Genomic DNA, 55137 nt, shown 5'->3' on the forward strand with positions numbered 1-55137 from the left:
AGCTGCGCCATAAATTCGTCGCGGCTGCTCCCCGGTTGCATCGGTTCCAGGAACTCCACCACTGCAAGGCCAGGCTTGCGGTAAATACCCTTGCGCGGCCAGAATACGCCGACATTGGTGGCGGCCGGCACGCAGGGCTGGCTCAGCCCCTCATAAAGCACTGCAGTACCTATCTTGTAAGGCTTGCGGGCACCGGGGGCCACGCGGGTGCCTTGGGAATAGATGATCAGCTGGCCCGGCTCGCGGCTTTGCGCGGCGACATCCTTGACCATCTTGGCAATGGCCGACCCGCGCCGACCGCGGTTGACTGGCACACAGCCCAGACGCTTGGCATAAACACCGATCACCGGGGTCCACATCAATTCGCGCTTCATGATGAAGCGGGCCGAGGGTACAGCGTTGAAGATGATCAGGATATCCAGGAAACTTTGATGCTTGGCGGCGACAATCACTTCCCCAGAGGGCACCTGGCCACGGACTTCGGTCTGAATGCCAACCATCCAGCGCGCGGTCCACAGGACCCAGCGCGCATAAGACTTACAGGCCGTGCGCGCACCCTTGGGGGATACTGCGGCCCAAGGAGCAAACAACAGCCCCAGCACCAGCATTGCCAGATACATCTGCAGCAGAAAGACCGCTGAACGCAGCCATTGAACCGGGTTTTTCACGACAGTGCTCCCAAACGTTTGGTGGCGGCACGGGTGGTGGCGGCAAAAGCCACCAGCGCGCCAAGTACCGGGATCACCAGCGGTACCAGCCAGCCCCAGCCCTGAAAGCCGAGACCGGTCAGGAAGCCGCCTTCATCCGAGGCTTCCGGCATCAGCCAGACGCCAATCATGCCAAGGGCCACCCCCGCTGCAGCGCCGCTTAAGGCGCGCAGAGTAAAGCGGCGTATAAAAGCCTGGGCGATATAGCTGTCCAGCGCCCCGACCAGCCGCAGAACCTCGATCACTTGCGCATTGGCGGCAAGGGCCGCATTGGCGGCAAGGGTGATCATTGCCGCCGTTGCGCTGCCGATCAGCAGGATCGACACCCAAGCCAGCCTGCGCAGCGACCGGGCGGCATCGACCAGCGGCGCGCGCCAGCGGGTATGGTCATCCAGAACCGCGCCCGGCACTTCGGCCTGCAGCCGCAGGCGCAGCCCGGCAGCGTCATATCCGGGATCCTCGCTTGTGACTTCGATCAGCTGCGGCAGCGGCAGGCTGCCAACCGGCAGGCTGGAGCCGAACCAGGGCGCCAGCAGCGCCGCCTGCTCCTCTCCCGACAGCGCGCGGGCGGTAGCCACACCCGGTGTCTGGCGCAGGATTTCCAGCGCCGCCTCGGTCTGTGCCGCGCGCTGCTCTGCCGGCGCGTTGATGCGCAGGGTTGCAGCCCGCGCCAGCTCTGAGGCCCATTGGTCTGCCAGCCGCCCGGAGGCCATCGACAGCGCCAGCGCAAAGACAGCAAGAAAGGCCATCGCGGCGGAAACAAAAAGCGTCAGATGGGCGGTAAAGCCGCTTGGCGGCACCACCCGGTTGGCCTGGGTATCGCCCAGGATCAGCTTGCGCAGTTTGCCCTCGGTCATAGGTCCGCCCCCGCCAGCTGCAATTGCCGGTTGGAGATCCGCAGCACCCGGGCCTGCACCTGGTTCTTGGCCGCCCGGATCAGCGACAGATCATGGGTTGCCACCAGAATGGTCTTGCCCATCCGGTTCAGCTCGACCAGCAGCTGCAGCAGCCGCTGCGACATTTCCCAGTCCACGTTACCCGTCGGTTCATCCGCGATAATCACATCCGGCGACAGGATGACTGACCGGGCCAGCGCCGCCCGCTGCCGCTCACCGCCCGACAATTCCGGCGGCAGCGCATGGGCACGTTCGGACAGGCCGACCCAATTCAGCAGCTCGCGCAGGTTGGGTTCCTCATGCGTCAGCTCCCGCCCGGAGACCAGCAGCGGCAGGGCGATATTCTCAATCACCGGCAAATGGTCCAGGAACCGGCAATCCTGGTGCACGACCCCGACGCGGCGGCGCAGATGGGCCATCTGATCGCGGTCCAGCCCCTTTACATCCATATTGAAGGCGCGCACCCGGCCCGAGGTCGGCATCAGCGCGCCATAACACAGTTTCAAGAGCGTCGTCTTGCCTGCGCCGGACGGGCCGGTCAGGAAATGAAAAGAACCTGGCGCCAGCTGCACTGACACCGCATCCAGCAGCTCGCCGCCGCCGTAATTATAGCCCACGTTCTCCAGCTCGATCACCGCTGCCCCCCGATTGCGCCGCAAAAATGGCGCTCCGGTGTTTTGCCCCAAGGGATCAGCAGTTTCAATGGGGCTCTGTTGCCAGGAAACCCCCGCCGCCGCCGCGCCGGGGCGGCAACGGCAATTGACTCTTTCACCGGACCGCCGGCCTGCATATAATCCCTTGAAAAACAACCTGCCGCCTGCTGGCCGGCAGGATGGTGCCGAGGAGAGCATGATGCGCCTGACCTGCCCGAATTGTGCAGCCCAGTACGAAGTTCCCGAGGACGTGATCCCCGACGAAGGCCGGGATGTGCAGTGTTCCAATTGCGGCCAGACCTGGTTTCAGGCGGCAGCGGGGGCTGTTGCAGCACGCACCGCTGGGCAAGACGCGCCGGACACGGGCGCAAACGGCGAAGCACTTTCGCAAGCAGCAGAAGAACACCCTGAGCCGGACATGCCCGGGGACGTCCCAGGTGAATCCCCGGACCAATCCGCAGGTGAAATCCCGGACGCCGCCCCTGCACCTGTTCCGGAGCCGCAGGATCCGGCGGAGCCCGCAGCCGGCGCACCGGAGACCCGCGCAGAGGATGATCCGGACGGCCAGCCGGGTGCGGATGAAACGGAGGCCGCGGACGAGGAGCCCGCGGCGCCGCCAGCGCCGCAGCGGACCCGTGCTCTGGATCCTGCCTTGTCCGATATCCTGCGCGAGGAGGCCGAGCGCGAAGCCTCGCTGCGGGCGGCAGAGGGCCACAGCCTGGAAACGCAACCTGATCTGGGCCTCGAAGAAGCCACAACCCCGGAAGACGAGGCCGCCCGCCGCAGCCGCCAGGCCCGCGACCGGATGGCCCGTATCCGCGGTGAAGACCCGCGCCAGCTGGCCGCAGCTGAAACCGGCTCGCGCAAGGAATTGCTGCCGGATATCGAAGAAATCAATTCAACTTTGCGCTCTGCAGGCAGTGCGGCCCCTGCACCGCAGGCCGCCTCGGAAGAACCGCCGGTGCGGCGCAAAAGCAGCTTTGCCCGCGGGTTTTCACTGTCGGTGATTGCCGCATTGATGCTGGTCATGGTCTATGACAACGCGCCGCTGATCTCGGAAAAACTGCCGCAAGCGGATCCGGCACTCAGCAGTTATGTCGGCTGGGTGGATCAGATGCGGCTGTGGCTGGATGGCCAGGTCAGATCCCTAACCAGCACCCAGTAACGCCGCCCCAGTAACGCCGTCCGGTCAGCATTCTTTTCCTGGCGTTTAAGACATCCGGTTGCCGCTGGCGGCCGGGTTTCAGAACCTGTCCAGCAGCCGTTGCAGGTAATTGCGCTCCCGCTCGCTGCGCTCACGCTCTCCTGCCCGGCGGCGGATGTCCTCCAGCAGGTTCCAGGCGCGGCGATAGGCATTGCCCTCTCCCACCTTGCCGCCATCGTCCACCGATCCATTGCTGCGTCCCAGCGGGTCCAGCCGCTCGCCCTCAGCCGTAGCCGAAGGCTGCCCCTGGCCGTTGCGCTGGCCGTCTTCGCGCTGTGCCAGTGCTTCGCCTAGGTTGCGCATGCCTTCGCGCAGCGCTTCCATCGCCTCGGACTGCTGGTCAATCGCTTCGGCCATATCACCGCCGCGCAGCGCGTCCTCGGCACCCTCCATCGCCCGGCCCGCCCGGTCCAGGGCTTCGCGGGCGGCGTCGCCGGCCTCACCGTCCAGATAGGGCAATCCCTCCTGCTGGCGCTGCAATTGCCGGCGCAGGGCCTGCTGGCGGTCAGCAAGCGAGCCGGCCGCGCCCGGCTGCTCGCGGCCATCAGGGCCGGAACCTTCGGGATTGCGGCTGTCGGCGCCGTCGCTGCCCTGCCCGTCCTGGCCGCTGTCACCGCCCTGCCCGCCCTGATGGCTCTGGCCGCGGCCCAGACCGCCATCGCGGCCTTCGTTGCCCTGGCTCTCGCCGCTGCGGGCGCCGGGGTTGAACTGTTCCTGCAGGTCGCGGAAGGCCTGATCGGAAAGCCCCTGCTGCTCCCGCAGGGTTTCGCCAAGCCCCTCCATCGCCTGGCGGCCCTCGTCGCCCTGGCCCTGCCCCTGCTGCGCGCGGGTCATCCGCATGTTTTCCATCATTTCCTGAAACTCGCGCAGCGCCTGCTCGGCTTCGGCCATGCGGCCCTGCTCCATCAGCTCCTGGATGCGGTCCATCATCGCTTGCAGGTCATCCTGACTGAGGGTCATCATGTCCTCGGGCATCTCGCCCGGCTCCATCACCTCGCCGTTCGCCTCTGCCTGCCGGCTCAGCTGGCGCATATAGTCCTGGGTCGCCTCGCGCAGCTCTTGCATCAATTGGGCGATCTCCTGATCGCTGGCACCATCGCGCATGGCCTGGCTCAGCCGTTCCTGCGCCCGCTGCATCCGTTCCAGCGCATCGCCCACGTCGCCCTCTTCCAGCTGGATTGCAAGATCCCACAGCGCCGCGGTAATTTCCGCCTGTTGCGGCTCGGGAATGCTGCCCTGCACGGTATAACTTTCAAGCCGCCGCAGGATGGTGCGCAGCCGCAGGTAACCGCCATAGTCGCGGAACAGGTCTTCGGGGCGGTGCGACAGGGTGCGCAGGATTTGCGCCACCCGCGGCGCATTTGCGCGCGACCACAGCAGATCCCGGCGCTGCTCGATCACCGCAGCCGCCAGCGGATCAAAAAAACGGCGGGTGACAAGCTCGGTGCCAAAGCCCGCCGCTGCGGCCGATTGCCCGGCCTCATCAACCGCCGAAAAGGTAAAGACCACCGGCAGGTTGGCCCAAGCGTGCCGGGCGAAATCCTCGATCAGTTTTTCGGTGAATTCCTTGCGCGAGCCTGACAACGGCAGCGGCAGATCCAGCACCAGCGCCTCGCGCGGGTCGGGTTCTGCGGCCAGGCCGTGTCGCCGCTCCACCGCAGCCAGATCCAGTGCAATCCGGACCTGACCCGCGGCGACGCCATAGTCATCGCGAGCCGCAAAGGCCAGCGTTGTGTAGCCGTCGTTTTCCAGCTCCGGCTGGCCCGCAACCGCGACTTTGGGCGGATGATCCGGGATCACCTCCACCTGCCAGCTGCGTCCGCCGGAGCCATCAATTGAAACTGAGCCGCTGCGGATGACGTCGAATTCGATCGCACCGTCCAAGTCCGGCGGCTGTTCTGTGCTTTGGCCTGTGACGCTCTGCGTCAGGTTTAGCGCCCCCGCCTCGCCATAGAACCGCAGGGTGACGCGGCTGCCTTCCGGCAGTTTCAAGATGCCTCCGGCTTGATCGTTCAAATACAGAACCGGCAGGCGGGTATAGGCGGGCGGCTCTGCCCAGCCTTCCCAGGCCGGTCCGCTGAGGACGGTTGCGCCGTCCGCTCCCAGCTCCTTGATCGACACTGCTTGCCAGATCGAGCCGAACAGCAGCGCCACCGCCAGAAACAGCCCCGCAATGTACCGCAACGCGTAAGGGTCCGCTGCGGCAACGTTCAGATCCGGTGCAGGCGCCCGTGCCTGTGCCGCGGCCTCAGCCATCCGGCGCTGATGCGCGTTCCACAAGGCGATCGAGGCGGCATCCTCTGCCCCGGCAGCCTGGGTGTCCAGCATCGCTGCAACCGGCCGCCCCGGCAGGGTTTCGTCCAGACGCGCCAAAGCCTCGCCCCGGGCTGGCCAGCTGAACCTCCAGGCGCCCCAGCCCGCGGCAGCTGCGGCACTCACAACAATAACAATTGAACCAGCCCAAACCGCTGTTTCCGGCAGCAGCAAATGCAAGCCCAGCATCAGCGCCGCCAGCCCCGTCATCAGCACCGAGGCCAGCGGCCAGAAGGCCCGCATCGCACGTTCGGCCACAAGTGAGGCCTGCGTCAGCAGCATAGGCCAGCGCAGGCGTTTCAGGACCGGATCGGCCTGCCGGTCATCTCGGCGGAACAAGGACATACGGGCCTCACGTTCTGATGGCCCGCGCCGGATCGCGTCAGAGCCACTCCGGAATGGTATCGCGGTTTATCATCTCTTCATAGTCCGGCCGCCGGCGAATAACCGCAAATTGATCCCCATGCACAAGCACTTCGGGGATCAGCGGGCGCGAATTGTACTCGCTCGCCATCACCGCGCCGTAAGCACCGGCACTGCGGAAAGAAACCAGATCGCCCGCCGCCAGGGGCGGCAGATCGCGCTGCTTGGCAAAGGTATCGCCGGTTTCGCAAACAGGCCCGACAATGTCATATGGCCGGCTCTCGACACCTGGCGCAGCCTCCTGCACCGGCACGATATCGTGATGCGCCTCATACATCGCCGGGCGGATCAGGTCGTTCATCGCAGCATCCAGGATCAGGAAATCACGGCCTTCGCCCGATTTCACATAGATCACCTTGGACACCAGCTGGCCCGCGTTGCCGGCAATCAGCCGCCCTGGCTCAATCTCGATTTCGCAGCCCAGATGGCCCAGCGTCTCCTTGACCATCTTGCCGTATTCCACCGGCAGCGGCGGCGCGAAATTGGAGCGCTCATAGGGAATGCCAAGACCGCCGCCCAGATCCAGACGGCGGATATCGTGGCCTTCGCTGCGCAGGATCTCCGTTAGCTCCGCCACCTTTTGATAGGCAAGCCGGAACGGTTCCAGATCGGTCAGCTGCGAACCGATGTGAACGTCAATCCCGACCACATCCAACCCTGGCAAGGCGGCGGCGCGGGCATAGACGTCCCGCGCCCGGGCAATCGGGATGCCGAATTTATTCTCGGATTTGCCGGTGGCGATTTTGGCATGGGTCTTGGCGTCCACATCCGGGTTGACCCGGATGGTGATGGGGGCAACAAGGCCCAGCTCCAGCGCCACGGCACTGATCACTTCCATTTCCGGCTCGGATTCGACGTTGAACTGGCGGATGCCGCCGGTCAGGGCCACCCGGATTTCCTCTGCCGTCTTGCCGACGCCGGAAAAAACAATCCTGTCCCCCGGAACCCCTGCGGCCTTGGCCCGCAGGTATTCGCCCTGGCTGACCACATCCATGCCCGCCCCGGCCCCGGCCAAAGTTTTAAGGATCGCCTGATTGCTGGCGGCCTTCATCGCATAGCAGACCAAGTGCTCAGTGCCCTCCAGCGCCTCGTCAAACAGGCGGAAGTGGCGCAGCAGAGTTGCGGTGGAATAGACATAGAACGGAGTGCCCACCGCCGCGGCGATCTCGGAGATGGGAACGTCTTCGGCGAAAAGCGCGCCGTCGCGGTAGAGAAAATGATCCATGGCCCCGCGTTTAGGGCAAAAGGGGCAGACGGATCAAATGATTCCGCTCCGCGCGCCCCGGCAGACACAAAGCGGCCCTCCCGCCCGCCGCAGACGCATCAAAGATGCGCCCGCGCCCGTTGGGCCTGGCGCCGCGCTGGCGCGTGGCGGGCTGCGTCATAACCTGCAGGCGATTCATTCCGCACGTGCGCCGGGAATTGAGTATTTGCGGAAAGATGAAAACACCGAAAGCCAGCCTTCATCTTTCCCGAGATACTCACTGCGAAACGGCTGCGGCAAACGCGGCGTTGCGCGGCGTTGCGCGGCCGGCGCACCCCTTCCTCAGGTGATTTCAAACGGCGGATGCCATCATGCTTTCTGATCGCGGTCACCGCTGGGCCTGACACCCCCGGCACATTGGAACCGGGCCCTTTGGCAAGGGCATGCAGAGACAACGCTCAGCGTGCGGGCGGAACCTCCCGTCCCGCCTCCATGGCGGCGGCGCCATTCCTTATTGCTGAAGCTCAGCACTTTATTGCAGAACGGACAGCAGAAAACAGCAACCGGACGGACCGAAGGGCCAAACGGCAAGAAGGCTTGCGTCTAAAACGTATGAGAAACCCCGACCCGGCCATATCCGGAAACCGACACCCCGGTTGCTGCGGGTTCTTGCTTTTGCAGCGGTTTAGATGCCTGCGGTCCGGTATCGCAGGCTGCAAGCCCAATCAGGCACAGAAATACAACTGCAGATTTCATCACAAAATCCCCTAATGAAAACCGTCCCAGCGGTCGGCTGAGACGGTTCAGAGGTGGTGTGTCAAGGGCACCGCGTCAAGTGCGCGGGCTGCTAGAACCCCAGGAAAACACTGACCGGCCCCTTGTGCAGCCCGACCGCGCCGCCCACGTGGACACCACTGTCCCCGACGCCGACACCGGCGTTCAGTGTCGGCTGCACCGGTTCGCCATCGACACCGCAGGCGGCCAGAACCGCCAGACCAAGCAATGCAAAGATTATGTTGCGCATTATCTGCCTCCTTGCCGCGGGCCGCGCCTCGCGGCCTCAGCTTGCCAGCATCTCTGTCCAGCGGGCGATCTGCGCACGCACTTGCGCCGGCGCGGTGCCGCCATAAGACATGCGCGAGTTTACCGAATTCTCAACGCCAAGCACAGTGAAGATATCTTGGGTGATCTCTGCATGGACACCCTGCATGTCTGCAAGCGAAAGGTCCGGCAGGTCGCAGCCGCGGCTTTCGGCCATCGCAACCAGCGTGCCGGTCACATGATGGGCGTCGCGGAACGGCACCTTCAGCACCCGCACCATCCAGTCGGCCAGATCGGTGGCAGTGGAGAAGCCGGAGCCGGCCGCCGCCGCCAGACTTTCGCGGTTGCCGGTCATGTCTTTTACCATGCCTTCCATCGCCGCCAGCGCCAGCATCCAGTTGTCGGCAGCATCAAAGACCTGTTCCTTATCTTCCTGCATGTCCTTGGAATAGGCCAAGGGCAGCCCCTTCATCACCATCATCAGCGCGGTATTGGCACCGAAAATGCGGCCCACCTTGGCGCGGATCAGCTCAGCAGCATCCGGGTTCTTCTTTTGCGGCATGATTGACGAGCCGGTGGAGAAGCGATCCGACAGGGTCACGAACCGGAACTGGGCCGAGGACCAGATCACCAGCTCCTCGGCAAAGCGGCTGAGATGCACTGCGCTGATCGAGGCCACAGACAGGAATTCCAGCGCAAAATCGCGGTCGCTGACCGCATCCAGCGAGTTGGCTGCCGGGCGGTCAAAGCCCAGCGCCTCTGCTGTCATGTCGCGGTCGATCGGGAAAGACGTGCCTGCCAGCGCCGCCGCACCCAGAGGCGATTCGTTCATCCGTGCGCGGGCGTCACGCACGCGGGACAGATCACGGCCGAACATTTCCACATATGCCATCATATGGTGGCCCCAGGTGACGGGCTGCGCAGTCTGCAGATGGGTGAAGCCCGGCATCACCCAGTCAGCGCCCGCCTCAGCCTGCGACAGAAGCGCCCGGATCAGCGCCAGCAGACCCGATTCCGCCGCGTCCAGCTGATCGCGCACCCAAAGTTTGAAATCGGTTGCCACCTGGTCATTGCGCGAGCGGCCCGTGTGCAGACGGCCCGCAGGCTCGCCGATGATTTCCTTCAGCCGCGCCTCCACATTCATGTGGATGTCTTCAAGTGCGGTTGAAAACTGAAAAGTTCCACCCTCGATCTCTGACAAAACGGTGAGCAGCCCTTCCCGAATGGCCTCAGCATCATTATCCGTAATAACGCCTGCTGCGGCCAACATTGCCGCATGGGCCCTTGAGCCTGCGATGTCCTGTGCTGCCATCCGCTTGTCGAACCCGATCGAGGCATTGATCGCCTCCATGATCGCGTCGGGACCTGCGGCAAAGCGGCCGCCCCACATCTGGTTCGAGGATTGATCTGTCATGGTGTGGAACCCCGGAGATAATATGCGTCTGTTTCGTCAGCTTTCCCTTTATATGGCCCTCGCCTTGGGTGCAAATGCCGCGGTTGCCGCGGATCAGGCGCAACTGGAGGGCTTGCGTGAAGACAGCCTCCGCCGCCTGGTCGTGCATTCCGAGCCGCGGGATGTATCCGCCGCCGCGTTTGAGCTGGCCGACGGTGGCGGCACAGCCAGCCTGGAGGATTACCAGGGCAAGGTGGTGCTATTGAACTTCTGGGCCACCTGGTGCGCACCCTGCCGCAAGGAAATGCCGCAGCTAGCTGAACTGCAGGAGGAATTCGGCGGCGAGGATTTCGAAGTGCTGACCATTGCCACCGGGCGCAACTCTCCCGCGGGCATCCAGAAGTTCTTTGACGAGAACGGCATCACCAACTTGCCCCGCCACCAGGACCCGAAACAGGCACTGGCGCGCGAGATGGCGGTGATCGGACTGCCGATCACAGTGCTGCTGGACCGCGAAGGCAAGGAAGTGGCGCGGCTGCTGGGTGATGCCGAGTGGAACTCGGACAGCGCCAAGGAGATCGTGAAGGCGATGATCGCGTCAGAGTAGCTTGCGATTGACAGTCAAATGAGTAGCTTGGGGCCGGACTACCGGCTCCAGGAGACTACTTTGACTAGATTCATTGCAGGCATCGCGGCGATTGCAACTGTGCTATTTACAAACACGGCTTCCCTTCAAGCAGAAGAAGTCCTGCTCGAGGGATATCGTTCCAAGGTGACGGTTCACTCTTCTTTCCGCTTAAAAGGGGATGCCAAGAAGAAATTCTCCTCCTTCAAAAAACACGCTGATTTCTATGCTGCGATGTTTGTCAACCTCGAGGAGGATCTAGTAGGCAGCATTGCAGAAACTACAAGCCTTGAGCTTGCAGTTTACTATGCAAGAAAGTCTTGCCGGTTGAAATCACAACGGCCGTCGCAGTGCAAACTCCATGCAACGATCACCCCAAAGAAGCCAGCGGCCGACGACGGCACAACCCTAAGCCAGCACGGAAACATCGCCTTCCGGAAATACCAACAAAGGCAAGTCAAAGGGAAATACGGCGCCTTTGCGATGACAGAGAACGGCGACACGGGCCATGTTTGGAACCGAGATACGGAAATCGAGGCAACCGCTGGTGCCCTGAAATTCTGTCGGCAGGGCGTCTCAAATACAGCACGGGATAACACAGCGTTCTTTGTTCAGAATGTTATTGAACAAAAACGCGACAATTGCCGTGTTATCCATATAACCCAGCCGTAGCCGCCCCCTGACCCGGCAGGATTTTGCGCTACTTCCTCCTTGAGGGACGTCCCGAAACGGCGCCTGTATGTAGGGTGGAGAGTAAAATGAAACCTGTTGTGTTACTGATCGGCAAGCTGCCGCATGTGATTGGCAATGTGGCTGAGGAGCTGGACCATCTGCCGATCCACTGGCTGGGCGCGCATGACCAGCCCGAGGTGGTGCGCCAGCTGGAAACCGAACCGCGTATCGAATGCGTGATCATGGGCGCGGGCCTGGACGACCAGATCCGCGGCGACCTCATCGGCATCATTGCGGCGCTGCGCCCGGACGTCTGCATCCATTTGAAGGACCGGTCTTCAGGACCCGAAGGGCTGGTGCCCTTTGTTGAACAAGTGGTGCAGATGCAGGTTCTGGCAAAGCCGCAGCGCACGGCTGCCACGGTTTAATCCAGAAGCGCCGGCGCGCGGTTTACCCGCCCTTCCCTGCAGGCGGGACAGGAACCGCTTGACCCCACGCCACCTTTGACAGGGGCCTGCCCTCCCGCCAGTCTGCCCTGCGGGAGGACAAAATGCCGCTTGAACTGCTGCTGGCCCTGGTTGCGGGCGGGATATCCGCAATTGCCGTAATCCTGCATCTGTCGGGACGGTCTGAACGCGCTGTGCTGACCACGGAGACTGCGCGCAAAGCCTGGCTGCGGCACTGCCCCGGCGACAGCATCCGCGATGTGCTGCCCGCGGCAGGCGGCCATGCCGCGCTGGTTGCGGCCCAAAGCGGCCCGGGCCTGGTCTGGGCTTTTGGCGCTGACACCGTCGCCCGGCATCTGCACGCTGCCGCCGTGTCCCCAAGCCCGGCCGGTTTGCGCTTTGACTTTAAAGACTTCAGCGCCCCGGCCCTGTCTTTGGCACTGACGGGCACCGAGCGCGCCCACTGGCAGGCGCTGATCGCCGCCGCCGCTCAGGAGGCCGTATGACCGGAACAATCTCTTACCCCGATGCCACCCAGCTGGCAGTACCGTTCTTCATCGCCGCCATCCTCGCAGAACTGTTGTGGATCGCCTTGAAACGGCGCGGCGGGCGGTATGAGACGCGCGATGCGGTCACCTCGCTGATCATGGGCGCGGGCAGCGTCGCCGAAGGGCTGCTGCTGGGCTTTGCCGCCTGGGGTTTTCTGATGCTGCTGTGGCGGATCACGCCACTGGACATGGGCACGTCCCTATGGGCAGTGCTGGTTTGTTTTGTGCTGGACGATCTGCGCTATTACTGGGTGAATCGCTTCGGCCACAGGATCCGCTGGGTCTGGGCGTCCCACGTGAATCATCACTCCAGCCAGCACTACAACCTGACAACCGCGCTGCGGCAGACCTGGACCGGGACCTTCACCTTCATGATGGTGGTAAAGGCGCCGATGGTTCTGCTTGGGTTCCATCCGGCGCTGGTGCTGTTTTGCGGCGGGTTGAACCTGATCTACCAGTTCTGGATTCATACCGAGACGATAAACCGCCTGCCGCGCTGGTTCGAGGCGGTGATGAACACCCCCAGCCACCACCGCGCCCATCACGGCCGCAATGCCCGCTACCTGGATTGCAACTATGCCGGCGTTTTCATTATCTGGGACAGGATTTTCGGCACATTTGTGCCCGAGCAGGATCACGACCGCCCCGATTTCGGCCTGGTCCACAACATCGCCACTTTCAATCCCCTGCGCGTCGCCTTTCATGAATGGGCGGGCATTTTCAAAGACATGGCCCAGCCCGGCCTCAGCTGGAAACAGCGGTTTCTCTATGCTTTTGCACCGCCGGGTTACAGCCACGATGGCAGCCGCAGCACCTCAGCAGGGATCAAGGCCGACCACCTCGCCCGCCACCCCGAAGATGCAGGCACCCCCGGCTTTGACGGCTAAGCTTACCGCGGCGGCATCTGGCAAATCATTCAAATTCGAACTTTAATTCCGCTTCAACCCTTTTGCGTGAAACTGCCGGGAGCACCATACTGTGCCACACCTTTGCCGGAACAGGGCCCCAGCAGCACATGACCAAACTCAACGCCAATGCAGAATTACCCGAAGGCTCTGAAAACCCGCTGAATGCAGCGGTGACCGGCCGCGACCGCTCCACCCTGGACATGGTTGCAGATGCGGTGCGCCACAATCAGACCGTGCTGGCCTATCAGCCCGTCATGCAGGCAATGGCACCGCATGGAGTGGCGTTTTACGAGGGGTACATCCGGGTGCTGGATCCGACTGGCCGGGTGATTCCCGCCCGGGAATTCATGCATGTGGTCGAAGAAAAGGAAATCGGCCGCGAGATGGACTGCCTTGCCCTGCAGCATGGATTGCGGGCGTTGGATAAATACCCGCGGATCCGCCTGTCTGTGAACATGTCGGCCCGCTCCATCGGCTATCAGCGCTGGGTAAACGTGTTGGACCGGTTCCTGAAACGCGATGCAACACTGGGCGAGCGGCTGGTGCTGGAGATATCCGAGGCTTCGGCGATGGCGGCACCGGAACTGGTGACGGATTTCATGGGGCGGATGCAACAGCACGGGATTGCCTTTGCGCTGGACAATTTCGGCGCCAGCACCACCGCGATCGGCCATTTCCGCCAGTTCTTCTTTGATGCGGTCAAGATCGACGGCCAATTCGTGCGCGGTATTCACACCAGCCATGACAACCAGTCCGTTGTCCGCGCCCTGGTCGGCATTGCCAAGCAATTTGACATGTTCACCGTCGCGGAATCGGTGGAAAGCCAGGAGGATGCGGAATTCCTGGTCGAAAACGGCGTTGATTGCCTGCAAGGCTACCTGTTTGGCGCGCCTTCCGTCTCGCCGCCTTGGATTGAGGACATGAAGCAGCGCCGGGAGGCAAGCTGAACACGCCAGGGGAGCTGACACCGCAGACGGTCGCGGAAACCTCCCTGATCAGCAGGTTCACATGGCCCCCATTCACGGTGCGAGGATGTTCAGGACGCAGTTGAGGGCAGGAAAGCTGCTTGCCCGGCCCAGCCCCAACCCGACCGAGGCGCCGCAAAAGCGCCCTGAGAAGGGCAAGGTTTCCGTGCGCTGCCTCTATCGTATTCACATCATAGTCCCTGACCTGCCAGCCCTGCTATTCCAGCGCAATCAAAGACCAGGCTGCTGACGCAGTTTGCGTGTTGTTTCGCTGCTTTGCGGAAGGTTCTCCTCCGACTGACGGGAATCCTGTGCCGCGAGGCGTTTCTGGCGGTTGACTCTGCGGCCCCCCCCTGAGACACCCTGTCAATTGCTGCACATGCAGCAATAGATTATGTCGGCACCCGGAGGATACGGGAAAGATTGTTGCGCGCCCGATTTCGCATCCCGCGCGCAAAGATCCCCGGAAGACCTGAATTGATGGCAGAGGACCAGAAATCAATGACCAATGTTGTAATTGCATCCGCCGCGCGCACCGCCGTCGGCTCCTTTGGCGGCTCATTCGCCAACACCCCTGCCCACGATCTGGGCGCAGCCGTGCTGGAAGCCGTGGTAGAGCGGGCCGGCGTGGACAAATCCGAAGTCTCGGAAACCATCCTTGGCCAGGTTCTGACCGCCGCACAGGGCCAGAACCCGGCCCGTCAGGCACATATCAACGCCGGTCTGCCGCAGGAAAGCGCCGCCTGGGGCCTTAACCAGGTGTGCGGTTCGGGCCTGCGTGCCGTGGCACTGGGCGCACAGCACATCATGCTGGGCGATGCCTCGATCGTCGCCGCCGGCGGCCAGGAGAACATGACCCTCAGCCCCCATGCAGCACATCTGCGGGCCGGCCAGAAGATGGGCGATATGAAATATATCGACACCATGATCCGCGACGGTCTGTGGGACGCTTTCAACGGCTACCACATGGGCCAGACCGCCGAGAACGTGGCCGAGCAGTGGCAGATCTCCCGCGAGATGCAGGACGAGTTTGCCGTGGCTTCGCAGAACAAGGCGGAAGCGGCGCAGAAAGCCGGCAAATTCGCCGATGAGATCGCCGCCTTCACCGTCAAGCACCGCAAGGGCGACATTGTTGTGGACCAGGACGAATACATCCGTCACGGCGCCACCATGGAAGCGATGCAGAAACTGCGTCCGGCCTTTGCCAAGGACGGATCTGTCACCGCTGCCAATGCCTCGGGCCTGAACGACGGCGCCGCCGCCACCCTGCTGATGAGCGCCGATGAAGCCGAAAAGCGCGGCATCGAGCCGCTGGCCCGCATCGCGTCTTATGCCACGGCCGGCCTGGACCCGTCGATCATGGGCGTTGGCCCGATCTATGCCTCGCGCAAGGCGCTGGAAAAGGCCGGCTGGTCGGTTGGCGACCTGGATCTGGTCGAAGCCAACGAGGCCTTTGCCGCGCAGGCCTGTGCCGTGAACAAGGACATGGGCTGGGATCCGTCGATTGTGAACGTGAACGGCGGCGCCATTGCCATCGGCCACCCGATCGGCGCCTCGGGCTGCCGGGTGCTGAACACGCTGCTGTTCGAAATGAAACGCCGCGGTGCCAAAAAAGGCCTGGCCACCCTGTGCATCGGCGGCGGCATGGGCGTTGCATTGTGCGTTGAACGCCCGTAACCGGCACAAAACCGCAAAAAGTGAAGGACGCCCCTGCGGCGTCCTTTTTCTTTTACAAAACAAGTATATACTGTGGGTGCGACAATTTTCTTGCGGCACCGCAGAAAAATCACCACGCAATATTGTTGCGCCCGCAAAATGAAAACTGTAGCAAGATTACCAAGAGACTAATACTGGAGGATTCTTGAATGGCACGTACTGCACTCGTCACCGGCGGCTCCCGCGGCATCGGCGCAGCAATTTCCCAAGCGCTGAAGGCGCAGGGCTGCAATGTCGCCGCCACTTATGCCGGCAATGACGAAGCCGCGGCAAAATTCACCGACGAAACCGGCATCAAGACCTATAAGTGGAATGTTGGCAACTACGAAGACAGCGCCGCCGGCATTGCCAAGGTCGAAGCGGATTTGGGTCCGATCGACATCGTGGTCGCCAATGCCGGCATCACCCGCGACGCGCCTTTCCACAAGATGACGCCGCAGCAGTGGCAGGAAGTGATCGACACCAACCTGACCGGCGTTTTCAACACCGTTCATCCGGTCTGGCCCGGCATGCGCGAGCGTAAGTTCGGCCGCGTTGTCGTGATCTCCTCGATCAACGGCCAGAAGGGCCAGTTCGCCCAGGTGAACTATGCCGCGACCAAGGCGGGCGATCTGGGCATCGTGAAATCATTGGCCCAGGAAGGTGCGCGCGCAGGCATCACCGCCAACGCCATCTGCCCCGGCTATATCGCGACCGAAATGGTGATGGCGGTGCCGGAAAAGGTACGCGAGTCGATCATTGGCCAGATCCCTGCCGGCCGTCTGGGCGAGCCGGAAGAGATTGCCCGCTGCGTCGCCTTCCTGGCGTCTGACGACTCGGGCTTCATCAACGGCTCGACCATCTCCGCCAACGGCGCGCAGTTCTTCGTCTGATCTTTCACATCAGAAGAAGCGGCAAGGGCCGGTCCATTTGGACCGGCCCTTTTCCTATCCCGTAAGTGCCCTTTCTCGAAACAGAGCGCGCTCAGGCCCAGCGGGAAATCTTGGGGCGGAGGGCTGGCACAGACCGTGCGCCAAACAGCCGGGTCCAGGCCAGTTTCAGCGCATTTTTCAGCACCTGACCGCGCTCGGCATGGGCACGGGCCATGGCAGACTTCACGGCGGCATCAGCAGAGTATTCCAGCATCTTCGGCCTCCTTTTCGGATCAGTATCCTTTACCTGCACCCAATATGAAGACGTTCCGTCAAACACACAAACGAGACTTTGCACAGGTTCAGTTAAGCTGTACTTGTGTGAGATGTCTGACCGTCTGCCCCCCCTCACCGCCCTGCGCGCTTTTGATGCCGCGGCCCGTCACATGTCCTTTGCCAAGGCGGCGGAGGAGCTGAATGTGACCCCTGCGGCGCTGTCGTTTCAGATCAAATCACTGGAAGAGCATCTGGGCCAGCCGCTGTTCCGCCGCCTGAACCGCGCGGTAGAGCTGACTGAGGCGGGAAAGACACTGGCCCCCGGAGCGGCGGAAGGGTTCGAGGCGCTGACCGCTGCCTGGCGCACCGTGCGCCGCCTGCAGGACAACACCACGCTGACGGTGACCGCGGGGCCGGGGCTGACGGCAAAATGGCTGGCGCCGCGGCTGTATGAATTTGCCCGTGCTCATCCCGAGATCGACCTGCGGTTTTCAGCCACGTTGCGGATGCTGGATTTTGTCCGCGATGACGTCGATGTGGCAATCCGGTTCGGCTATGGCCCGGATGAGGGTTACTATGTGCTGCGGGTGCCGCCGGAATGGGTTACGCCAGTGATGTCGCCGGAGCTGGCGGAGCGCTATACCACGCCGGAAAGCCTGATGGAGGCGCCGCTGATCTTTGACGAATCCATCGATTTTCTGGACCCGCCCTGCGATTGGCCGGCCTGGTTCCGCACCCAAGGCATCGATTTCAAACCGACCCATGGCTCGCATTTCTCGCAAGCCGACCATGCAATCGACGCCGCTGTCACGGGGGCCGGCGTGGCTCTGGGCCGGCGCGGCATGGCAGTCACCGATCTGCATGCCGGCCGGCTGGTGGCGCCGTTCAAGACCGCAATTGAGACCAAGGCGCATTTCCGGTTTCTTTGCGCGCCCGGCACCGAAACGCGGCCGCCGATCGCGGCGTTCCGGGACTGGTTTGTTACCGAGATTGAAAAAACCGCCTACGTCTCGGAGGCTTTTGACATCATCCCGGTTGAGGACATCCCGCCGCCATGACCAAATCCCGTGCGACCGCCATCGGCTTCATCGCTGTTTTACTGTGGTCGCTTCTAGCGTTGCTGACCGTCGGAACCGAGCCCGTCCCGCCCTTGCTGCTGAATGCGCTGTGCTTCACCATCGGCGCTGGCTTGGGTTTTGCCGGGGCGGCGACCATCATTGCGGGCAGTGGCGGGTTTGAGGCGCAGTATCTTCCCACCTGCGGGCTGGCGCTGTTGTGCGCGCTGACCTGGTCCGGCTATTCGGTGCTGTCGCGGCTGATGGGCGGGGCGCTGATTGCGGCCGGGGCTGGTTCGGCAAGCTGATCCCGCAATCCTGATCCCGCCAAATAAAAAGAGGGCCGCCGCGCCGGGCAGACCCTCCGATGTGCAGTGCCGGGATGCGTTCCGGCGGAAACTCTTCAGACCAGTTCAGTCGTCAGACGCTCAATCTCTTCTTTCAGCTTGAGCTTTTGCTTTTTCATTGATGCGATTTCCAGACCGTCGGTACTGGGCGATCGCTGGGCCTGTTCCACTTCCATGCTCAGATGCTCGTGCTTCTTCTTAAGTTCGGTCAGATGCGAGCTAAGGCTCATGGCAACCCTCCTTCGTTGAGCTAGATGTGTTTGACACCAAAGAGTGGACCACAAGTTTTTACGTCTGTCACGCCGCAGCCGCAGTATTTTTGTCATGAAATTTTCGTATCGGCCATGCGCCGCGCATTTTGCCGCAGGTAAAAGCGCATTATGGCAGAAACCCGCCGGACAACAGTCCGCATAAGTTGAATGCGGATAGCTTGACCCCTATATTCGCGGCGCTGGAAAACCCCCGTTAAACCGGCCAAGACAAGGCCGCCGCCTCGCGCAGAACAGCCCGGATTTGCGGGTGGTAGCTGTCTCCGTCCCGCTCATGCCGGGCACCCTCATGCAGAATCAGCGGCGCATGCAGCCGGAAATCCGCCCGGCCGCCCTTGCGCGCGCGTAAGATCACCAGCTCAGCCCCCCGTCCCTGGCGCGGGGCCAGCGGCAGTACCTCGACCGAGCCAAGGCCGCCGCTGCAGGCCGCCAGCATGTCCGGCAGCCGGTCGGCGCGCTGGATCATGTGCAGGTATCCTTTCGGCGCCAGACGGCGGGTGGCGGTTGTGATCCAGTCTGCCAGCGGCGTGCCCTCTCCCAGCGCGACCTGCCTGCCGACATCGCGCGCCAGACTATGGGCGCCCGGTTTGTAATAAGGCGGATTGGCAAATACGTGATGGAACTGGCGCTGTTTCAGAACCTCCGGCAACGCCGATAAATCAGCCTCGAACACCTCGATCTCCTGATCGTTTTCCGCAGCATTGCACCGGGCCAGCTCCGCGTACGGCGGCTGCAGCTCAACCCCCGCCAGTTGCAGATCCGGCACCCGCGCCGCAAGACACAGCAAAGCCTGACCGGCACCGCAGCCCAGTTCCAGAACCGCCTCGCCTGGCCTTGCCGGGACTGCCGCTGCCAGCAGCACAGGATCCACCCCCGCACGGTATCCCTTTACGGGCTGCCACAGCCGCACCCTGCCGCCAAGAAAGCCGTTGCAGCTCAGCGCGTCTTCCGCAAATGCGGTCATCGGCCCAGCGGGATTTCATTGTCGCGCATCACCACCAGCGCATCGTCGTAATCATCCGCGCGCACCATCAGGCGGCGCGGGAAAATCCCGATCCCGCCTTCCAGGATGCTCATATTTACGTCCATTTGAAAGCAGTCTATATCCTCACCCTCAAGAAGGGCGGAGGCAAAGGCCATGATCGTCGGATCGGTGCTGCGCAAAAGCTCTTTCATAGGATTGGATCTAAGGGCAAGGCCCCGGCCTTGTCGAGCCTTGCGAGCGGGAAAGTGATGGACCAAGTGATGACCAGGAAGCCGCATGAAATGCTGGCCGCCACGCTGAGCCAGGAACTGGACGCAGTGAATGTGCTGATCCGCAAGCGGATGGCCTCGCAACATGCGCCGCGCATCCCCGAGGTGACCGCGCATCTGGTTGAGGCCGGCGGCAAGCGCCTGCGGCCGATGCTGACACTGGCGGCAGCAAAGATGTGCGGCTATCAGGGCGATCACCATCTGAAACTGGCCGCCACGGTGGAATTCATCCACACCGCGACCCTGCTGCATGACGATGTGGTTGATGAAAGCGCCCAACGGCGCGGGCGGCCTACAGCGAACCTGCTCTGGGACAACAAAAGCTCGGTTCTGGTCGGCGACTACCTGTTTGCCCGCAGCTTCCAGCTGATGGTTGAGACCGGTTCCTTGCGGGTACTGGATATCCTGGCCAATGCCTCTGCCACCATTGCCGAAGGCGAAGTGCTGCAGATGACGGCGGCTTCGAACCTGAAAACCGGTGAGGACATCTATCTGCAGGTGGTGCGCGGCAAGACCGCTGCGCTGTTCTCGGCGGCGATGGAAGTGGGCGGCGTGATCGCCGGCGCCTCCGAGACACAGGTGAAGGCGCTGTTTGACTATGGCGACGCGCTGGGGATTGCCTTCCAGATCGCGGATGACCTTTTGGACTATCAGGGCGACAGCAAGGCCACCGGCAAGAATGTCGGTGACGACTTCCGCGAACGCAAGCTGACATTGCCGGTGATCAAAGCGGTGGCGCAGGCGACAGACGAAGAGCGCGCGTTCTGGACCCGCACCATCGAGAAGGGCAAGCAGGAAGACGGCGACCTGGAGCAAGCGCTGGCACTGATGGCAAAGTACGGCACGCTGGAGGCCACCCGCAAAGACGCCAATGGCTGGGCGGCAAAGGCGAAGGCGGCACTTGACGTCCTGCCCGATCACGAGATCCGCAGCATGCTGCGCGATCTGGCCGGCTATGTGGTTTCGCGGCTGAACTGACCGGGTAAAGGGGGCGCTGCCCCCTCGGCCATTCCGGCCTCACCCCCGGAGGTATTTAGGACCAGAAAGAAGCAGCAGGACAGCACCGCGCCGTGCGTGAGCGCGGCGCCCGGCCCAACGGCGGACAAGCATCTTTGATGCGCCGGGCCGCAGGCGGGAGTGCCTGTGTTCCGCGGCGCGCAGTGCTTCAGGTCAAAGTGACTGCACTGCACCACCACTCGGGATGCTCCGCCCCGATTTCATAGGCTGCAAAATGCGCGGCTTTCCTTGATGGGTAGAGCGCAAAACAGGTGGCGCCGGAACCGGACATGCGGGCCAGCAGCGCGTTGCGGGAGCAGCGCAGGCCTGACAGAACCCGTTCAATTTCCGGCGCAACACTGGTGGCCGGGGCCTCCAGGTCGTTGCGCTGTTCGCCAAGCCACGCGGCGCAGTCTTCAGCGGAGTCGAAAGCCGGAATGTCCTGCGGCATCGGCGAATTGTTACGGGAGGCAAGTTCGCAAAACACTTGCCCGGTCGGGACATGTGCGCCGGTATTAACAAGCAGCGCATGCAGCTCTGGCAGCTCCACCGGCGCGACCTGCTCGCCGATCCCCTGCATACGGGACCCACGGGCCGCCATGCAGACCGGCACATCAGCGCCAAGCGACAGCGGCAAATCATCGGGAATACCGCAGCCCTGCCCGGAAAGTGCCCGCAGAACCGCAGCGGCGTCCGAGGAGCCGCCACCGATGCCTGCGCCGTGGGGCAGATGTTTGTCGAGACCGATCCGGCCGGTCCAGCCTGCCCCCGCGGCGGCTTTCCAAACCAGGTTGCGCTCATCCGCCGGCACGCCGCCCGCAAACAGGCCGGAGACATCCAACGCCAGCTCAGGTCCTGGATCAAGCTGCAGCAGATCCCCCGAATCGGCAAAGACCACCAGCGAATCCAGCAGGTGATAGCCGTCGTCGCGACGGCCGGTCACATGCAGGGTCAGGTTGATCTTGGCAGGTGCAAAGACCTTAGCCGCCATTGGCGACCTTCAGGGGCTCAGCGCCCTCCTCGGCCAGAACTGCGTCCAGGCCTACCTCCAATTTGCGGCGGATGCGTTCGGGGTCGGCTTCGCCATCAGTGTCTTCCGGATCGATAAAAGACAGCGCCCGCTTCCACTGGAATTCTGCTTCACGCTCCCGGCCCACGGCCCAGTAGACGTCTCCCAGGTGGTCATTGACCACCGGGTCCACCGGCATCAGCTCAACCGCGCGTTCCATATGGGCAACCGCATCGTCAAACTGGCCCATGCGATAAAGCACCCAGCCCAGGGAGTCGACGATGAAGCCGGAATCAGGACGTGCCGCGACGGCGCGTTCGATCATTTCCAGCGCCTCGTCCAGCTTGCTGCTTTTTTCAACCAACGAATAACCCAGGTAATTCAGCACCTGCGGCCGGTTCGGGTCCAGTTCTAGCGAGGCGCGGAAATCGGCCTCGGCCTGGTCCCATTGGTCCAGCCGTTCATGGCAGATACCGCGGGCATAGTAGAGGAACCAGCGGGTGCCGGAGTCTTCGGATGTATTGGCCAGCGCCTTGTCATAAGCGCCGGCAGCACCCGCGTAGTCTTCCTGCTGGCGCAGCAGATCGCCGAGGCTGACATAGACGCTGGGCTGTTCCGGGAAGTCCCGCGCCAGCTGTTCCAGAACTTCGATTGCCGCGTCCGGTTTGGCGGCGCGGCGCAGCGCCTCGGCGCGGCCCATTTCAGCGGCGTGATAGTCGGGATGACCGCTGGGCACCTGCTTGTAGGTCGCAACCGACAGCTCGTAGCGGCCCAGCTGGTCCAGCAGACCGGCGCTCAGTAGGATTGCGTCCACATGATCGGGGCGCAGTGAGGCCGCCATGCGGGCGTACATCAGCACGTAATCGTTGGCGGTGTCGCCATTCAGCGCCGCGCCAAGAGTATAGAACACCTCAGCCACCCCCTCCCGCGGGCTGGGGGCGATGGTGTAGGCAAGCGTTTCCCCGGCGGCGAGCTGCGCATCCATGGCTTCCAGCCCGGGATCCAGGCGGCTGCCGAAGGCTGCATTAAGCGCTTCACGGGCGTCATCGCTGCGGCCCAGCTGCGACAGGATCTGCACCCTTGCAACTGCCGCCCGGCGGCTGAGTGTGGCCAGGCGGCCATCTTCGGCGGCAAACAGCGCCTCGGCCCCGCCGTAGTCACCGGCCGAGGCCAGTGCAAGTGCCCGGTGGTAGAGCACAAAGGGCCGCAGGCTGCCATCTTCGGCCAGCCGTTCAAAGGTCTTGAGCGCGCTGGAAACGGAGCCGTTGCCGATATGCGCCCAGCCTTCCAGCAAACCGTCCACCAGCGGATGGATTGCTTCCTGTTCGGCGTTGCGGTCCAGGATTGCCTGGAAATCACCATCTGCGGCATGGCCGCCTGCAATAATGATATTGGCCACCTGGCTGCGGGCACCGGCCTGTAGCAGCCTTGCGGCGACCGGCACCGCCAGTTCAGCCTTGCCCATGGCGAGCTGCGCAAAGACCACGTTTTCCATCAGCAGCGGGTTCTGCGGATCGCGGGCCAGGGCCTGCGTGTAATACAGAGCCGCGGCAGCAAAATCGCTGTCATAGGTTGCGGCCCGTCCGGCCAGATATGAGCCGGCCAGCCCTTCCGCCTGCGCGGCAGGCACGGAAGCGGCCACCAGGGCCGCACAGGACAGGGTGCGAAGAATGGATACGGGCACGCGGGACCCCTTTACGATTTACTGCTCTTTGCTCTTCTAAGAAAGCGTAGTGCGCCGCCCGTCAACACGCAATGGGGCGGCCCGAGGGCCGCCCCATAAATTCCGGCAAAACCGCGCCGAAAAGCTGAAATTCCGATCACATGTTCGGGTAGTTCGGCCCGTCACCGCCCTGCGGCGTGGTCCAGGTGATGTTCTGGGACGGGTCCTTGATGTCGCAGGTCTTGCAGTGGACGCAGTTCTGGAAGTTGACCACGAACTCCGGCTGGCCGTCTTTTTCCACCACCTCGTATACACCGGCGGGGCAGTAGCGCTGCGCTGGTTCGGCGAATTTCGGCAGGTTGACCTGGATCGGAGTGTCAGTATTGCCCAGCTGCAGGTGGCAGGGCTGGCTTTCCTCGTGATTGGTCATCGCAAAAGACACGTTGGTCAGCCGGTCGAAGGACAGCACACCATCGGGTTTGGGGTAATCGATGGGCTTGTGCTTGGAGGCCTCCTCGGTTGCTTCGGCGTCGTTCTTGCCGTGGCCCAGGGTGCCAAAGAAGGAGAAGCCCAGCAGGTTGTTGGTCCACATGTCCAGGCCGCCAAAGGCGAGCGAGGCGGTGAGACCCCATTTGGACCACATCGGCTTGACGTTGCGGACCATCTTCAGGTCCTTGCCGATGGCGCCGTCGCGCACGTCGGTCTCATAGGCGGCCAGTTCGTCGCCGGAACGTTCTGCCTTGATCGCATCAAAAGCAGCTTCGGCCGCAGCCTTGCCCGACAGCATCGCGTTATGGTTGCCCTTGATGCGCGGCACGTTGACCATGCCGGCAGAACAGCCCAGCAGCGCCACGCCGGGGGCAACCAGTTTCGGCATTGACTGCCAGCCGCCTTCGGTGATTGCGCGGGCGCCATAAGCCACGCGCTTGCCGCCCTTCAGCAGCTCGGCCACCACCGGGTGATGTTTGAAACGCTGGAATTCCATATAGGGGAACAGATGCGGGTTCTTGTAGTTCAGGTGCACCACAAAACCGACGTATACCTGATTGTTGTCCAGGTGATAGATGAACGACCCGCCGCCTGCGTTCTTGCCCAGCGGCCAGCCCATGGTGTGGGTGACGGTGCCTTCGCTATGCTTGGCGGGGTCGATCTCCCAGATCTCTTTCATGCCGACGCCGTATTTCTGCACTTCCTTGCCGGCGGCGAGATCGTATTTATTGATCACTTCCTTAGCCAGCGAGCCGCGCACGCCTTCGCAGATGAAAACATATTTGCCGTGCAGCTCCATGCCCGGCTCATAAGACGGGCCGGGAGTGCCGTCGGCGTTCTTGCCGAACTCGCCCGCAACAACGCCCTTCACTTCGCCGTTTTCGCCGTAAACCAGTTCCGAGCACGCCATGCCCGGGAAGATCTCAACCCCCATTTCCTCGGCCTGCTCCGCCATCCAGCGGCAGACGTTGCCCATCGAGACAATATAGTTGCCGTGGTTGTTCATCAGCGGCGGCATCGGGAAGTTGGGAATGCGGACATGGCCGGCTTCACCCAGCATCAGGAAGTTGTCTTCCTTGACTTCGACGTTCAGCGGCGCGCCTTTTTCCTTCCAGTCGGGGATCAGCGCGTTCAGGCCGCAGGGGTCCAGCACCGCGCCCGACAGGATATGCGCGCCCACTTCCGAGCCTTTTTCCAGGACCACGACCTCAAGGTCGGCGTCCAGCTGTTTCAGGCGGATGGCCGCAGACAGACCGGCAGGGCCGGCCCCGACGATCACCACGTCGTATTCCATCGCTTCGCGTTCAATCTCGGCCATTTTGCGGCGCTCCTTGGCTTTTGTTCGCTACCGGCCCCACAATGGTGCGTGGGCGCAATATTATTTCGCGGTTGCTTAGCGTTTGGCAGACCTGCCGGTCAATCCAAACTCCGCGTCAAACACCTGTAAAACAGGCAACTGAGACAAAAAGTGCGTCCAATTTCGTCATTCAAGGATCATTTTCCGCCGCAGCTCATGTCTCGGGCCGGTCTCCCATCAGGTATCGGGGTCCCTGCCCCTTCTGTGCAGCCTTGTCTTCGGGGTTGTACAGTTTGCAATTCGGAAGCGAAAGACAGCCGCAGCCAATGCAGCCGTCCAAATTGTCGCGCAACCGCATCAAGGTTTCGATTCGCTGGTCCAGATGGCTGCGGAAGCTGTCCGAAATCCGCACCCAGTCTTCTTTGGTGGGGGTGCGGCTGCCCGGCAGGCTTTGCAGGAAACCGCGGATCTCCGGAAGCGAAAAGCCGAACTGCTGGGCAATCATGATAAAACTCATCCGCCGGATGTCGGCGCGGTGGAACCGCCGCTGCCCGCCCGCATTGCGCCAGGGCTCCACCAGCCCCTGCGCCTCGTAATAGCGGATCGCGGACACGGCAAGACCTGTGCGGCCTGCCAGATAACCAATGGAAATACCGGCGGATGACGGCATGGTGCACTCCCTGAAAAACTGCTTGAGCTAAAGTTAGGTTTAGGAATTAGAGTGAGTCGTATCAACAGATTTGCTCAGGCGAGAAGGAGATTTCCAATGAGCGCAGTTCTTGAACATGCAAACGTCACCGTGGCCGACCCCAATGCCACTGCGAAATGGATGAAAGAGGTTTTCGGCTGGCATGTGCGCTGGGAGGGTGAGGCCAAGAATGGCGGCTACACCGTGCATACCGGCGGGGAAGACAGCTATCTTGCGCTTTACACGCCGCGCACGCCCGCGGGCAAAGCGCCGGAGAGCTATGGCATTGTCGGCGGGCTGAACCATTTGGCGGTGATCGTCGAGGATCTGGACGCAACCGAAGCTGCAGTGAAGGCCGCGGGTTTCACACCGATCAACCACGGCGACTATGAACCGGGCCGCCGGTTTTACTTTCATGACGAAAACGGCATCGAATACGAGGCGGTGCAATATGATTGATATTCCATGGCAGGCGGGGTTTGCGAAGCGGCCCCTGCGCGGCATTTTTTCGCGCAATTCTGTGGAAAAGTCCCGCAATCCGCCCGCTTAGGCGGAATTGCGTGCCGGCAAGCCCCGCGCGCACTTGAAATCAGGTGCAGGATTGGGTCAGGTAATTGTCAACCGGACCGGAGGCCCCGCGGCTTATGCTGCGGGGCTGCGGTTTTCATACTGACAAGAAAAACCATAATAGCGACCTGGACCAATCTCATGGAAAAGATCCCGATGACCCCCACGGGTCACGCCGCGCTGGAAAGCGAACTGAAGAACCTGAAATCCGTCGAACGCCCGGCGATCATTCAGGCAATTGCCGAAGCGCGTGAGCTCGGCGATTTGTCGGAGAACGCCGAATATCATTCGGCGCGCGAGAAGCAGTCCTTTATCGAGGGCCGCATCAAGGAGCTGGAAGGCATCCTGTCGCTGGCCGACGTGATCAACCCGGCCAAGCTGACTGGCGCCATCAAATTCGGCGCCAAGGTGACCGTGGTGGACGAGGACACCGACGAAGAAAAGACCTGGCAGATCGTTGGCGAACACGAGGCCAACATCGAAGCGGGTCTGTTGAACATCAAATCGCCGATTGCGCGTGCCTTGATCGGCAAGGACGAAAGCGACAGTGTGGAAGTGCGCACCCCCGGCGGCATCCGCGCATATGAAATTCTCAAGATCGTCTATTCCTGATCCGCAAAGCAGCGAGTGTTCATGACAGGCTCCAGCAGCAGTCCCGGCTCCACCCCGAACCCCGGCGGCAATCGCCCGTTGCGGCGCCTTGACGGGCCTGCGGGCAACGGGCTGGGCGGTGCCGAGCTGGCGGCCATTGCCTTGGGTGCTCTGTGGCTTCTGGCGGCGGTCGGGTTCTTTGTCTTTGCACCGCCGGATTCCGGGCTTTCGCAATGGGCTGACCTGATCACCGGCGTTCTGGCACTGGTGCTGCCGCTGGCGATGCTGTGGGTTGCCGCCTCTGCCGCGCGCTCGGCCCGGGTGATGCGGGAGGAAAGCGAACAGCTGCAGGCCGCCATTGACGGCTTGCGCCAGACCTATCTGGCACAGTCGCAGCAGCATGCCGCGGTGGCTGAGCCTTCGATGGCCAAGCGGTTGGAGGAGATCGCCGAGGCGACCCGCAAGACCGAAACCGCGCTGGCCACCTTCCACACCAGCCGCCGCGATCCGGTGCGCCCGGCAATCCCCGCCGAAGCAGCCGAGCTGGCGGCGGCCGAACAAGGATCATTGGCTTTGGGCACCCAGGCCGAAGATGCCGCGCCGCCGCTGCCGGCCGAACATTTCATCCGGGCCCTGAACTTCCCGGAGACGGCGGAGGATCAGGACGGTTTCGCCGCCCTGCGCGCGGCCCTGCAGGACCGCAAGGCCGCCCAGGTGATTCAGGCAGCGCAGGATGTGCTGACCCTGCTCAGCCAAGACGGCATCTATATGGATGACCTGCGCCCTGATATGTCCCGCCCTGAGATCTGGCGCCAGTTTGCCCAAGGCGCGCGCGGCCGTGCCGTGGCCCCGCTTGGCGGCGTGCGCGACCGCACCTCGCTGGCGCTGACGGCGGCGCGGATGAAGCAGGACCCGATTTTCCGCGACGCCGCGCATCATTTCCTGCGCCGGTTTGATCAGATGTTCGCGGAATTTGAGGCTGAAGCGACCGACGGCGAGATTTCCGCTCTCGGCAACACCCGAACTGCCCGGGCCTTCATGCTGCTGGGCCGGGTGGCCGGGACGTTCGACTGAGAAGGCGGCCCTTCGGGCCGCGGCCTGCGGCGCGGGTATTTTTGACCAGAAAGAAGCGGCGAGGCGGTAGCGCGCCGGGCGCAGCACGGCGCCATGCCCAACGGCGGGCAAGCATCTTTGATGCGCCGGGCCGCGGGCGGGAGCGCCCTGTTTACATGGCGAAGCTGCTGTAAGGGATAAAGCGGACCGGGTCGCCAAGCTTGATCTCTGCGGCGCCGTCGCCAAGCTCCACCAGCCCTTCCGCCCAGCTGAGGCCACTGATGCGGCCGGAGCCTTCGGATTTGAACACCTCAATGCTGCCGTTCCGCATCCGTGCCCGCAGGTATTCGCGGCGGCCCGGTTTCTTGCGCTTTTCAAAGGCCGCCGGTATTTCAAATGCCTGCGGCACCTGCCAGCCCGCGCCCGCCATCAGCCCCATCGCCGGGCGGGCAAAAATCAGGGTACAGACCAGAGCCGCCACCGGGTTGCCCGGCAGGCCGAAGACCGGCGTGCCCTGCCACATGCCCAGCGCCAGAGGGCGGCCGGGTTTCAGCGCGATGCGCCATTCCTGCATCGCGCCCGCTTCGCGCAGCAATGCCGACATATGGTCCTCGTCCCCGGCGGAAGCACCGCCCGAGGTCAGGATAACGTCAGCCTGTTTGGCGGCGCCGTCCAGATCCGCCCGCAAGGCTTCGCGGTCATCCGCAGCTTTTCCCAGATCAACAGGTACAAATCCCAGCTGGCGGATCAGCGCCAGCAGCATCGGACGATTGGCGTCAAAGATCTGCCCATTGCCTGCGGGTTCTCCTGCCTCGACCAGCTCATCGCCGGTGGAGAGCACACCGACCCGCAATGGCAGACGGACGGCGAGCTCCGCCAGACCTGTGGCCGAGACCAGAGCCAGATCGGCGGGTGAGATAACCCGGCCTGCTGGCAAGATGACGTCACCCGCGCAGACATCCTCACCAGCCTTGCGGGTGTTTGCTCCCTGTTTCAGCGGGCCGTTGAAAGCGATCCGGGCGCCGTCGGTGTTGACGTCTTCCTCCAGGATCACCGTGTCCACGCCATCCGGCAACGCGGCGCCGGTTAGAACGCGGATGGCGCTGCCTGCGGGCACAGTGCCGTCGTAGGGAACGCCGGCTGCGGCGCGCCCCGGCATGAGCAGCAGCACATGCGGGCCTTCCGACTTGCCGCCGGCAAAGCCGTAGCCATCCACCGCCGTGTTCGGCAGCGGCGGATTGGAGCGTTTGGCCACTGCACTCTCTGCCAGCACCCGGCCAAGGGCGTCTGCCAGCGGCAGGGTTTGCACTCCGGTGACCGGCCCCAGCCTGTCCCGCAGCAGGGTCAGCGCGTCATCCACCGGGGTCCAATCCACGCCTGCAGGCAGGGCAAAGCAATCATTGCTGAGCGGCGGCGGTGTCAGCCTGCCCGGTTCATCCGCTGCCAGCGCGTTCAAGCGGTCTTCGTATCCCGTGCCCAATATCCAAGCTTCCTCTTGTGCTTCCTCAGGTACAGCAGCCAGCATTCCGGCAAGCTCCCCGGCCGGCAGACGGCTGAGCGCCTGCGACAATAGCCGCATTTGCACCCGGTCGCGTATTTCGTCCCGGCCCGCAACAGCCATTGCGGCCTTAACGGCAGGCTCGATCAAACCTGGCCATATTTCTGCAAAAACAGTTTGTGCTGTCTCAACCTTTTCGAAAGGCCAGACAGCGGCCCTGTGCCGGCGCCGCAACCGCTGCAAAACCGGCACCCCCATGAGGACCTGACTGCCAACAGTCGGATTGAAAAACAGCTGGAAACAGGAGGAGGCCGCCTTGGCCGCCAGATCCGCGTTGCGCCGTTCTGCCACGTCTTTATAGATTATACCGGCTTTGCGGTAGGGAATGTCCAGCCAGGTCTTTTCATCAGGTTTGCCCCAGAACGGGCCGGGGCCGGTAAACAGCCGGTTCATTTCAGAGGCTATTTCAAACCGGTTGTTGGTTCCGTCCTCAGAGTCTTCGATCCGCTCTTCCAGCCAGGCCCATAAAGCAAATGGGTCATCGGATCCGGTGATCCGGCGCGCAAATCCGCGCGGATAGCCAAAGGGGAAATCAAAAGCGGCTAGAACCCGCCGCCCCGCGGCCCGTTCCGCGTCGAGGAAGCTGCTGATCCAAACCTCTGCCTCCTGCCGGCTGCGGCAGTAGATTTGCCGTTCCGCGGTTTCGCCGCGCGCCACACCAAGCCAGATCGCATCCTTGCTTTGGCGCCGGGGCCTGCGCTTGGCAGCAGACCAATCGACGGTGAGAACAGTATCAAAACGGGTCACAGCCCCAGCTCTATCTGGATGAAATCCGCAATCGCTGCCGTATCGTTCAGATCAAAAACCGGGCGGTCCAGCGCCATCCCGGTGTTGCTGGCAACGGCCCGGATGTTCGGGTCTTCCGGGGCGATCAGTTCGGTGCCTGCTTCCTGCCGGAAAGCCTCGATCTTGGGGTGGGGTTCGCGCTTGTAGCCCTCGACCAGCACCAGATCGACAGGACGCAGGCGGGCCAGCAGCTCTGCCAGCGGCGGCTCAGCCGCGCCGCGCAGCTCATGCATGATTGCAACGCGGCCAGCCGAGGCCAGCACCACCTCCGACGCACCGGCCTGCCGGTGGCGGTGGCTATCGGTGCCGGGCTGGTCCACGTCCGTTGCATGATGGGCGTGCTTGATGGTGGAAACGGTGAGGCCGCGCTCACAGAATTCAGCCACCAGCCGCTCCATCAGCCCGGTCTTGCCGTTGTTCTTCCAGCCGGTGACGCCGTAGATCTTCATTTCAGCAACGCCTCTGCCTTGGCCAGATCTTCCGGCGTGTTGATGTTGAAGAACGGGTCGAAGGGATCGGCCTCGAACAGCGCCTCGCGGCCGCCATGCTGGTCGGTCCACAGCACCACCTTGCGCAAACCGCCTTCAAGCGCCGCGCGCAGGTCATCGCGCAGAGCAACAGGCCAGAGGCCGAAGGCCGGGTGCCGGTTCACGCGCTTGCCGCCGCCGGATTTCAGTGCCTCGTCCCCGGTGCGCGGGGTGGTGGCAAGGACCAGTGGCTGCGCCATGCCTTCGGACGCTGCGGTCAGCCGGGCGACCAGATCCTGCGGGAAGAAAGGGGTGTCGGCTGCAGCGGTGACGATGGTGTCCGCGCCCTGCTCCGCTGCCCAGTCGAGGCCCGCGAGCACGCCAGCCAATGGACCCGCGAAGCCCTCGATCGAGTCGGCAATCACCGGCAGGCCCAGATCGCTGAACCGTTCCGGGTCGCCATTGGCATTCAATGCCAGGCCCGCGACCTGCGGCGCCAGCCGGTCCACCACGCGAGACAAAAGGCTCTGGCCGCCCACTTGCAGCCGCCCCTTGTCGCCGCCGCCCATCCGGGTGGCAAGGCCGCCTGCGAGGATTACACCGAGGGGTTGGGTCAATCCGGCACCTCCTGAACGGAAAAGCTTCCGCCTGACTGGAAGGCCAGGCAGCGCCCGTCCCGCCCCCCACGGGGCGGGCGCTTCGCTTCCACCCCGCCGGGCCGGGCGCTGCCTTTAGTGTTAACAAGCCAGTTTCTCATTCCGCGCTCTTCCTGCGATGCTTTTTCTCCTCAACCGGCGCGTCTTTTGGATCCATGTCGCGCAGCAGCCGCTCCTCGCCCGCTAGACAGATGAACCGCTGGCCGCGCATCCGGCCAATGAGCGTCAGGCCGACCTCGCGGGCGATCTCCACACCCCAGGCGGTGAAGCCGGAACGTGAGGCCAGCACCGGGATACCCATCATCGCGGTCTTGATTACCATCTCCGAGGTCAGCCGCCCGGTAGTGTAGAGGATCTTGTCCGCCGCCGCGGCCTGTTCGGACAGCATCCAGCCGGCGATCTTGTCCACCGCGTTGTGGCGGCCGACGTCCTCCATATAGACCAGCGGGCGGTCCTGCTCGCACAGGACAGTGCCATGGATAGCGCCGGCCTCAAGATAAAGCGAGGGCGTGCGGTTGATCTTGTGGGCCAGCGTGTAAAGCCAGGAGGTCTTCACCTGCATCTCAGGCAGGCGCACGTCCTCCAGCCCCTCCATCATGTCGCCAAAGACGGTACCGACCGCGCAGCCGGAGGTGCGGGTTTTCTTCTTCAGCTTTTCCTCGTGGCTGGTTTCCACCGCGGTACGGACCACCACGGCTTCCAGATCCTCGTCATAATCGACGCGCGTGACTTCATCCCCGTCCAGCAGCATGCGCTGATTGCGCAGAAAGCCAAGCGCCAGGTATTCCGGGTAGTCGCCGATGGTCATCGCGGTGACAATTTCCTGGGAATTCAGGAAGATGGTCAGCGGGCGCTCCTCAACCACCGAGATGTCGCTGGCTTCGCCGTTCTGGTCCACCCCGGTGACGGCGCGGGTCAGCCGCGGGTCGGCGACGCCGGGCGCGATCAGATATTCTGACGTGATATCCATACTCACCAATTGCATTCCTTCTGCCATCCCCGTAGGCCGGATGCACGCAATCTAGGACGCGCAGATGGCAATCACCACCACCAAATCGGCCTTCTGGAAGGGGTTTCGCGACAGCGCGCCCTTCATCTTCATGGCATCGCCCTTTGGCTTTCTGTTCGGAGTGCTGGCCGCAGAGGCCGGGCTGATCGTGCCCGAGGCGTTTGCATTTTCATTGACGGTCTTTGCCGGGGCGGCCCAGTTCACTGCGCTGCAGCTGATGCAGGAGAACGCGCCGCTGATTATCATCCTGATTTCGGCGCTGGCGGTGAACCTTCGGATGGCGATGTATTCGGCCTCGCTGACGCCCTACCTTGGCGGTGCGCCGATGTGGCAGCGCGCACTGGCGGCCTATTTCATGGTCGATCAGTCTTATGCGCTGTCCATCGTCAAGTTCGAGAGCGAGCCGGAGATGCCGCTGCCGCAGCGCATGGCATACTTCTTTGGCACCAATGGTATCATTGCCCCGGTTTGGGTGGTTGCCACCGCGGTCGGGGCGCTGGTCGGCACCCGCATCCCCGAAAGCTGGGGTGTGGATTTTGTGCTGCCGCTGGCGTTTCTGGCGATGATCGGCCCGATGCTGCGCACGCCTGCCCATGTGGCCGCCTGTTTCGTGGCGGTGGCCACCTCGCTGCCGGCTGCGGCCCTGCCCTATAACCTCGGCCTGATCGTGGCCGGGATTGCGGGCATGATCGCAGGTGCCCAGGCGGAGCTTTGGCTGGAGCGGCAAAAGGCCAAGGCGGAGGGCGCGAAATGAGCAGTATTCCTGCACCAATCCTGTGGACGGTGATCATCGGGCTGGCGGTTGGCAGCTATGCCCTGCGGTTTGCCTTTATCGGGTTCATGGGCGGCAAGCCGATTGCGGAATGGCTGATGCGGCATCTGCGCTATACCGCCGTGGCGATCATCCCGGCACTGGTGGCGCCGTTGGTGGTCTGGCCTTCCCCGACTGGCGGAGATCCCAGCCTGATACATCTTGCCGCCGCGGCCGCCACCTTTGCAGCCGGATACCTGACCCGCAACGTGCTGATCGGCCTGGGCACCGGCGGGCTGTGCCTGCTGCTGTTGTACCTCGCCGCCTAGCGCTCGCCCGGCGCCTTCGGCTTTATCCGAACGGGAAGATTACTCCGCCACGCTCAGCGCGGCGTCGCTTTTGGCAAGGCCTGCCTGCAGATCGGCGCTGTCGGTCTCATAGTAGCGGTCCGTCACTACGCCGGGCAGCTGGCCGAATTGCGCCGACAGTTTTTCCGGGTAAAAGGTGCGATTCAGGCCCTCGAATCCGGGGATCTGCTGCAGGATGCCGATGGTGGCCTGGGCACAATAGGCGCCCGGCACACGGCCGTTGGTCACCGCCAACTGGTAAGCTTTCTGAGCCTGCTCAGGCGTTACCTCGACCTGCTGCACCACCACATGGAAGGTGCTGCGGGCATGGGCGCCGCGATAGGCCTGCTCCACGGCGGGAGTAATGCCATACAGAACGTCATTCCGCTCTGGCACCACCGAGGCATAGAACGAACCTGCGGGGTCGAAAATCACCCGCTCGGAGGCGTTGATCATCAGCGACGCATGGCCGCCCCGCCCGGTGCGGTTGTTGATCATCGTGTAAAGGGTCAGGGTCGCCGGGCCGGGCTGGCGGTAGGCCACCCGCGCCAGCGTTTCAGCATCCGCATTGGGTTGCTGAGGCGCCGCGCAGCCCGCAAGCGCCAGCAGGACCGCGCCAAGACACAGCAGATTACGCAAGGCGCGCGCTCCTTGAACCGGAAATCAGGTGGCGAAAACCGCCAGGAACAGAGCAAAGAAGACCAGGGCAATGCAGGAGCGGGTGATAAAGGTCAGAAAGCCGTTATAGACTTTTTCCTGAACCGCGGTGTCCATGGTGCCGTGCTGATGTTCAGCCATGTGAGTTTTCCCTCGAATTCACGTGCATTTTCCCTGTGATTACTGGATTTGCTGCCCTCTGTCACCACGTCATTCGGGCGCATCTGTCAGAAATACGCGGCGAATTCCGCAACACCACCCGCATCCATGGCGTCCGGCCGGCCCCGGCACGGCGCCCGGGCGAATCGCCCAGGCCCTTCCCCTGAGCTTATTCCTGCTCCAGATCCGAAGCGAGGCGGAATCCGATTCGGTTGGCCGGGGCTTCTTCCCGCGCTTTGGGCACCGCCCGCAGCATCACATTCAGCTGGCTGACATGCTGCACCAGCTGGGTGCGCGCGCCGGGGCCTTCGCTGCCGTAAAAGGTGATGATATCGGGATCGTAATAGCCCATGCCTTCGATCCGCAGCACCCCGGCATTGCCGCCGGCAAAGCCCATCGCAACCTCGTGCTCGCTGTCCAGCTGCTGTTCGAAATTCTGGATATAAAGGATCAGCCGCTCATAGGCCCAGCGTGCCGGGCTTTTGGCGGCATCCTGCTTTTGCAGTTTTTCCGGAACCTTGCGCAGGCCCGCACAGGCGTCGGGGTCGGCATGGACTTCGTGCACGCAGGGCAGCACCGCCGCCTCTGCCGCCTCGGCGCTGGTCGAAATCTCGTCGCTCATGGTGTATCTCCCCCGAATGCGGGGTGCATCACCCCTTGCGCTGATAAAGCCAGGCGCCGTCGCCGCGTTTCCAGCGGTCCACCTGGCCGGTGTGGTACAGATGATTTACATGGGCCACCGCCTCGACCAGCGCAAGCCCGTACTCGCCTTCGCCGATTGTGCGCTTGAACAGCGGCGCAAAGCAATCGGCGGCAGTCTGCGGCACGGACAAATGATCCATCAGCCGGTCCAACGCGCCGTGGTGATTGCCAATGAGCTGCTGCATCCGCAGGGGCAGCCGGGTGAACGGCAGCTTGTGCCCGCCCAGGGCCAGATGATCGGGACGCGCCAGTTTCGACAGACGCTCGCAGGCTTCCAGCCATTCGCCCAAAGGATCTGCCATCGGTTCGGTCGCGTAGACGCCGATGTTGGGGCTGATGGTTGACAGGATCTGATCGCCGGTGATCACCAGATTGTCATCGCGGCTCCAGAAAGTGGCGTGTTCAGGCGCGTGGCCGTTGCCGATATGCACGTCCCAGTCGCGCCCGCCCATGCGGATCGCATCCCCCTGCTTGATGCGGGTGAAGCCCAGCGGCATCGGATACACGGTGTCGGCAAAATTGAAGGGCCGCTCGCTGGCGCGTTTGTCATAAAACGCCTGGTCCATGCCCGCACTGCGGTAATAGGCCAGCGTTTCCTCGGGCCAGGTGTCCTGCACGTCCAGGGTCAGCATCCGGGCAAACAGCCAGGCGGTGCGGGTGGTGATCAGTTCGGCGCCATGCTGCGACTGGAACCAGCCGACCAGGCCAATGTGATCCGGGTGATGATGGGTGCCGACAACGCGGGTAACCGGCTTGCCCTTCAGCGGGCCGGCCATCAGGCTTTCCCAAATCGCACGGCTTTTGCGGGTGTTGAACCCGGTGTCGATCACCGTCCAGCCATCGCCGTCATCCAGCGCGTAGATGTTGACGTGATCCAGCTTCATCGGCAGCGGCTGACGCATCCAAAGGACGCCCTCGGCCACCTCTATAGCTTCACCTTGCGCAGGCGGTTCTTCCCACGGGGTGCGGGGCGAGACGTCGGGGATATCAGTCACAGATCAACCTGCCAGTTCTTCAAGGCTGAGGGCAAAGGTGCCCGCAGCGCCGGCCTGCGCATGGGCCAGCAGGCTGGCATGTTCGGGCAGCATCCGGGTGATGTAGAACCGCGCCAGTTTTTCGCGCGGGCCGCCCTGGTCCGCCATCGCTGCCGCCAGATGGTAATGGCCGCCCAGCACCCGGGCAAAGGCCCGCAGGTAGGGAACCGAGCCGGCAAAGCGGTCCTGCATATCCTGCTGGGCGACCAGCCATTCGGTGGCCTCACGCAAGGACTCGCAAGCCTGCCAGACAGATTCCGCCATGTTCGGGTGGGTGGCGCGGGCCCGTTCGGCCTGCTCTTCGATCTCGTCGATCAGGGCAAAACCCATGTCGCCGCCATCCATCATCTTGCGCGCGACCAGGTCCATCGACTGGATGCCGTTAGTGCCCTCGTAGATCGCTGTCACCCGCACGTCGCGGTAATATTGCGCGGCACCGGATTCCTCAATAAAGCCCATGCCGCCATGCACCTGCACCCCGGTCTCAGACACCCGGATGCCGGTGTCGGTGCCAAAGGCCTTGGCAATCGGCGTCAGGAACGCCGCGCGCGCCGCCCAGCCGCTTTCACCCGTGGCGGTCTGCATGTCGATCGACTGCGCGCAGGCCAAAAGGATCGCACGGGCGGCAAACAGGTCTGCCTTCATTTCCATCAGCATCCGGCGCACATCGGCGTGGTCGGCAATGAAACCGCTGGCGGTGCGGCCCTGCTTGCGCTCCAGCGCATAGGCCAGCGCGTGCTGATAGGCGCCCTCACCGGCGCCAACGCCCTGCCCGCCCACGCCAAGACGGGCATTGTTCATCATGGTGAACATCGCCGCCATGCCGCCATGCTCCGCGCCGACCAGCCAGCCGGTGGCGCCGTCATATTGCATCACGCAAGTGGGAGAGCCGTGCAGGCCCATCTTGTGCTCAAGGCTGACGACCTTGAGATCATTTGCCGTGCCCGGGTTGCCGTCGGCATCCGGCAGGTATTTCGGCACCAGGAACAGCGAAATGCCTTTGGTCCCCGGCGCGCCGTCCGGCAGCCGCGCCAGCACCAGATGGCAAATATTGCCACAGAAATCATTATCGCCCCAAGAGATAAAGATCTTCTGGCCGCTGACCGCATAGGTGCCATCGCCATTCGGCACCGCCTTGGAGCTGAGCGCGCCCACGTCCGAACCGGCCTGCGGCTCGGTCAGGTTCATAGTGCCGGACCATTCGCCGGAGATCAGCTTGGGCAGGTACAATTCCTTTATCGCATCCGAGGCATGATGCTCCAGCGCCTCGATCTGGCCCTGGCTCATCAAGGGGGCCAGCTGCAGCGACAGGCAGGCGCCTGCCATCATCTCGTTCACCGCAGTGGCCACGGTCAGCGGCAGCCCCATGCCGCCGTGTTCCTCCGGCGCGCTCATGCCGATCCAGCCGCCCTCGGCGATGGCTTTGAACCCGTCACCGAAACCGGGCGAGGTCCGCAGGACGCCATTTTCCAAAAAGGCCGGGGTCAGATCGCCGTTGCGCTGCAAAGGGGCCATCACCTCGCCGCACATTTTGCCAGCCTCGTTAAGGATGGCGCTCACTATGTCTGACGTTGCCTCGGCAAATCGGTCTGTGGCCGGGATGGCATCATAGCCGACAACATGGTTAAACAGAAACTCATACTCGGAAACGGGGGCACGGAAGGTCATGGGCGTCCTCTGGCGGTCATTTAAGGGGCGTCCTGGCACGGGCAGCCTTGGCTTCCCGGCACGGGCCTATTATGGTCATTGGCTTGACCGATTACCTAATCGGACGCTCATTTCAATCAACCAAAACGCCGCGTCACCCGGAATGCCCCTGCACAGCACAGAAATCCTTGCCGCCACGGCCACCGGTATCGCCCGGGCCGCCCAACTGCTTCGGGAGGGTAAACTTGTCTCCTTTCCCACCGAAACAGTCTATGGTCTCGGCGCCGATGCCCGGCAGGGCGAGGCTGTGGCCGCAATCTATGAGGCCAAGGGGCGGCCCTCCTTCAACCCATTGATCGCGCATGTGCATTCGGCCGAGGCGGCGCAGCGCTATGTTCAGTGGAATGAGACGGCAGAGCAGCTGGCCCAGGCTTTCTGGCCTGGCCCGCTGACCCTGGTGCTGCCGCTGCGTGCTGGCCACGGGATTTCGCCGCTGGTCACTGCCGGGCTGGAAACTTTGGGGGTGCGCGTTCCGGCCCACCCTGCTGGCCAGGCCTTGCTGCAGGCATTGGACGGCCCGGTTGCCGCCCCATCCGCCAACCCGTCCGGCAAGATCAGCCCCACCACGGCGGCCCATGTGCAGGCAGGCCTGGACGGACGCATTGCCGCGATCCTTGATGATGGCGCCTGCGAGGTCGGGCTGGAATCGACCATTGCCGGACTTGCAGGCCCCGCGCCGATGCTGCTGCGTCCCGGCGGGCTGGCAGCAGAAGAGATCGAAGCGGTGCTAGGCCGCAAACTGGCGGTACGCGATGTGCACGACCCGCTGACCGCCCCCGGCCAGTTGCTGTCGCATTACGCCCCCGGCGCGCCTGTCCGGCTGAACGCCAGCGCGCCAGACGAAGGCGGGCTTTTTCTCGGCTTCGGACCGGGGGTGTGCGACCTGAACCTTTCTGAAAGCCGGGATCTGGCTGAGGCCGCCGCCAATCTCTTTGGCCATCTGCACCGGCTGGACTCCCTTGGCAAACCCATCGCGGTGGCGCCGGTTCCGGATCACGGGTTGGGTGAAGCCATCAACGACCGTCTCCGCCGCGCCGCCGCGCCAAGGGATTAAGCCGTCCCAGCACCTGACCAACAGGGCAGAACACTCCCGCCCGTTTGAAACCCATCAAAGATGGGTGCCAAACCGTTGGGCATGGCGCCGTACAAGCACGGCGCGGCCCAGCCATGCACCCAAGCCGCTGATTTACTTCCGCCAAGGAAGCACAACCACCGCCACTGCAGCGTTTCCAATTGATGAAAGCCTCCGCCCCTCCGGCCTGGAAACCAGCCCCGGCATGAAATCCGGGACGGGCCCCGCCTCAGCGGGAGGCGCGCCGTGCTTGCGCGGCGCCACGCCCAACCTTTTTCCGGTCATCTATGATGAATGGAACAAAGGGCGGGAGCACCCGGTTGAGACGGCGCAGCGCATCTTACCTGCCGCTCAGGCGTGGCCAGCGCTGGCTGACAGTGTCAGCGGATCGACGCCAAGAGTTTTCAGCGATGCTTCCCATTTGCTGTCGTCCGCCAGGCTGAAAACAAGATCCGGGCTGGCGTCGGCCGTCAGCCAGCCGTTCATGGCAATCTCGGATTCCAGCTGCCCCGGCCCCCAGCCCGCATAGCCCAGCAGCACCAGCAGTTGTTCCGGACCCTGCCCCAATGCGATGTCTTCCAGAATATCCAGCGTCGCGGTCATCGAGAACCCGCCCGGCACTTTCAGCGAGCTCACGTCCGATTCGTAATCCGGCGTGTGCAGCACAAAGCCGCGCTGGGTCTCCACCGGGCCGCCGAACCGCACCGGCAATGCCGCGGCCGCGCTGCCGTCTTCGCCCAGGTCCAGCTGCTCCAGAAGATCCCCCAGCGCCACCCCTTCCGCGCGCTTGTTGACGATGAGACCCATCGCCCCTTCCTCGCCGTAGGAGCACAGGAAAACCACCGAATGCTCAAACCTTGGGTCGCCGATTCCGGGCATTGCAATCAAGAGCTTGCCAGTCAGATCCATGAAATTCCATCTTTCCTGCTGCCTGCCTCCACCATGACGTCCCCCTGCCTGTCACGCAAGAGGTGCAAAGGCCATGTCCGGTGAAGCCTCCGGCAAAATTGCCGCAAACCTGCCCTTACTCCAAGACAATGACCCGAACGTGACTTGGCAAACCCTGCCGCCAAGCGCATGTATCAAGGCATGAAAACGATGCAAAACAGACACGCTGCCGCCCTGGCGGCCTTGCTTGCCGTGACAGCGGGCGCCCCGGCCTTTGCTGGCGCCGCTGACAACGGGATTGTGCAGATTGAGGTGCTTGACGGCGGCATCACCCCGCGCGGCACCTATATGGGGGCGCTGCGGATCAAGCTGCAGCCGGGTTGGAAGACCTATTGGCGCGCGCCCGGCGACGCCGGCATTCCGCCCAGTTTTTCCTGGCGCGGTGCGCGCAATGTGGGCGGGCTTTCGATCACCTGGCCCGCACCCGAGATTTTTGAAACCTCCGGTTACCGTACCATCGGCTATCACGATCAGCTGGTGCTGCCGGTGGAGATCACCCCGGAGAAGCCCGGCAAGCCGGTGCGGCTGAAAGGCCGGATGCAGCTGGGTGTCTGCAAGGATGTCTGCGTGCCGGCCGAGCTGAGCTTTGACCAGCAGCTGGACAGTGCCGCAGGCCGTAACCCGGCAATTGCCGCTGCAATGGCCAGCCGTCCCTGGTCGGCCAAAGAAGCCGGTGTGCGCCATGCCGCCTGCAGCCTGCGCCCGTCTGAATACGGGATGAAAGTCACCGCCCGCATCTCGATGCCGTCCGCCGGCGGCGAAGAGGTTGCGGTGATCGAGCCCGGCAATCCAAAACTCTACGCCGGCGAGACAACCACCCGCCGCGAGGGCGGTTTGCTGGTGGCAGAGACTGAATTCCTGCCCGCTGACGGCAACGCCTATGCCATTGACCGCTCGCAATTGCGGATCACGGTGCTGGGGCAGAACCACGCGGTGGACATCCAGGGCTGCAGCGCCGGATGAGCACCGCCAGCAGCCCTCTGCGTCCGGTCCTGGGCACCATTGCCGTGGTCTGCCGCCATTTCGGCGGGCGGGACCAGGTCATCCTGGTGCAGCGCGGCAAGGACCCGAATGCGGGCTGGTGGGGGTTTCCCGGCGGCCATGTCGAGATGGGAGAGACCGCCCTGCAGGCCGCCGCGCGCGAGTTGCAGGAGGAAACCGGAGTTATTGCCAAGCCGCTGGAATACCTCACCAATGTGGATGTGATTTCCCGCGATGCGGCAGGCGCGGCACAGCGTCAGTATCTGCTGACCGTGGTCCTGTGCGGCTATATCAGCGGCGAGCCGGTGCCGGATGATGATGCCGAACAGGCCGAATGGATCCCGATTTCTGAAATCGAAAGCCGCGGCCTGCAATTGCTGGAACAGGTGGCGGATGTGGCCCGGCTGGCTCAGACCCGCTGGCGGGCGCTGAACCGGTAGGCAATTCCTCCGGCCAGATAGGCCAGCAGCGCCAGAACCAGCGCCCCCGCAATGCAGGCCAGCAGTCCGGCGCGCACCGGCTCCATTGCTGCCAGCGCAGGAAACGCCCGCAGTGCCGGATGCAGCGCGCCGGTGGCCATGGCCCAGCCCAGCGTCAGCACCAGCCAGCCAAGCTGTGCCAGCGCGGTGCCCAGCACCAGCCAGCGCAGCCCCCCGGCGCCGCGCCGCAACGCCCGGCGCAGCGAGGTCATCGGGCGTGAAAGGTCCCGCTGCATGGCGACCAGTGCCGGCACCACCAGCAGGACCAGGAACATGCCAAAGCCAAGGCCATAGACCAATGTGATCACCGTCGGCTTCAGGAACTGAGCCTGCTGCGAGCGCTCAAACAGCAGGGGCGCCAGCCCCAGAACAGTTGTCATAGTGGTCAGCATCACCGGCCGCAGCCGGTCAGCCGCCGCGTCGATGATCGACGGCACCAGACCGCGGTCCTGCGCATATTGGTCGATGGTCGTCACCAGCACGATCGAATCATTGATAATGATCCCGGTCATTCCCAGCAGCCCCACCACGGTGAACATGCTCAGCGGCACCTCCCACATGTAGTGGCCCCAAATCGTACCAACCAGGCCAAAGGGAATGATCGCCATCACCACCAGGGGCCGGGTCCAGCTGGCAAAGATCCAGGACAGCACCAGGTAAATGCCGGTGAGGCACAGGATCAGCCCGGTGCCGGCCTCCTGCAGGAAGGTTTGCTCCTGCTCGGCGAGGCCCGACAGGGTCCATTCCACCTGCCGCTCGCTGGCGATCTTCGGCAGGATTTCCTGCTGCAACGCTTGCATCACGGCTTCAGCCCGGGCGGGGTCGTCCTCGGAGATGTCGCCCGAGACACTGATCACCCGGATACCGTTTTCCCGCCGCACGGTGGAGAACCCGGTGCGCTGGGTGACCGAGACGATATCGGCCAGCGGAACGTAGATCCCGCTTGGCGCCCGCATCAGCGTGCGCTCCAGAAAATCGGCAGTCAGCTCATTTTCAGGCAGCTCCACCCGGATCTTGGCGCTGCGCGGCCCGTCCGGGTATGTCGCGGCCTCAATACCATTCAGCCGCGCCCGCAACGCCTGTCCCAGGCTGCCAATGGTGAAGTTCAACGCCTGGCCTTGCGGGGTGAGGTCGAGGATCACCTCCTCTTTGTCGTAGGCCAGATTGTCCTCGACGGCTGAAACCTCAGGAAACCGCAGCAGCGCGGTTTTCAGGTCTTCCGCGGCATCCTTCAGCACTTGCACGCCGGGCCCGGAAAATTGCACGTCCAGCGCGTCGCCGCCCGGACCAGACCGCCAGCCGCGGAAAGAGACCGTCTCGACCAGCGGATGCCGCGCCACCCGTTCCTGCAGCTCGGCGACAAAGGCAAAGCTGGAGTAAGGGCGCAGGTCGGCATCGATCAATTCAATCGCGATACCGCCCAGCAGATCTGTGTCCTTGGCCTCAACCCCGCCAAGGCCGCGGCCCGCATTGCCGCCCACCTCGGCTATGACAAAATCCAGCGGATTGCGGCCATAGCGGGCGGCATATTCCGCGCCCAGTGCCTCGGTGGTTCGCTGCACTTCCTGCATCATCGCCAGGGTATCACTGCGGCTGGCGCCCTCTACCATGGCGAAATTGCCGGTCACGGAGCCGCGTTCAGGCGCGTTGAAAAAGCGCCATTTGACGTCGCCGTTGATGAACAGCGCCGCCTGGCTGGCCAGAACCACCAGCGCCCCGGCCAGCACCGCATAGCGGGCCTGAACCACAAGCCCCATGAACGGGCGGAACGCATTGTCGCGCAGCCAGCGGAAGCCGCGGTTCACCATCCGGTTCGGCCAGTCATACCAATGCCGCGCCTGGGCATGGGTCAGGGCATGGGCCAGATGGTTGGGCAGGATCAGAAAACATTCCACCAGCGAGGCCGCCAGCACCGCGATCACGGTGAAAGGAATATCGCGGATCAGCTCGCCAAAACGCCCCCCCACCAAGGTCAGGCCAAAGAAAGCGATGATAGTGGTCAGCGTTGCCGCAAAAACCGGCATCGCCATCCGCCGGGCCGCATTTTCGGCGGCCTGCACCGGGTTTTCCCCCAGCCGCCGCACACGGAAATCGGCGTGTTCACCCACCACGATTGCATCGTCCACCACGATCCCCAGGGTGATGATCAGACCGAATAGGCTGACCATATTGATGGTGATACCGGCAGCATACATCAGCGCCACGGCGGCAAACATCGAGGCAGGGATGCCCATGGCCACCCAGAAGGCAATGCGGGTGTTGAGGAACAGGAACAACAGGCACAGCACCAGGGCAAGCCCCATCAGGCCATTGTCGATCAGAATATCCAGACGGTCGGTGATGCGGCCCGCGCGGGTGCGGATCAGCTGCGCCGTCACGCCCTGCGGCAGGCTGGCCTGCATTTCGGCCACCACCTCCTGCACCTGGCCCTGCAAGCGGATGGCATTACCCTGGTCCGAGCGGTCCACCCGGATCGACATTGCCGGGTTGCCGTCCACAAAATACGAGCGGTTGCGGTCCACACCCTCGACCCGCACCTGCGCCACGTCGGCAATGGTCAGCACCGAGCCATCGGCATTGGTGCGCAGGACAATGGCTTCCAGCTCGTCGGGTTTGCGTTTCTCGCTGCCGGTGCGCACCCGCGCGTTGGCGCCGCTGACATCGCCTGCCGGATCTGCATCAACCTCTGCCGCTATGGCCTCGGCGACTTCGCGCATGGTGATGTCATGGGTCATCAGCATGGCGGTGGGCACTTCGACGATGGTCTCGGGTGCTGCCACGCCGCGGATGGTGGTGCGGGTGACGCCGGCCTCAAACAGGCGGGTCACCAGCTCATCCGCAAACAGACCCAGCTGGCCGGCGGCCACAGGCCCGGATATCACAACATCGGTCACCCGGTCGCGCCAGGCGCCACGGCGCACTTCCGGCTCCTCCGCCTCCTCCGGCAGGGTGGTGATGCCGTCGACCGCGGCCTGCACATCGTCGGTGGCCTGCCCCATGTCCGTGCCAGGCTCAAACTCCAGCGTCAGCGTTGCCCGCCCTTCGCGCGAGCTGGAGGATGTCTCCTCCACCCCGTCCACGGCCAGCAGTGCCGGTTCCAGAATCTGCACGATGGCGCTGTCCACGTCCTCGGGGCCGGCGCCTTCCCATTCGACGGTGACGGTGACGCGTTCGACAATCACATCCGGGAAGAACTGCGTCCGCATGTTGGGCATCGCTGCGGCGCCCAGCACCAGCATGATCACCAGCAGCAGGTTTGCGGCGGTGCGGTGGCGGGTGAAGTAGCTGAACAGCCCGCGGGCCGGCCGGGGGAGCTTGCGGACCATGACCCTCAGCCCCCCATCCGGGATTCAATCCGGGTCACCAGCCTGACGGGCACCCTGGCCTCGGCCAGTTGCTGCAGCATCTGTTCTTTCATTGCGGAAGGCATCACGCTGCTGCCCTCGACAAACGCCACAAGCCTGGCCCGGCGTTCGTCGGTCAGCTCGATTAATTGCGGAAGCGCCTGCACCCCGGCCCCCTGGCGCAGCGGGCGCACTTTAATGCCAGCCCCCAAAAGCGGCGTGCGCCCGGTCACGATCTCGCGGCCTTTCAGTCCTGAACCGCGGATCAGCACGTCATCGCCCTGACGGCGCACCAGTTCGACGGCCAATGACTCCAGCCGGTCCTCAGCCCCCAGCACAAGGACCGAGCCATCCGCGCCCAGCGCCGAGGCCGGAACACGGGCCACCGCCGCGACCTCAGGCTCGGTCACTTTTACGGTGACAAAATCGCCAGGTTCAAACCCCGGCGCAGCCTGCAGCCGGGCATAAACCAAGCGCCCGGTCTGCCCGTCACCGGCAGCCCCGCTGGCGCGGGAAATCTGCCCGGCTGCATTTAACCCTGCGCCGGCGGCATCCAGCGACACCCGCACCGGCGCGCGCAGCAGATCGCCCCCGGCATCAAGCAGCCGGGCGTATTGCGCAGTGGAAACCCGGAACGCGGCCTCCAGCAGATCCGGATCAACCAAATCCGCCAGTTTTTCATTGGCCGAAACCAGCCGCCCCTGCACCAGGTTAACCGCCTGCAAAGTCCCGTCGAAACCCGCCATGATCGTTGTATCGTCCAGCTCGCGCTGCGCTTCGTCCAGCGCGAGCTGCGCCCGGGCCACGCGGGTGGCTGCCTGATCCACACGCGCCTCTGCCTGGCTGACGGCCTGGCGGCGCGAGATCACCGCCTGGCGTGCCTGCACCGTCGCAAGCTCCGCCGTTTCCACCGTTGCGGCAGTGCCGACACCGCGCTGCCGCAGATCCACTTGCCGTTGAAAGGCCCGTTCGCGCAGCTGCGCCTGGTCCTGGGTGGCCTGCAATTCGTCCTGTGCCAGGATCAGCGCCCGGCCGGCATCGCGTTCCTCGGCGCGGGCATCCATCATGTCGGCCTCGGCCCGGTCCAGCGCCGCCTGCGCATCCGCCGGATCGATTTGCACCAGCACTTCACCTGCGCGGACCGCGCCGCCGTCCTCGAAATCTTCAGAGAGGTGCACAACCCGGCCCGCCACCGCTGTGCGCAGTTCCAGTGCGCGGCGGCTTTCCACCCGGCCAAAGGCCGTCAGCTCCGGCGCCACGGTCTGCAGATCCGCCGTCACCACATTGACCGCAAACACCCGCTCACGCACTGGCGGTGTTTTTTTCTCCGCATTCAGCTGTGCGTCAATCGCACTGAAAACCAGCTGCCCGGCATAAAGCAGCAGCGCTGCCGTTAAGGCCGCCAGGAACACCCCAGTCACACTCTGACGCAAAAAGCGCATGTCTCTCCCTTCCGGTGGCGGATGCTGCCGGGACCGCCGATGCGGCCAGCCAAAGCGCAAATGCCTTGTGCCCGCTTGGAAATATACGATTTTCCGCACAGGTTTACGAGGTTACACGCCGCGCAGGGTTACTTCCGGCGCAGATGTTCCTCCAATCTGGGCATGATTTCCACGAAATTGCAGGGCCGGTGGCGGTAATCAAGCTGTTTTGACAGGATTTCATCCCAGCCGTCCTTGCAGGCGCCGGGGCTGCCGGGCAGTGCAAACAGATAGGTGCCGCCCGCAACGCCGCCGGTGGCGCGCGATTGCACCGCGCTGGTGCCGATCTTCTGCATCGAGACATGGGTGAAGACGGTGCCAAAGGCCTCGATCTCCTTTTCATAGACATCCCGGTGCGCTTCCACCGTGACATCCCGCCCGGTCAGCCCGGTGCCGCCGGTTGAAATCACCACATCCACCTCCCGGTCGGCGATCCAGGCGCGCAGCTGCGCGGCGATTTCGGCGCGCTCGTCGGGAATAATCTTGCGCCCGGCAAGAGTGTGGCCCGCGTCCCGCAACCGGTCCACCAGCACCTGGCCGGAGCGGTCATCCTCCATTTTGCGGCTGTCCGACACCGTCAGCACCGCAATACGGACCGGGATGAATTCCATGCTTTCGTCAATCCGGGACATTTCACGCCCTCTCCATAATCGCCAGCCGTACGGCCAGCCCTGCAAAAATTCCGGCCGAAACCCGGCCCAGCCAGCGCGCGAACACCGGCGATCCGGTCAACCGCTGCCCGGCCTGACCGGCAAAAACACCAATCAGCCCGTTGATAAAGAAACCACCCACGGCCAGGATCAACCCGAAGACCAGGAACTGCCCCAGCACCGGGCCGGCCTCGGGTTTCACAAATTGCGGCACAAAGGCCAGCACAAACAGGATCACCTTGGGATTGGTCAGATTGACCAGCAGCGCGCTGCGAAAAGCGCCGGCCCCGCGCCGCTGCGGCAGCCCCTCCGCCGCCAGCCCCCCGTGCAAGGCGCCCCAGGCCAGATACAGCAGATAGGCCACACCCGCCCAGCGGATCAGATCAAACAGCGCAGGCATCGCGGAAACCACCGCACCCAGCCCTAGCCCCGCCAAGGAGACATGCACCATGCTGCCCGCGGAGATCCCGGCACTTGCCGCCACCGCCGCCCGGCGCCCCGAGCGCAGCCCCTGGCCAAGACAGAACATCATGTCCGCGCCCGGTGTCAGGTTCAGCGCCAGCGCTGCCGGGATGAAGGCGAGCAAAGTTACCGCATCAATCAAGGCTGCACCTCAAACCAGCTCACCAAAGGGCCCAGATTGGCCACCCGCGTCCTGCCTATGCTGCCGCGAAAGCCCCAGCAATCATGCACATGGCCGCAGAGCAGCAATTGCGGCCGGATCCGCTCCGCCGCTGCCCGGACCGCCATGGAGCCGACGGACAGCCCGCCCGAGGTCACGTCCCCCAGCCCCTTGGGCGGTGAATGGGAGATCAGAATATCCGCATGATCACAGGCAGCCAGCATCGCTGCCGCCTGAACTTCGCTTAGGTCGCAAGACCAGCTGCCAAAAGGTGTTTCAGGCACGCCATAGCCCAGGCCGAACAGACGCAGCCCCTCAAAATCAACGCCCTCGCCATGCAGCACGGTTGTTCCGGGAAACTCTGCTGCACGCAACTCACCAGCGCTTTCACCATTGCCGGGCACCGCCACCATCGGCGCCTTCAACCCGGCCAGCATCGCCACGGCCCGGTCCAGTCCCTGGCGCATATTGCAAAAATCACCTGCACCAATCACCAGATCAGCACCCGCGCTGGCCGCCACGATTTCCACCGCGTGGCTGCTTGAAAGATGCAGATCTGAAAACGCGAGAATCTTCATGCGGCTCCTCCTCCGTCAGGACAGGGCGCCCAGCCGTGCCTTCAGCTCAAGAAGATCACCCCAGGCCTGCCGCTTCTGCTGCGGCTGGCGCAACAGATAGGCGGGGTGGAACATCGGCAGCACCGGCTTGCCCCAGGCCTGATCCCATTGCCCACGCAGCCGGGTAATGCCGCGTTTGCCCAGCACTGCCTGGCAGCTGATATTGCCCATCAAGACCAGAATATCCGGCTCTGCCAGCGCCACATGCCGCTCCAGAAACGGCGCCAGCATGGCGATCTCGGCCGGCAGCGGATCGCGGTTCTGCGGCGGCCGCCAGGGCAGCACATTGGTGATATAGACGCTCTCGGCACGTGAAAGACCGATGGCCTCCAGCATCTTGTCCAGAAGCTGACCGGCGCGGCCCGTAAACGGTTTGCCCTGCAGATCCTCATCCCGGCCCGGCGCCTCGCCGATGATCATCACCCGTGCGCCGGCCTGCCCGTCCGAGAACACCAGATTACGCGCGCCGCGTTTCAGGTCACAATGGCTGAAACCCTCCAAGGCATCGCGCAAGGCCGGCAGCGAAGCCGCCCCCTTGGCGGCCTTCTGTGCCACATCAACAGGGTCCGCTTCCTTAGGCTTGGGCGGCGGCGCAGGGGCGGCGCCCGGTTTCGGCTTCGGCGCAGACTGCTCCAGCGCATAGCGGTCCACTGGCGCATCGCAAAGCGCCTCGGTTGCGCCAAGCTCCGCCTGCCACTCCAACAGCGCCCGGGCGCTCCAGTAATCCAATGCCGATTCCATTCGCTCAAGCTACTCTGCCCGCCGCCCAAGCGGAACACCTCTCCGCGGCCATCTTGTAAATTCAAGTCTTTCATCTTTTCAGAAATACTCCGGGGAGCGCGAGGGGCCGGCCCCTCGCCTGCGCAACGCCTGCCTCCGCCGCAACGCCTTGCCGCACGCGTGCACCCCGCCTATAAGAACCCGCAAATCAAGCGGAGCTGCCCCATATGTCCTTCGAACACCGCCACCTGCTTGGCATCGAACCGCTGACACCGCATGAGATCACCGCGATTCTTGATCTTGCCGATGAATATGTTGCCCTGAACCGCCGGCCCGAGAAGCATTCCGACGTGCTGGCGGGGCTTACTCAGATCAACATGTTCTTCGAGAATTCCACCCGTACCCAAGCGAGTTTCGAGCTGGCAGGCAAGCGGCTGGGCGCTGATGTCATGAATATGGCGATGCAGGCCTCCTCGATCAAAAAGGGCGAGACCCTGATCGACACCGCGATGACGCTGAATGCGATGCACCCGGACCTTCTGGTGGTGCGGCATCCGCATTCCGGCGCGGTGGATCTCTTGGCGCAGAAGGTGAACTGCGCGGTGCTGAATGCCGGCGACGGCAAGCACGAGCATCCAACCCAGGCGCTGCTGGACGCGCTCACTATCCGCCGCTCCAAAGGCCGGCTGCACCGGCTGAACATCGCGATCTGCGGCGACATTGCCCATTCCCGCGTGGCCCGATCCAACCTGATCTTGCTGGGCAAAATGGAAAACCGCATCCGCCTCATTGGCCCGCCGACGCTGGTTCCCGGCCAGCTCGCCGAATTCGGCGCCGAGATCTATGACGACATGCGCGAAGGCCTTAAGGACGTTGATGTGGTGATGATGCTGCGGCTGCAGAAAGAGCGCATGGACGGCGGCTTCATCCCGTCCGAACGTGAATACTACCATCGTTACGGGCTCGACGCCGACAAGCTGTCGCAGGCCAAACCCGACGCCATCATCATGCATCCCGGCCCGATGAACCGCGGAGTTGAAATCGACGGAACGCTCGCCGACGACATCAACCGTTCAGTCATTCAGGAGCAGGTCGAGATGGGGGTCGCAGTGCGGATGGCGGCAATGGACCTGCTGGCCCGCAACCTGCGCGCCGAACGTCAGGCGAAAGCGGGCTGAACAGGTGGAGGGCGTAATCCATATCCCGGCAGGCGAACGCGGCGTGATCCGGCTGTTTGCACTCGACATGCGGCCTGAGCAGGCGACGTTCCTGAAGGAACCCGGCGCGCTGGCGCAGGTGCTGGGGATCGAGGTGCTGGACATGGATCAGGTGGAGATCTTTCCGGTCTCCGACCTGGAAGACATCGGCCTGACCGGTTACCTCACCGAAGGCTGCGGTGTGCCGCGGACGCAGGTCGAGGAAGACCGCGAAATGCTGGACGCGCTGGATGGCCATGTGCTGCTGATCCGTTCACGCGCCTTTGACGGTGCCGAAACCCGGCTGACCCCGGCAGAGCAGATCACCCTGGTGGGCACATACGGCGAGCGGCAGACCAATTGGAGCGCCCCGCCCGCAACCGCCGAAAGCGCCAAGCCCAATTCCGCCCAGAAACTTTCCCCGCGGCAGGCGCGCACCCAAGCCCGCCGTATCGGCGCTGCTTTGTTTGCTGTGGTGATGCTGCTGGCCGCACTGCTTGTCTGGGCATTGACGGTTTGATGGCTCAGACCGAATTCAAACCGGACCGCAGCGCCTATGTCCGCGCTCACGCCTGGATGGCGGCGATCGGCATGGGCGGCGCCATGGCGGTTCTGTGGTTCCTGGACAGCCCGCATATCTGGACTGGCGCTGTTGGCGGCCTGGCCGCCATCGCCCTGCGCGGCTGGTATATGGCCAGCGAGGAGCTGGCGGTGGTCTGGATCCTGACGGATACGGCCCTTACCGGCCCAGCGGAACGCAATATCCTGCTATCCCAAATCGAGACCACCCGCACCATGGGCAGCTATGTGCAGGTGATCACCAGGACCGGCGACAAACACTTGATCAAATACCAGGCCAACCCGGCTGCAACGCTTCACGCAATTGAAAGAGCCAAGGCATGACCACTCTCTTCACCAACGCCCGCCTGATTGATCCTGAGGCAGGCACCGATGCGCCTGGTGCGGTGCTGGTGCAGAACGGGCGGATCGCGGCAATTGAAAAGAATGCCGGCGATCCTGACCGGTTGCTGCGCGCGCACAACATCAGGCCGGAGGACGCGGTCCGTCAGGATTGCGGCGGCAAATGCCTGGCGCCAGGCATCGTCGACATCGGCGTCAAGGTCTGCGAGCCGGGCGAGCGGCACAAGGAAAGCTACAAATCCGCAGGACTTGCTGCGGCAGCGGGCGGCGTCACCACCATTGTCACCCGTCCTGACACGGCACCTGCCATCGACAGCCCGGAAACACTGGAATTCGTCACCCGCCGCGCCCAGGCGGATACGCCAGTGAATGTGCTGCCGATGGCGGCGCTGACCAAAGGGCGCGCAGGGCGTGAAATGACCGAGATCGGCTTCCTGATGGATGCCGGCGCGGTGGCGTTTTCCGATTGCGACCATGTGACCGGCAATACCAAGGTCTTTCAGCGTGCGCTGACCTATGCCCGCTCCTGCGGCGCCTTGGTCATTGCCCACCCGCAGGAACCAGTGCTGAGCGCCGGAGCGGCTGCAACCTCCGGCAAATTCGCCGCGCTTTATGGCCTGCCGGCCGTGTCGCCAATGGCCGAGCGGATGGGGTTGGACCGCGATATCGCGCTGCTGGAAATGACAGGTGCCAAGTATCATGCAGACCAGATCACCACAGCCCGCGCCCTGCCCGCGCTGGAACGTGCCAAGGGCAACGGGCTGGATATCACCGCGGGCACGTCAATCCACCACCTGACCCTGAATGAGCTGGACGTGGCCGGCTACCGCAGCTTTTTCAAGGTAAAGCCGCCGCTGCGGTCTGAGGACGACCGGCTGGCCGTTGTGGAAGCGGTGCGCACAGGCCTGATCGATATCATTTCCTCGATGCACACACCGCAGGACGAAGAAAGCAAACGGCTGCCGTTTGAAGAAGCCGCCGCCGGTGCTGTCGCACTGGAAACCCTGCTGCCCGCGGCGCTGCGGTTGTATCATGCCGAACTGCTGGACCTGCCCACCCTGTTCCGCGCTATGTCGCTGAACCCGGCTAAACGGCTGGGGCTGGACAGCGGCCGCCTGGCCAAGGGCGCGCCTGCGGATCTGGTCTTGTTCGATCCGGACGTGCCGTTTGTGCTGGACCGTTTCAAACTGCGCTCGAAATCGCAGAACACGCCATTTGACACCCAGCGGATGCAGGGGCGGGTTGAGGCCACATATGTCGCGGGTGAGCCCGTCTACCGGAGGGACTGATGCCTGTTCTGGAAAGCTCTGCCGCCGTTCTGATCCTGTGGGCGGTGATTGGCTACGGCCTGGGGTCGGTGCCCTTTGGCATGGTCGTCACCAAGGCATTCGGGCTGGGCAACCTGCGTGAAATCGGCTCCGGCAATATCGGCACCACCAATGTCCTGCGCACTGGAAGCAAAGCCGCCGCGGCACTGACACTGATCCTGGATGGCGGCAAGGGCGCGGCGGCGGTGCTACTGGCCCGCTCCCTGGCCGGCGAGGATGCGGCGCAAGCGGCTGGGCTGATGGCCTTTCTGGGCCATTGCTTCCCGGTCTGGCTGGGGTTCAAGGGCGGCAAAGGGGTTGCTACTTTCCTGGGCCTGATGCTGGCGCTGGCCTGGCCGGTTGGCATTGCCTGCTGCCTGACCTGGCTGGCAGCAGCGGCAGCCAGCCGGATATCCTCAATGGGAGCGCTGGTTTCGGCGGCCTCAGGCGCTGTTTGGGCATTGGTGCTGGGCTTTCAGCCTGTGGCGGTGCTGGCGGTGCTGCTGGCGGCAGTGGTTTTCATCCGCCACGCGGCCAATATCGCGCGATTGCGTGCAGGCACCGAACCGCGGATCGGCCAGAAGTGAGCCGTGGCTGGCCGGACGCGTTTCTGGCCGCCTTTGATGCGCTGCCTTTGGGTGCCTTTTACGGTTCTGCGGCTGGGCGGCATTACGCAGTAACCCGCCAGGATCTGGCCGGCGGCAAGGCTCAGAAGCTGGTAGCCCATGAACGCGGCGGCAGGGATTACATCAGCCTCAACCTGTACCGGCTGGCTTTTGGCGCGCAGCTGAAGCCCTGGGAAGTGCCCAAGGAAAAAGTGATCCGCTTTGTGCTCGCGCTTCAGGTCACGGAATAAGCCGTTCCAGCGCACGGCCATTGCCCCAGGTGCCGTGCAGTTCGCCGCTGGGCATCCGCACATAGACCACCGGATGGGTCTGGCCCCAGTTCACCCAGATCACATCGCCATTGCGCGAACCGCTGCCGGAATAGGATTGCCCGGCAATCTGCCACTGCATGTCCACGGTCCCGCCATTGTCCTGAATCTGCACGGTTCCGGAATAAGCGCTGCCGTCGGGATTGCGCCCTTCGGCCCGGTAAACACCACTGACGTCTTGCGCGCTGGCCGGGACTGCGAAAAGAGTAAAAGCCGTCAGCCCGCTCAGAACCGCGCGGCGGCTGGGTAATCCACGTGTCATTGTTGTCTCCATATTGTCTGCGGCCACTTTGCCTGCCGGCGGCGGTGCTGTCACCCGTTCTGCGCATGAATGCACAGAGGGCCAACGTCTGATGCACATTCAAATTGAGTTGTTTTGAACGTGATCGCCCGGCGTTCCACATCAGTGCCGTGACCCGCAGCATACCGCGGCACGTATTATGGAACACCAGCCGGGCGCAAATTCGCTGCAGTCCCGGCCGGCATTGAAAGGACGGGATCCATGAACAAAGTAAAAGCTCTGGTGAGCGGTGTGGCGCTTTCGGTTGCTCTGGCGACTTCTGCTATGGCTGCCGGTGTAGAACTCAACGCCTCCTCAACCGGCCTTGCGCTGCAGGGGTACGACCCGGTTGCGTATTTCACCGTTGGGGAACCGACCCCGGGCAACTGGAAAATCACCGCGCTCCACAATGACGCGATGTACCGGTTCGCCTCGGAAGAAAACAAAGCTGAATTTGAAAAGAATCCGGAAGCCTACCTGCCGGCCTATGGCGGCTACTGCGCCTTTGGCGCCGCCATGGGCTTTAAATTCGACGGCGATCCGACGCTTTGGAAAATCGTCGACGACAAGCTGTATTTGAACCTCGCCAAAGACATTCAGACCCGCTGGGAAGGCGACATCCCAGGTTTCATCGAGAAGGCCGATGTGAACTGGGAAGATATCGAAGACAAAGGTCCGGCGGCATTGCAGCAGTAACCCATTATCCACCACTCACAAGCGAACAGCCGGCGGCGGGGCAACCTGCCGCCGGTATTTCTTTGACTTGACACGGCTCAGGTTTTCCAATTTTCTGTCATTACAGAAATTTCAGGATCCTGTGATGAAACTGACCGCCGCAATGCAGAACTTTATCCTTCACTGGGGCGAGATGGGTTCCCGCTGGGGGGTGAACCGGTCGGTGGCGCAGATCCACGCGCTGCTGCATATCTCCAATGAACCAATGACCGCGGACGAGATTTGCGAGGTGCTGGGGCTGGCGCGCTCAAACGTGTCCAACGGGTTGAAGGAGCTGCAGGCGCAGGGGCTGGTCAAGGCCAGCCGCCAGCTGGGCGACCGGCGCGATCACTTCACCTCGATCCGCGACATGTTCGACCTCGTCGATGCGGTGATTGCCGCGCGGCGCGAGCGCGAGTTTGCCCCCACCCTTCGGGCGCTGGCCGGCGTGATGAAAGAGGCCGAGGCCGACAACACCCCCAAGGCGGTCAAAGACCGCATGGGCGAGACCCTGCGGGTGATGCGGATGTTTGACGACTGGTACGCGGATTTCTCCCGCCTGCCCCGGTCGGTGCATCTGGCTGTGCTGAAGCTGGGCGCCAAGGTGGCGCGTTTCCTGCCCGGTGTGAAGAAGCAGGAGTAAATGCGGGCTGGGAACGCCCCCCTGGTCAAAAAAAGATTTGCGAGGTGATTTCTCTAATGACAGGAATAACTGCAACTAACGGCGCCAAAGCTCTGTCCGCTGTGAACCCGCCTGACGCTCTGGACACCTTGTGCGCGGCATCTTTTGTTGCTGCGTCCCTCCAGGCAAAGGAGGCTGCCATGCACCCGCCTGTTTCCCGTGAAGCCGCGCCGCGCACTGTCATCTGGCAGGATCTGCTGCCGGTCACCCGCCTCCAGCGCTGGGGAGAGCTGACCC

General features: G+C 63.4%; 59 protein-coding genes and 2 pseudogenes (2 of these 61 only partly in view). 29 read left to right on the top strand and 32 right to left on the bottom strand.

Going from position 1 to position 55137, the window contains the following annotated elements; all coding sequences use genetic code 11:
- The 3 genes in view from L1069_RS07935 to L1069_RS07945 are tightly spaced (each overlapping or abutting the next) and all read right to left on the bottom strand, a layout consistent with a single transcriptional unit that may run on beyond the window.
- On the bottom strand, positions 1–668 hold the 5' portion of the coding sequence (locus tag L1069_RS07935) for a lysophospholipid acyltransferase family protein (protein ID WP_134830616.1). Its footprint begins 82 nt before the window's first position; 668 of the gene's 750 nt are visible here — the first part of the coding sequence; its start codon is at positions 666–668; its stop codon lies beyond the left edge, outside the window.
- The gene (locus L1069_RS07940; protein WP_129369863.1) at positions 665–1564 is read right to left on the bottom strand and encodes a cell division protein FtsX; all 900 of its coding nucleotides are present in this window, start codon (positions 1562–1564) and stop codon (positions 665–667) included. Before L1069_RS07940 ends, L1069_RS07935 begins: the two co-directional genes overlap by 4 nt.
- Positions 1561–2238 carry an ATP-binding cassette domain-containing protein gene (locus L1069_RS07945; protein WP_129372837.1) on the bottom strand — a complete coding sequence of 226 codons (678 nt, stop codon included), beginning with the start codon at positions 2236–2238 and terminating at the stop codon, positions 1561–1563. Before L1069_RS07945 ends, L1069_RS07940 begins: the two co-directional genes overlap by 4 nt.
- Positions 2239–2455: 217 nt before the next feature.
- On the opposite strand from L1069_RS07945, the gene L1069_RS07950 reads away from it, so the two are divergent.
- Entirely contained in the window at positions 2456–3421 is a 966-nt protein-coding gene (locus L1069_RS07950; protein ID WP_237455296.1) for a zinc-ribbon domain-containing protein, read from the top strand.
- A gap of 78 nt (positions 3422–3499) precedes the next feature.
- On the opposite strand, the gene L1069_RS07955 is transcribed toward L1069_RS07950, so the two are convergent.
- From L1069_RS07955 to argH, 4 genes are all read right to left on the bottom strand, one after another.
- Positions 3500–6118, bottom strand: a complete 2619-nt coding sequence (locus tag L1069_RS07955; RefSeq protein ID WP_237455297.1) for a TIGR02302 family protein — start codon at positions 6116–6118, stop codon at positions 3500–3502.
- A 37-nt stretch (positions 6119–6155) separates the two neighbouring features.
- Positions 6156–7421, bottom strand: coding sequence for a diaminopimelate decarboxylase (gene lysA / locus L1069_RS07960; protein ID WP_237455298.1), 1266 nt, complete (start codon positions 7419–7421; stop codon positions 6156–6158).
- An 826-nt stretch (positions 7422–8247) separates the two neighbouring features.
- On the bottom strand, positions 8248–8424 hold the full coding sequence (locus tag L1069_RS07965) for a hypothetical protein (protein WP_164982685.1): 177 nt from the start codon (positions 8422–8424) through the stop codon (positions 8248–8250).
- A 36-nt stretch (positions 8425–8460) separates the two neighbouring features.
- Entirely contained in the window at positions 8461–9855 is a 1395-nt protein-coding gene (gene argH, locus L1069_RS07970) for an argininosuccinate lyase (RefSeq protein ID WP_129369860.1), read from the bottom strand.
- A 22-nt stretch (positions 9856–9877) separates the two neighbouring features.
- Here argH and L1069_RS07975 point away from each other — a divergent pair, with 22 nt between their 5' ends.
- The 8 genes from L1069_RS07975 to phbB all read left to right on the top strand — a co-directional run bounded on the left by L1069_RS07975 (position 9878) and on the right by phbB (position 16586).
- Complete coding sequence (locus L1069_RS07975) at positions 9878–10441, top strand: TlpA disulfide reductase family protein (RefSeq protein WP_237455299.1); 564 nt, start codon at positions 9878–9880, stop codon at positions 10439–10441.
- A gap of 60 nt (positions 10442–10501) precedes the next feature.
- Entirely contained in the window at positions 10502–11131 is a 630-nt protein-coding gene (locus L1069_RS07980) for a hypothetical protein (RefSeq protein WP_237455300.1), read from the top strand.
- Between the two features lie 86 nt (positions 11132–11217).
- On the top strand, positions 11218–11559 hold the full coding sequence (locus L1069_RS07985; RefSeq protein ID WP_129369857.1) for a hypothetical protein: 342 nt from the start codon (positions 11218–11220) through the stop codon (positions 11557–11559).
- A 122-nt stretch (positions 11560–11681) separates the two neighbouring features.
- The gene (locus tag L1069_RS07990; RefSeq protein WP_237455301.1) at positions 11682–12083 is read left to right on the top strand and encodes a hypothetical protein; all 402 of its coding nucleotides are present in this window, start codon (positions 11682–11684) and stop codon (positions 12081–12083) included.
- Entirely contained in the window at positions 12080–13012 is a 933-nt protein-coding gene (locus L1069_RS07995; protein ID WP_237455302.1) for a sterol desaturase family protein, read from the top strand. Before L1069_RS07990 ends, L1069_RS07995 begins: the two co-directional genes overlap by 4 nt.
- A gap of 128 nt (positions 13013–13140) precedes the next feature.
- Positions 13141–13980, top strand: a complete 840-nt coding sequence (locus tag L1069_RS08000; protein WP_129369854.1) for an EAL domain-containing protein — start codon at positions 13141–13143, stop codon at positions 13978–13980.
- A 519-nt stretch (positions 13981–14499) separates the two neighbouring features.
- On the top strand, positions 14500–15675 hold the full coding sequence (locus L1069_RS08005) for an acetyl-CoA C-acetyltransferase (RefSeq protein ID WP_129369853.1): 1176 nt from the start codon (positions 14500–14502) through the stop codon (positions 15673–15675).
- 188 nt (positions 15676–15863) lie between these two features.
- A complete protein-coding gene (gene phbB / locus L1069_RS08010) occupies positions 15864–16586 on the top strand; it encodes an acetoacetyl-CoA reductase (protein WP_129369852.1) in 723 nt (240 codons plus the stop codon).
- Between the two features lie 91 nt (positions 16587–16677).
- On the opposite strand, the gene L1069_RS08015 is transcribed toward phbB, so the two are convergent.
- Positions 16678–16839: a hypothetical protein gene (locus L1069_RS08015; protein ID WP_164982684.1), complete on the bottom strand. Its 162-nt coding sequence runs from the start codon at positions 16837–16839 to the stop codon at positions 16678–16680.
- Between the two features lie 112 nt (positions 16840–16951).
- Here L1069_RS08015 and L1069_RS08020 point away from each other — a divergent pair, with 112 nt between their 5' ends.
- Positions 16952–17899 (top strand): transcriptional regulator GcvA, encoded by a 948-nt coding sequence (locus L1069_RS08020; RefSeq protein ID WP_129369851.1) that lies wholly within the window; start codon positions 16952–16954, stop codon positions 17897–17899.
- Positions 17896–18171 (top strand): annotated as a pseudogene (locus tag L1069_RS08025) (EamA family transporter); the annotation flags it as partial. The gene L1069_RS08020 and the pseudogene L1069_RS08025, both read left to right, overlap by 4 nt.
- Positions 18172–18299: 128 nt before the next feature.
- Here L1069_RS08025 and L1069_RS08030 read toward each other — a convergent pair.
- From L1069_RS08030 to L1069_RS08040, 3 genes are all read right to left on the bottom strand, one after another.
- Positions 18300–18473, bottom strand: coding sequence for a DUF465 domain-containing protein (locus L1069_RS08030; protein WP_024088941.1), 174 nt, complete (start codon positions 18471–18473; stop codon positions 18300–18302).
- Between the two features lie 235 nt (positions 18474–18708).
- Entirely contained in the window at positions 18709–19476 is a 768-nt protein-coding gene (locus L1069_RS08035) for a methyltransferase domain-containing protein (RefSeq protein WP_237455303.1), read from the bottom strand.
- Complete coding sequence (locus L1069_RS08040) at positions 19473–19688, bottom strand: DUF2007 domain-containing protein (RefSeq protein ID WP_134830625.1); 216 nt, start codon at positions 19686–19688, stop codon at positions 19473–19475. The genes L1069_RS08035 and L1069_RS08040 overlap by 4 nt, the downstream gene beginning before the upstream one ends.
- Positions 19689–19745: 57 nt before the next feature.
- Between L1069_RS08040 and L1069_RS08045 the strand changes: the two genes are divergently transcribed.
- A complete protein-coding gene (locus L1069_RS08045) occupies positions 19746–20744 on the top strand; it encodes a polyprenyl synthetase family protein (protein WP_237455304.1) in 999 nt (332 codons plus the stop codon).
- 187 nt (positions 20745–20931) lie between these two features.
- Here L1069_RS08045 and L1069_RS08050 read toward each other — a convergent pair whose 3' ends face one another.
- From L1069_RS08050 to soxR, 4 genes are all read right to left on the bottom strand, one after another.
- Positions 20932–21753, bottom strand: a complete 822-nt coding sequence (locus tag L1069_RS08050) for a 4-(cytidine 5'-diphospho)-2-C-methyl-D-erythritol kinase (protein WP_237455305.1) — start codon at positions 21751–21753, stop codon at positions 20932–20934.
- On the bottom strand, positions 21743–23455 hold the full coding sequence (locus L1069_RS08055; protein ID WP_237455306.1) for a tetratricopeptide repeat protein: 1713 nt from the start codon (positions 23453–23455) through the stop codon (positions 21743–21745). Before L1069_RS08055 ends, L1069_RS08050 begins: the two co-directional genes overlap by 11 nt.
- Positions 23456–23591: 136 nt before the next feature.
- Positions 23592–25241 (bottom strand): electron transfer flavoprotein-ubiquinone oxidoreductase, encoded by a 1650-nt coding sequence (locus L1069_RS08060; RefSeq protein ID WP_237455307.1) that lies wholly within the window; start codon positions 25239–25241, stop codon positions 23592–23594.
- A 193-nt stretch (positions 25242–25434) separates the two neighbouring features.
- A complete protein-coding gene (gene soxR, locus L1069_RS08065) occupies positions 25435–25890 on the bottom strand; it encodes a redox-sensitive transcriptional activator SoxR (protein WP_237455308.1) in 456 nt (151 codons plus the stop codon).
- Positions 25891–25986: 96 nt separating this feature from the next.
- Between soxR and L1069_RS08070 the strand changes: the two genes are divergently transcribed.
- The 3 genes from L1069_RS08070 to L1069_RS08080 all read left to right on the top strand — a co-directional run bounded on the left by L1069_RS08070 (position 25987) and on the right by L1069_RS08080 (position 28140).
- Positions 25987–26367 (top strand): VOC family protein, encoded by a 381-nt coding sequence (locus L1069_RS08070; RefSeq protein ID WP_134830629.1) that lies wholly within the window; start codon positions 25987–25989, stop codon positions 26365–26367.
- Positions 26368–26616: 249 nt separating this feature from the next.
- A complete protein-coding gene (greA, locus tag L1069_RS08075; protein WP_134830630.1) occupies positions 26617–27087 on the top strand; it encodes a transcription elongation factor GreA in 471 nt (156 codons plus the stop codon).
- A gap of 21 nt (positions 27088–27108) precedes the next feature.
- The gene (locus tag L1069_RS08080) at positions 27109–28140 is read left to right on the top strand and encodes a hypothetical protein (RefSeq protein WP_237455309.1); all 1032 of its coding nucleotides are present in this window, start codon (positions 27109–27111) and stop codon (positions 28138–28140) included.
- A 151-nt stretch (positions 28141–28291) separates the two neighbouring features.
- Here the strand turns inward: L1069_RS08080 and glp are convergent, their stop codons facing one another.
- From glp to L1069_RS08100, 4 genes are all read right to left on the bottom strand, one after another.
- Positions 28292–30424, bottom strand: coding sequence for a gephyrin-like molybdotransferase Glp (gene glp / locus L1069_RS08085; protein ID WP_237455310.1), 2133 nt, complete (start codon positions 30422–30424; stop codon positions 28292–28294).
- Positions 30421–30912 (bottom strand): molybdopterin-guanine dinucleotide biosynthesis protein B, encoded by a 492-nt coding sequence (gene mobB, locus L1069_RS08090; RefSeq protein WP_237455311.1) that lies wholly within the window; start codon positions 30910–30912, stop codon positions 30421–30423. Before mobB ends, glp begins: the two co-directional genes overlap by 4 nt.
- Positions 30909–31547, bottom strand: coding sequence for a molybdenum cofactor guanylyltransferase MobA (gene mobA, locus L1069_RS08095; protein WP_237455312.1), 639 nt, complete (start codon positions 31545–31547; stop codon positions 30909–30911). The genes mobB and mobA overlap by 4 nt, the downstream gene beginning before the upstream one ends.
- A gap of 136 nt (positions 31548–31683) precedes the next feature.
- Entirely contained in the window at positions 31684–32556 is an 873-nt protein-coding gene (locus tag L1069_RS08100; protein ID WP_237455344.1) for a formate dehydrogenase accessory sulfurtransferase FdhD, read from the bottom strand.
- Positions 32557–32620: 64 nt separating this feature from the next.
- Between L1069_RS08100 and L1069_RS08105 the strand changes: the two genes are divergently transcribed.
- Complete coding sequence (locus tag L1069_RS08105; RefSeq protein WP_237455313.1) at positions 32621–33349, top strand: AzlC family ABC transporter permease; 729 nt, start codon at positions 32621–32623, stop codon at positions 33347–33349.
- Positions 33346–33675 (top strand): AzlD domain-containing protein, encoded by a 330-nt coding sequence (locus L1069_RS08110; RefSeq protein WP_237455314.1) that lies wholly within the window; start codon positions 33346–33348, stop codon positions 33673–33675. The genes L1069_RS08105 and L1069_RS08110 overlap by 4 nt, the downstream gene beginning before the upstream one ends.
- Before the next feature lie 39 nt (positions 33676–33714).
- On the opposite strand, the pseudogene L1069_RS08115 reads toward L1069_RS08110, so the two are convergent.
- The 5 genes and pseudogenes from L1069_RS08115 to L1069_RS08135 form a co-directional block, all read right to left on the bottom strand.
- Positions 33715–34357: pseudogene (locus tag L1069_RS08115) on the bottom strand (hypothetical protein).
- The gene (locus L1069_RS08120) at positions 34357–34491 is read right to left on the bottom strand and encodes an aa3-type cytochrome c oxidase subunit IV (protein WP_129369833.1); all 135 of its coding nucleotides are present in this window, start codon (positions 34489–34491) and stop codon (positions 34357–34359) included. The pseudogene L1069_RS08115 and the gene L1069_RS08120 overlap by 1 nt, the downstream one beginning before the upstream one ends.
- Positions 34492–34678: 187 nt before the next feature.
- Positions 34679–35131, bottom strand: a complete 453-nt coding sequence (locus tag L1069_RS08125) for a DUF6173 family protein (RefSeq protein WP_129369832.1) — start codon at positions 35129–35131, stop codon at positions 34679–34681.
- Between the two features lie 28 nt (positions 35132–35159).
- A complete protein-coding gene (locus L1069_RS08130) occupies positions 35160–36206 on the bottom strand; it encodes an MBL fold metallo-hydrolase (protein WP_237455315.1) in 1047 nt (348 codons plus the stop codon).
- A 3-nt stretch (positions 36207–36209) separates the two neighbouring features.
- The gene (locus L1069_RS08135; RefSeq protein WP_237455316.1) at positions 36210–37913 is read right to left on the bottom strand and encodes an acyl-CoA dehydrogenase; all 1704 of its coding nucleotides are present in this window, start codon (positions 37911–37913) and stop codon (positions 36210–36212) included.
- Between the two features lie 142 nt (positions 37914–38055).
- On the opposite strand from L1069_RS08135, the gene L1069_RS08140 reads away from it, so the two are divergent.
- Complete coding sequence (locus L1069_RS08140; protein WP_237455317.1) at positions 38056–39006, top strand: L-threonylcarbamoyladenylate synthase; 951 nt, start codon at positions 38056–38058, stop codon at positions 39004–39006.
- 369 nt (positions 39007–39375) lie between these two features.
- Here L1069_RS08140 and L1069_RS08145 read toward each other — a convergent pair whose 3' ends face one another.
- Positions 39376–39933 carry a YqgE/AlgH family protein gene (locus tag L1069_RS08145; protein ID WP_237455318.1) on the bottom strand — a complete coding sequence of 186 codons (558 nt, stop codon included), beginning with the start codon at positions 39931–39933 and terminating at the stop codon, positions 39376–39378.
- Positions 39934–40122: 189 nt separating this feature from the next.
- Here L1069_RS08145 and L1069_RS08150 point away from each other — a divergent pair, with 189 nt between their 5' ends.
- Together L1069_RS08150 and L1069_RS08155 are read left to right on the top strand one after the other, a co-directional pair.
- Entirely contained in the window at positions 40123–40935 is an 813-nt protein-coding gene (locus L1069_RS08150) for a protein-disulfide reductase DsbD domain-containing protein (RefSeq protein WP_237455319.1), read from the top strand.
- Positions 40932–41393: an NUDIX hydrolase gene (locus L1069_RS08155; protein ID WP_237455320.1), complete on the top strand. Its 462-nt coding sequence runs from the start codon at positions 40932–40934 to the stop codon at positions 41391–41393. Before L1069_RS08150 ends, L1069_RS08155 begins: the two co-directional genes overlap by 4 nt.
- Here L1069_RS08155 and L1069_RS08160 read toward each other — a convergent pair.
- From L1069_RS08160 to L1069_RS08185, 6 genes are all read right to left on the bottom strand, one after another.
- Positions 41363–44758, bottom strand: a complete 3396-nt coding sequence (locus tag L1069_RS08160) for an efflux RND transporter permease subunit (protein WP_237455321.1) — start codon at positions 44756–44758, stop codon at positions 41363–41365. The genes L1069_RS08155 and L1069_RS08160 overlap by 31 nt on opposite strands.
- 5 nt (positions 44759–44763) lie before the next feature.
- On the bottom strand, positions 44764–46218 hold the full coding sequence (locus L1069_RS08165) for an efflux RND transporter periplasmic adaptor subunit (protein WP_237455322.1): 1455 nt from the start codon (positions 46216–46218) through the stop codon (positions 44764–44766).
- Between the two features lie 128 nt (positions 46219–46346).
- Complete coding sequence (moaB, locus tag L1069_RS08170) at positions 46347–46889, bottom strand: molybdenum cofactor biosynthesis protein B (protein ID WP_129369824.1); 543 nt, start codon at positions 46887–46889, stop codon at positions 46347–46349.
- A gap of 1 nt (position 46890) precedes the next feature.
- Complete coding sequence (locus L1069_RS08175; RefSeq protein ID WP_237455323.1) at positions 46891–47511, bottom strand: LysE family translocator; 621 nt, start codon at positions 47509–47511, stop codon at positions 46891–46893.
- Positions 47508–48107: a metallophosphoesterase family protein gene (locus tag L1069_RS08180; RefSeq protein ID WP_237455324.1), complete on the bottom strand. Its 600-nt coding sequence runs from the start codon at positions 48105–48107 to the stop codon at positions 47508–47510. Before L1069_RS08180 ends, L1069_RS08175 begins: the two co-directional genes overlap by 4 nt.
- Positions 48108–48122: 15 nt before the next feature.
- Complete coding sequence (locus tag L1069_RS08185) at positions 48123–48887, bottom strand: uracil-DNA glycosylase (RefSeq protein ID WP_129369821.1); 765 nt, start codon at positions 48885–48887, stop codon at positions 48123–48125.
- Positions 48888–49093: 206 nt separating this feature from the next.
- Here L1069_RS08185 and L1069_RS08190 point away from each other — a divergent pair, with 206 nt between their 5' ends.
- From L1069_RS08190 to L1069_RS08215, 6 genes are read left to right on the top strand one after another with little or no spacing between them, the layout of a single operon-like run.
- Positions 49094–50044: an aspartate carbamoyltransferase catalytic subunit gene (locus L1069_RS08190; protein WP_237455325.1), complete on the top strand. Its 951-nt coding sequence runs from the start codon at positions 49094–49096 to the stop codon at positions 50042–50044.
- Positions 50045–50048: 4 nt separating this feature from the next.
- Positions 50049–50582: a hypothetical protein gene (locus L1069_RS08195; protein ID WP_237455326.1), complete on the top strand. Its 534-nt coding sequence runs from the start codon at positions 50049–50051 to the stop codon at positions 50580–50582.
- On the top strand, positions 50582–50965 hold the full coding sequence (locus tag L1069_RS08200) for a hypothetical protein (RefSeq protein WP_237455327.1): 384 nt from the start codon (positions 50582–50584) through the stop codon (positions 50963–50965). The genes L1069_RS08195 and L1069_RS08200 overlap by 1 nt, the downstream gene beginning before the upstream one ends.
- Positions 50962–52272 carry a dihydroorotase gene (gene pyrC, locus L1069_RS08205; protein ID WP_134830649.1) on the top strand — a complete coding sequence of 437 codons (1311 nt, stop codon included), beginning with the start codon at positions 50962–50964 and terminating at the stop codon, positions 52270–52272. The genes L1069_RS08200 and pyrC overlap by 4 nt, the downstream gene beginning before the upstream one ends.
- Positions 52272–52877 carry a glycerol-3-phosphate 1-O-acyltransferase PlsY gene (gene plsY, locus L1069_RS08210; protein ID WP_129369816.1) on the top strand — a complete coding sequence of 202 codons (606 nt, stop codon included), beginning with the start codon at positions 52272–52274 and terminating at the stop codon, positions 52875–52877. Before pyrC ends, plsY begins: the two co-directional genes overlap by 1 nt.
- Positions 52874–53146: a hypothetical protein gene (locus L1069_RS08215; RefSeq protein ID WP_129369815.1), complete on the top strand. Its 273-nt coding sequence runs from the start codon at positions 52874–52876 to the stop codon at positions 53144–53146. The genes plsY and L1069_RS08215 overlap by 4 nt, the downstream gene beginning before the upstream one ends.
- On the opposite strand, the gene L1069_RS08220 is transcribed toward L1069_RS08215, so the two are convergent.
- Positions 53136–53486, bottom strand: coding sequence for a hypothetical protein (locus L1069_RS08220; RefSeq protein WP_237455328.1), 351 nt, complete (start codon positions 53484–53486; stop codon positions 53136–53138). The genes L1069_RS08215 and L1069_RS08220 overlap by 11 nt on opposite strands.
- Before the next feature lie 240 nt (positions 53487–53726).
- Here L1069_RS08220 and L1069_RS08225 point away from each other — a divergent pair, with 240 nt between their 5' ends.
- The 3 genes from L1069_RS08225 to L1069_RS08235 form a co-directional block, all read left to right on the top strand.
- Positions 53727–54200 carry a YHS domain-containing (seleno)protein gene (locus tag L1069_RS08225; RefSeq protein WP_237455329.1) on the top strand — a complete coding sequence of 158 codons (474 nt, stop codon included), beginning with the start codon at positions 53727–53729 and terminating at the stop codon, positions 54198–54200.
- A 124-nt stretch (positions 54201–54324) separates the two neighbouring features.
- Positions 54325–54861: a MarR family transcriptional regulator gene (locus tag L1069_RS08230; protein WP_237455330.1), complete on the top strand. Its 537-nt coding sequence runs from the start codon at positions 54325–54327 to the stop codon at positions 54859–54861.
- A gap of 179 nt (positions 54862–55040) precedes the next feature.
- On the top strand, positions 55041–55137 hold the 5' portion of the coding sequence (locus L1069_RS08235) for a fatty acid desaturase (protein ID WP_237455331.1). 725 nt of this gene lie beyond the right edge of the window; only the first 97 of its 822 coding nucleotides appear in the window; it begins with the start codon at positions 55041–55043; its stop codon lies beyond the right edge, outside the window.

Source organism: Leisingera sp. MMG026, from assembly GCF_021654205.1.
Classification (GTDB): Bacteria; Pseudomonadota; Alphaproteobacteria; order Rhodobacterales; family Rhodobacteraceae; genus Leisingera.

Excerpts from the sequence above, each read along its gene's own strand:
- L1069_RS07940 (WP_129369863.1), bottom strand. The coding sequence starts at position 1,564 with ATGACCGAGGGCAAACTGCGCAAGCTGATCCTGGGCGATACCCAGGCC.
- L1069_RS07950 (WP_237455296.1), top strand. The coding sequence starts at position 2,456 with ATGCGCCTGACCTGCCCGAATTGTGCAGCCCAGTACGAAGTTCCCGAG.
- L1069_RS07955 (WP_237455297.1), bottom strand. The coding sequence starts at position 6,118 with ATGTCCTTGTTCCGCCGAGATGACCGGCAGGCCGATCCGGTCCTGAAA.
- lysA (WP_237455298.1), bottom strand. The coding sequence starts at position 7,421 with ATGGATCATTTTCTCTACCGCGACGGCGCGCTTTTCGCCGAAGACGTT.
- L1069_RS07965 (WP_164982685.1), bottom strand. The coding sequence starts at position 8,424 with ATGCGCAACATAATCTTTGCATTGCTTGGTCTGGCGGTTCTGGCCGCC.
- argH (WP_129369860.1), bottom strand. The coding sequence starts at position 9,855 with ATGACAGATCAATCCTCGAACCAGATGTGGGGCGGCCGCTTTGCCGCA.
- L1069_RS07975 (WP_237455299.1), top strand. The coding sequence starts at position 9,878 with ATGCGTCTGTTTCGTCAGCTTTCCCTTTATATGGCCCTCGCCTTGGGT.
- L1069_RS07985 (WP_129369857.1), top strand. The coding sequence starts at position 11,218 with ATGAAACCTGTTGTGTTACTGATCGGCAAGCTGCCGCATGTGATTGGC.
- L1069_RS07990 (WP_237455301.1), top strand. The coding sequence starts at position 11,682 with ATGCCGCTTGAACTGCTGCTGGCCCTGGTTGCGGGCGGGATATCCGCA.
- L1069_RS07995 (WP_237455302.1), top strand. The coding sequence starts at position 12,080 with ATGACCGGAACAATCTCTTACCCCGATGCCACCCAGCTGGCAGTACCG.
- L1069_RS08000 (WP_129369854.1), top strand. The coding sequence starts at position 13,141 with ATGACCAAACTCAACGCCAATGCAGAATTACCCGAAGGCTCTGAAAAC.
- L1069_RS08005 (WP_129369853.1), top strand. The coding sequence starts at position 14,500 with ATGACCAATGTTGTAATTGCATCCGCCGCGCGCACCGCCGTCGGCTCC.
- phbB (WP_129369852.1), top strand. The coding sequence starts at position 15,864 with ATGGCACGTACTGCACTCGTCACCGGCGGCTCCCGCGGCATCGGCGCA.
- L1069_RS08015 (WP_164982684.1), bottom strand. The coding sequence starts at position 16,839 with ATGCTGGAATACTCTGCTGATGCCGCCGTGAAGTCTGCCATGGCCCGT.
- L1069_RS08020 (WP_129369851.1), top strand. The coding sequence starts at position 16,952 with ATGTCTGACCGTCTGCCCCCCCTCACCGCCCTGCGCGCTTTTGATGCC.
- L1069_RS08030 (WP_024088941.1), bottom strand. The coding sequence starts at position 18,473 with ATGAGCCTTAGCTCGCATCTGACCGAACTTAAGAAGAAGCACGAGCAT.
- L1069_RS08035 (WP_237455303.1), bottom strand. The coding sequence starts at position 19,476 with ATGACCGCATTTGCGGAAGACGCGCTGAGCTGCAACGGCTTTCTTGGC.
- L1069_RS08040 (WP_134830625.1), bottom strand. The coding sequence starts at position 19,688 with ATGAAAGAGCTTTTGCGCAGCACCGATCCGACGATCATGGCCTTTGCC.
- L1069_RS08045 (WP_237455304.1), top strand. The coding sequence starts at position 19,746 with ATGGACCAAGTGATGACCAGGAAGCCGCATGAAATGCTGGCCGCCACG.
- L1069_RS08050 (WP_237455305.1), bottom strand. The coding sequence starts at position 21,753 with ATGGCGGCTAAGGTCTTTGCACCTGCCAAGATCAACCTGACCCTGCAT.
- L1069_RS08060 (WP_237455307.1), bottom strand. The coding sequence starts at position 25,241 with ATGGCCGAGATTGAACGCGAAGCGATGGAATACGACGTGGTGATCGTC.
- soxR (WP_237455308.1), bottom strand. The coding sequence starts at position 25,890 with ATGCCGTCATCCGCCGGTATTTCCATTGGTTATCTGGCAGGCCGCACA.
- L1069_RS08070 (WP_134830629.1), top strand. The coding sequence starts at position 25,987 with ATGAGCGCAGTTCTTGAACATGCAAACGTCACCGTGGCCGACCCCAAT.
- greA (WP_134830630.1), top strand. The coding sequence starts at position 26,617 with ATGGAAAAGATCCCGATGACCCCCACGGGTCACGCCGCGCTGGAAAGC.
- L1069_RS08080 (WP_237455309.1), top strand. The coding sequence starts at position 27,109 with ATGACAGGCTCCAGCAGCAGTCCCGGCTCCACCCCGAACCCCGGCGGC.
- mobB (WP_237455311.1), bottom strand. The coding sequence starts at position 30,912 with ATGAAGATCTACGGCGTCACCGGCTGGAAGAACAACGGCAAGACCGGG.
- L1069_RS08100 (WP_237455344.1), bottom strand. The coding sequence starts at position 32,556 with ATGGATATCACGTCAGAATATCTGATCGCGCCCGGCGTCGCCGACCCG.
- L1069_RS08105 (WP_237455313.1), top strand. The coding sequence starts at position 32,621 with ATGGCAATCACCACCACCAAATCGGCCTTCTGGAAGGGGTTTCGCGAC.
- L1069_RS08110 (WP_237455314.1), top strand. The coding sequence starts at position 33,346 with ATGAGCAGTATTCCTGCACCAATCCTGTGGACGGTGATCATCGGGCTG.
- L1069_RS08120 (WP_129369833.1), bottom strand. The coding sequence starts at position 34,491 with ATGGCTGAACATCAGCACGGCACCATGGACACCGCGGTTCAGGAAAAA.
- L1069_RS08125 (WP_129369832.1), bottom strand. The coding sequence starts at position 35,131 with ATGAGCGACGAGATTTCGACCAGCGCCGAGGCGGCAGAGGCGGCGGTG.
- L1069_RS08135 (WP_237455316.1), bottom strand. The coding sequence starts at position 37,913 with ATGACCTTCCGTGCCCCCGTTTCCGAGTATGAGTTTCTGTTTAACCAT.
- L1069_RS08140 (WP_237455317.1), top strand. The coding sequence starts at position 38,056 with ATGCCCCTGCACAGCACAGAAATCCTTGCCGCCACGGCCACCGGTATC.
- L1069_RS08145 (WP_237455318.1), bottom strand. The coding sequence starts at position 39,933 with ATGGATCTGACTGGCAAGCTCTTGATTGCAATGCCCGGAATCGGCGAC.
- L1069_RS08150 (WP_237455319.1), top strand. The coding sequence starts at position 40,123 with ATGCAAAACAGACACGCTGCCGCCCTGGCGGCCTTGCTTGCCGTGACA.
- L1069_RS08155 (WP_237455320.1), top strand. The coding sequence starts at position 40,932 with ATGAGCACCGCCAGCAGCCCTCTGCGTCCGGTCCTGGGCACCATTGCC.
- L1069_RS08160 (WP_237455321.1), bottom strand. The coding sequence starts at position 44,758 with ATGGTCCGCAAGCTCCCCCGGCCGGCCCGCGGGCTGTTCAGCTACTTC.
- L1069_RS08165 (WP_237455322.1), bottom strand. The coding sequence starts at position 46,218 with ATGCGCTTTTTGCGTCAGAGTGTGACTGGGGTGTTCCTGGCGGCCTTA.
- moaB (WP_129369824.1), bottom strand. The coding sequence starts at position 46,889 with ATGTCCCGGATTGACGAAAGCATGGAATTCATCCCGGTCCGTATTGCG.
- L1069_RS08180 (WP_237455324.1), bottom strand. The coding sequence starts at position 48,107 with ATGAAGATTCTCGCGTTTTCAGATCTGCATCTTTCAAGCAGCCACGCG.
- L1069_RS08185 (WP_129369821.1), bottom strand. The coding sequence starts at position 48,887 with ATGGAATCGGCATTGGATTACTGGAGCGCCCGGGCGCTGTTGGAGTGG.
- L1069_RS08190 (WP_237455325.1), top strand. The coding sequence starts at position 49,094 with ATGTCCTTCGAACACCGCCACCTGCTTGGCATCGAACCGCTGACACCG.
- L1069_RS08200 (WP_237455327.1), top strand. The coding sequence starts at position 50,582 with ATGGCTCAGACCGAATTCAAACCGGACCGCAGCGCCTATGTCCGCGCT.
- pyrC (WP_134830649.1), top strand. The coding sequence starts at position 50,962 with ATGACCACTCTCTTCACCAACGCCCGCCTGATTGATCCTGAGGCAGGC.
- plsY (WP_129369816.1), top strand. The coding sequence starts at position 52,272 with ATGCCTGTTCTGGAAAGCTCTGCCGCCGTTCTGATCCTGTGGGCGGTG.
- L1069_RS08220 (WP_237455328.1), bottom strand. The coding sequence starts at position 53,486 with ATGACACGTGGATTACCCAGCCGCCGCGCGGTTCTGAGCGGGCTGACG.
- L1069_RS08225 (WP_237455329.1), top strand. The coding sequence starts at position 53,727 with ATGAACAAAGTAAAAGCTCTGGTGAGCGGTGTGGCGCTTTCGGTTGCT.
- L1069_RS08230 (WP_237455330.1), top strand. The coding sequence starts at position 54,325 with ATGAAACTGACCGCCGCAATGCAGAACTTTATCCTTCACTGGGGCGAG.